We start from the raw sequence: 53,335 nt of genomic DNA on the forward strand, positions 1-53,335 counted from the left end.
GGGGAGAGGGAGAGACAGCCTTCGTCATAGCGCGCGGCTTTGGCCCCTTCGGCGGCGTCGGCGAGCGCTTCGGGGGCGGGGTTCAGCCGCCCAGGTAAGCGCTCTTGATGCGGTCGTTGGCCAGCAGGTTGGCCCCCGTGTCCGCCAGCACCACGCGGCCGGTCTCCAGCACATAGCCGCGATCCGCCACGCCCAGCGCCTTGTTGGCGTTCTGCTCGACCAGGAACACAGTGACGCCTTCGTCACGAATGGTCCGGATGATGTCGAAGATCTGCGCGATCACCAGCGGCGCCAACCCTAGCGTGGGCTCGTCCAGCAGCAGCAGCCGGGGCCGGCTCATCAGCGCGCGGCCGATGGCCAGCATCTGCTGCTCGCCGCCGGACATGGTGCCGGCACGCTGGGTGGAGCGCTGCTTGAGCCGTGGGAAGAGCTTGTAGACGTGCTCGACGCCCGCCTCGATCTCGTCGCGCTTGCCGAAGAAGGCACCCATTTTCAGGTTCTCCAGCACGGTCAGGCTGGGAAACACGCGCCGCCCTTCCGGCGAGATTGCCATGCCGAGCCGCATGATCTCGTGCGTGGGGCGCCGCGTGATGTCCTGTCCTTCGAACATCACGCGCCCGCTGGACGCGCGCGGCGAGCCGCACACGGTCATCATCAGCGTGGTCTTGCCGGCGCCGTTGCTGCCGATCAGCGTGACGATCTCGCCCTTGTTCACCTCAATTGATACGCCAGACAGCGCTTCGATCGCGCCGTAATGGGTATGGACTTGTTCCAGCTTCAGCATCAGTCCTCTCCCAGGTAAGCCTTGATCACGCGCGGGTCGTTGCGCACTTCGGCCGGTTTGCCGACCACGATCGGGCGCCCGTGCTCCATCACCAGGATGCGGTCGGACACGCCCATCACCAGGCTCATGTCGTGCTCGATCAGCAGCACCGAGATCTTGTACTCGCGCCGCAGTTGGTCGATCAGCTGCGACAGCTCGACCTTTTCCTGCGGGTTGAGCCCGGCAGCCGGCTCATCCAGCATCAACAGGCGCGGGTTGGTGATCATGCAGCGCGCGATCTCCAGCCGGCGCTGGTGGCCGTACGACAGCGTGCCCGCCTCGCGGTTGGCAACGCCGCGCAGGCCCATGCGTTCGAGCCACAGCGCCGCGCGTTCCAGCGCCTCGCGCTCGGCGCGGCGGTAAGCCGGCGTGGCAAACAGCCCGCGCAACAGACCGGAGCGCACCTGCAGGTGTTGCGCCACCAGCAGGTTCTCAACCACCGTCAGTTGCTTGAACAGGCGGATGTTCTGGAACGTGCGCACCAGGCCGCGGCGCGCCACCTGGTGGCTCGGCAGGCGGGCGATCGAGTGGCCGTCCAGCATGACCTCGCCGGCGGTCGGCTTGTAGAAACCGCCCACGCAGTTGAACACCGTGGTCTTGCCCGCGCCGTTGGGCCCGATGATGGCGAAGACTTCATCCTGGCGCACATCGAAATCGATGCCGTCGACCGCCAGCAGGCCGCCGAAGCGCATCTGCAGGCCGGAGACTTTCAGCAGTTCCGCTGATTGAACTTGGCTCATTGCGGCAACTCCACATGGGGGCGGCTCGCGGGCAGCAGGCCCTGCGGACGCCACATCATCATCAGCACCATCACCAGGCCGAAAATCAGCATGCGGTACTCGGCAAAGCCGCGCGCCACTTCCGGCAGCGCGGTCAGCAGGATGGCGGCCAGGATCACGCCCAGCTGCGAGCCCATGCCGCCCAGCACCACCACCGCCAAGATCAGCGCGGACTCGATAAAGGTGAACGATTCGGGATTGACCAGGCCCTGACGCGCGGCGAAGAACGCGCCGCCCAGGCCGGCAAACGCCGCGCCCAGCGTGAATGCCGACAGCTTGATGCGGGTCGGGTTCAGGCCCAGCGAACGGCAGGCGATTTCATCTTCGCGCAGGGCTTCCCACGCGCGTCCCATCGGCATGCGGATCAGCCGGCTGGTGACGAACAGCGTGAAGCCCACCAGCAGCAGCGCCAGCAGGTAGAGGAAGATCACCATGTGCTCGCCGCTGTAGTCCCAGCCCAGCAACTCGTGGAAGGTCTTGACCCCCTCCACGCTGGCGCTGCGCGCCATCTCGATGCCGAACACGGTGGGCTTCGGGATGCCCGAGACGCCATCCGGGCCACCGGTGAGGCTGGTCAGGTTGTTGAGCAGCAGGCGGATGATCTCGCCGAAGCCCAGCGTGACAATGGCCAGGTAGTCGCCGCGCAGCCGCAGCACCGGAAAGCCCAGCACGAAGCCGAACGCCGCCGACATGCACGCGGCGATCGGCAGGCACTCCCAGAAGGTCAGCCCGAAGTACTGGTTGAGCAGCGCGTAGGTGTAGCCGCCGACCGCGTAGAAGCCGACATAGCCAAGGTCCAGCAGGCCGGCATAGCCCACCACGATGTTCAGGCCCAGCCCCAGGATCACATAGATCAGCGCCAGCGTGGCCACGTCCACCGCACCGCGCGAGCCGAAGAATGGAAACACCAGGCCAAGCGCCAGCAGCAGCCAGATCACCTTGCGCTGCTGGCCAGCGCCCAGCGCGGGCAAGCTCGGCACCTTGACGCCGGCCGTGGCGCGCTGGAACAGCGGCTTGAAGAGCTGGAACAGGAAGACCGCGCCCACCGCCAGCCAGACCGGCTTCCAGTGCGGCTCGAGCACGACCTTGTAGCCATCCAGCTGCAACTGCAGGCCGAGCACGGGAATGGTCAGGATGGCCGTCATCACGGCCGCGACGATGGCGTTCTTCAGGGTCTGCCCTGCCGGCGCGCCTTGCGCCACGATAATCGGCGTAGTAATAGCTTGTGTCATAGCGTCCTCACACCTTTTCAACGTCAGGCTTGCCCAGCAGCCCGGTCGGGCGGAACAGCAGGATCAGCACCAGCAGGCCGAAGGCCACCACATCCTTGTACTCGGCCGGCATATAGCCGGAAGCAAAAGTCTCGGCAAGGCCCAGCAGCACGCCGCCGAGCATGGCGCCCGGGATGCTGCCGATGCCGCCCAGCACGGCCGCGGTAAAGGCCTTGATGCCCGCCACGAAACCGATGTACGGATTGAGCTTGCCGATGGTCAGGCCGATCAGCACGCCGCCCACCGCCGCCAGCATCGCACCCAGCACAAAAGTGAAGGAGATCACGCGGTTGGTGTCGATGCCGAGCAGGTTGGCCATGCGCATGTCTTCGGCGCAGGCGCGGCAGGCGCGGCCCATGCGCGAGTGGCCGATAAACATGGTCAGCGCGATCATCAGCACCAGCGTCACGCCGACGATCAGCAGGCGCGAATACGGTATGGTCACGGTGAAGTCGCCGCCCATCTGGAACTCGATGGCGCCGGAGATCAGCACCGGCACGGACATGTCGCGCGCGCCCTGCCCGATCTGCACATAGTTCTGCAGGAAGATCGACATGCCGATGGCGGAGATCAGCGGCACCAGCCGAGGCCCGCCGCGCAAGGGCCGGTAGGCCACGCGCTCGACAGCGAAACCATACAAACCGGTGACCAGGACGGACACCAGCAAGGCGGCGCCCAGCACCAGCGGCAGCGGATAGCCCGCGCTTGCGCCGATGGCGGTGAGCGTCACCAGGCCCACATAGGCGCCGATCATGTAGATCTCGCCGTGGGCAAAATTGATCATGCCGATGATGCCGTAGACCATGGTGTAGCCAATGGCGATCAGCGCATAGATCGCACCCAGCGTCAGGCCATTGACCAGTTGCTGGGTGAACTGTGGAAGGAACTCGTTCATGCGGGAAGCCCCATAACTTTGAAGCTGGAGAACCCGGCGTTGCAGGAGGTGCGCAAGCGCCGGGCCGGCTCCGTAATGCCGGATATGCCCAGGCCCCGAACGCGGCGGATAAGCCGCGCCGGCCGGACAACCGGACCCCGATACCAAAACGCCCCGCTCAAGCCATGAGCGGGGCGCGCAAAGCCAATGTGCGGCTTAGTTGGCAGCGGTCTTGGTGGCGTCCTTGTGCCAGGTGAACACGACGAACCTGAACGACTTCAGGTCGCCCTGCGCGTCGTACTCAACCTTGCCGATCGGGGTCTGGAAGGCGTTCTTGTGCATATAGGCGGCAACCTTGGCCGGATCCGTGCTCTTGGCGCCGGCAATGGCGTCGCCGATGATCTGGACCGCGGCGTAGGCCGGCATCTGGAACGGGCCGTTGGCATCGCGCTTCTTGTCGGTGAAGGCCTTGACCAGTGCCGCGTTGGACGGATCGGCGGAGAAGTCGGCCGGCAGCGTGACCAGCATGCCTTCGGAGGATGCGCCGGCGATGGCCGTCACGTCCTTGTTGCCCACGCCTTCAGGACCCATGAAGGTCGCCTTGACGCCCTGCTCGCGCGCCTGGCGCAGCAGCAGGCCCATTTCCGGGTGGTAGCCGCCGAAGTAGACGAAGTCCACGCCCTGCGACTTGAGCTTGGTGATCACGGCGGAGTAGTCCGAATCGCCGGCGTTCACGCCCTCGAACACGGCCACCGGGATCTTGGCGGCTTCCAGGTCCTTCTTCACCGAGGAGGCAATGCCCTGGCCGTACGACTGCTTGTCGTGCAGGATCGCGACCTTCTTGGGCTTGACCTTGGTGATGATGTACTGGGCTGCGGCCGGGCCTTGCTGGTCGTCGCGGCCGATGGTGCGGAAGATGAACTTGCGCTTCTTGCTCTCGGTCAGCTGCGGCGCGGTGGCCGACGGGGTCACCATCACCACGCCTTCGTTCTCGTAGATGTCGGAGGCGGGAATGGTCGAGCCCGAGCACACATGGCCGATCACGTAATGGATCTTCTGGCTGATGATCTTGTTGGCTACCGCCACGGCCTGCTTGGGTTCGCAGGCGTCATCCATCAACACCACTTCGAACTTGTTGCCACCCGCGCCGCCGGCGGCATTGATCTGCTCGATGGCAGTCAGCGCGCCAGCCTTGACCATGTCGCCGTACTGGGCGACCGAGCCGCTCATGGGGCCGGCAATGGCAATCTTGACGGTTTCAGCGTGGGCAGCAGCGCCGAAAGCGCACAGGGCCGTGGCCAGGGAGATGGACGTAAGACGGGACAGCGTCATTCAGGAGCTCCTCGATTATGGTTGGGTCATGGGCTGAGACGGCATGACCTGCGCAATCGAACAACACCCGCGGGCTACAACCTGGGAAAGACGCCCGAGACGCGGAAGACGGGCCTGCAAGAAAAGAAGCATGTGCGGGGCCCGGCATGTGTCAGCCCTCCTATGCAACCCATGCACCGGAAGGCCTTGGTTCGGAAAGACAACGTTGATGCGTTCTCTATTGCGCAGGTGATTCGCCTGCCCCGCTCGCCTCAACGCAGTCCGGAAGGGTGGCCCGGCTGCTGTCGGCAAAGCAGCCCGCATTATAGGGTCAATTTCCGCGCGGGATGGCATATTTGCACAACAAATGAGGATCTTATTGGTAGTAACACAGCACAAATCATCGGAAATTGGCGTTATCGCCACCTTTCGCGCAATAAATCTTTTGCGTCGCACAAGTCCGGCTGCGCTTGCATGGCAAACGCTCTCGCGACGGCTGGGCACGTGGTAATACTGCGGCGCCAACACGGGCCCAGGCGTGAATGGGCACGCTTGGGCGCTACATCAGGAGATAGTCCGCAACCCAGTTGCCCGCGCAAGTCGCTGCACCCGCCATCAAGCCAGTGCGCACCGCAGATAGCCGGAAGGTGCCACGCAGCGGGCGTCCTCTGCAGATTGCAGTCAAGATGGGGATCAGCGTGAACACCACCGTCGTGCCGGCTATCTGCGCAAGGTACACGTGCCAAAGGTCCATGCTTGGCAATTCGACTTCCCCTCATCGCAACCATCATTTCGCTCGTGCGGCATTGAAGATGCCGCACACCTGATGTTTCGCACCTACAGACAGAACAGAATCGTTCTACGACATTGGCGTGCACGCCTGCAGGACATCCAACTGAACATAAGCCCAGGCAGAGCAAAAATCGATAAGAAAAATCTGCATGCCCTGGCCGCATTTTCTCTTTTCACTTGGAAAGACGTCAGAATCCTGGCCGGCGCAGCAATGGACGCACACGGCGCCGCGCCGCGATGTCCGGGTCAGACGCGCAAAAGCAAAACGCCCCGGCCAAGGCCGGGGCGTTTCATGATGCATGTGGCGCCATTACTGCCAGCGCCACCTTACCGGGGCATCAACGCGTGCCCATATCCGGCACGTTGCGGCTTGCCGCGCCGTTGAACAGCTGGCGCGGACGGCCGATCTTGTATTCCGGATCGGTGATCATTTCTTCCCACTGCGAGATCCAGCCCGGGGTACGGGCCAGTGCGAAGATGCAGGTGAACAGCGACGTCGGGATGCCGAGTGCGCGCTGCACGATGCCCGAGTAGAAGTCGACATTCGGGTACAGCTTGCGGCTGACGAAGTACTCGTCTTCCAGCGCGATCTTTTCCAGTTCCATGGCGAGCTTGAACAGCGGGTCGTTGTGCAGGCCCAGTTCGTTCAGCACTTCATAGCAGGTTTCGCGCATCAGCTTGGCGCGCGGGTCGTAGTTCTTGTACACGCGGTGGCCAAAGCCCATCAGGCGCACGCCCGAGTTCTTGTCCTTGACCTGCTTGATGAACTCGGTGATGTTGTCGACGCTGCCGATTTCCTCAAGCATCTTGAGGGCGGCTTCATTGGCGCCACCGTGGGCCGGGCCCCACAGGCAAGCCACGCCGGCGGCGATGGCGGCGAACGGGTTGGTACCCGAGGAGCCGGCCAGGCGCACCGTGGAGGTGGATGCGTTCTGCTCGTGGTCTGCGTGCAGGATGAAGATGCGGTCGAGCGCGCGCTCGAGCACCGGGTTCACCTTGTACGGGGCGCACGGCGTGGAGAACATCATCTGCATGAAGTTGCCCGAGTAGGACAGGTCGTTCTGCGGATAGATGTACGGCTGGCCGATGTTGTACTTGTAGGCCATGGCGACCAGGGTCGGCATCTTGGCGATCAGGCGGATCGCGGAGATTTCGCGCTGGTGCGGATCATCGATGTCCATGGCGTCGTGGTAGAACGCGCTCATGGCGCCGACCAGGCCCGTCAGGACGGCCATCGGGTGGGCATCGCGGCGGAAGCCGCGCAGGAAGAACTGCATCTGCTCGTGAACCATGGTGTGGTTCATCACCGCACCGACGAATTCTTCCTTCTGCTTTGCATTGGGCAGTTCGCCCTTGAGCAGCAGGTAACAGGTTTCCAGGTGGTCGCACTTGGTGGCCAGCTGCTCGATCGGGTAGCCGCGGTACAGCAGCTCGCCCTTGTCCCCGTCGATGTAGGTGATCTTCGAATTGCACGAAGCCGTCGACATGAAACCGGGGTCATAGGTGAACTTGCCGGTTTGTCCGTACAGCTTGCGAATATCGATTACGTCGGGGCCAACGGTACCCGTATAAATCGGCAGCTCGACGCTGGGGGAACCATCGGAAAACGATAGCGTGGCTTTCACATCGGACGGCGTCATGTCGGTTCCTTCTAATGCTGACTAATAATGTTGACGAAACTCAGACCGAACGCAGCAGGGCAATCACGTGCTGCATCGGGGGCGTGTCGAGCTCACCGTCCAGTTCCTTGCGTGCAAGAAGCAGGTCCATCAACTCGTTGTCGCTCAGCTCGAAGAGTTCGGAGAGCGAGGCCACGTCCTGGTCGGAGAGGCTTTCTTCGTAACGGTTGAAAAAACGTTCGACGATGATGTCGTTCTCCAGGAGGCCGCGCCGCGCGCGCCAGCGCAGTCGTGCTCGCCGGTGCGGATCGGCCTGGTGGGAGAAACTGGGGGAAACACTTTCGGTCATAGGTACCTACTTCCGGCGCGCCGGTCGGGTATGCGGTTTGATAGCCCGGACTGACGCGCCGCTTACAACAACCGCGCGGATCAGACCGAGCGGCGAACCATCAGCTCTTTGATCTTGCCGATGGCCTTGGTCGGGTTCAACCCCTTCGGGCAAACGTCGACGCAGTTCATGATGCTGTGGCAACGGAACAGGCGGTACGGGTCGTTCAGGTCGTCCAGGCGCTCGCTGGTCGCCTGGTCGCGGCTGTCCGCGATGAAGCGATAAGCTTGCAGCAAGCCGGCCGGGCCGACGAACTTGTCCGGGTTCCACCAGAACGACGGGCACGACGTCGAGCAGCTTGCGCACAGGATGCACTCATACAGGCCGTCCAGCTCGTCGCGTTCCTCGGGCGACTGCAGGCGCTCTTTCTCGGGCGGCGGCTCGTCGTTGATGAGGTACGGCTTGATCGAGTTGTACTGCTTGAAGAACTGCGTCATGTCGACGATCAGGTCGCGCACCACCGGCAGGCCGGGCAGCGGACGCAAGACGATGCGGTCCGGCAGCTCGAGCATGTTGGTCAGGCAGGCCAGACCATTCTTGCCGTTGATGTTCATCGCGTCCGAGCCGCACACGCCTTCGCGGCACGAACGGCGGAACGAGATGGTTTCGTCCAGCTTCTTCAGCTTGACCAGCGCGTCCAGCAACATGCGCTCATGACCGTCGAGCTCGACCTCGTACGTCTGCATGCGGGGCGCAGCATCCTTGTCCGGATCATAGCGGTAGACTTCGAAAATACGCTTCATTTCTGTGGGTCCTGTGGGTCCTACGCGGTGCTTAGAAGGTCCGGGCCTTGGGAGGAACGCTTTCCACCGTCAGCGGGTTCATCTTCACCGGCTTGTAGTCGAGGCGGTTGCCTTCGCTGTAGAACAGCGTGTGCTTGAGCCAGCTCTCGTCGTCGCGATTCGGGAAGTCGCTGTGCGCGTGCGCACCGCGGGATTCCTTGCGGGCAGCGGCCGAAATCATCGTCGCCTTGGCCACTTCCACCAGGTTGGCCACTTCCAGGGCTTCCACCAGTGCGGTGTTGAAGACCTTGGACTTGTCCTTCAGGTGGATGTTGTCGGCACGCTCGGCCACTTCCAGGATGCGCTCGACGCCTTCGTCCATCAGCTTCTGCGTACGGAACACGCCTGCATGCGACTGCATGTTCTTGCGGATGTCGTTGGCCACGTCCTGGGTGTACTCGCCCGAGGTCGACGATTGCAGCCTGGACAAGCGGGACATGGCGCGGTCAGCGGCATCGGCCGGCAGCGGCTTGTGCTCTTTCTGCTTGATCGCGGTCGCCACGATGTGGTTGCCGGCCGCGCGGCCGAACACCACCAGGTCCAGCAGCGAGTTGGTGCCCAGGCGGTTGGCGCCGTGTACCGACACGCAGGAGCATTCGCCGATCGCGTAGAAACCGTTGATGACCTCGTTGGGGTTGCCGTTCTTCGGCGCCACCACCTGGCCATGGATATTCGTCGGGATACCGCCCATCTGGTAATGGATGGTCGGCACCACCGGGATCGGTTCCTTGATCGCGTCGACGTTGGCGAACTTGACGCCGATCTCGCGGATCGACGGCAGGCGCTTCATGATGGTGTCGGCACCGACGTGCGTCAGGTCCAGCAGCACGTAGTCGCCGTTCGGGCCACAACCGCGGCCTTCCTTGATTTCCTGGTCCATCGAGCGCGAGACGAAGTCGCGCGGCGCCAGGTCCTTCAGCGTCGGCGCATAGCGCTCCATGAAGCGTTCGCCGTCCTTGTTGCGCAGGATACCGCCTTCGCCGCGCACGCCTTCGGTGATCAGCACGCCCGCGCCGGCCACGCCGGTCGGGTGGAACTGCCAGAACTCCATGTCTTCGAGCGGCACGCCTGCGCGCGCTGCCATGCCCAGGCCGTCACCGGTGTTGATGAAGGCATTGGTCGAAGCGGCGTAGATACGGCCTGCACCACCGGTGGCGAACAGCGTGGTCTTGGCCTCGAGGATGTAGACCTCGCCGGTTTCCATTTCCAGCGCGGTCACGCCCAGCACGTCGCCGTCGGCGTCGCGGATCAGGTCCAGCGCCATCCATTCGACGAAGAAGTGCGTCTTGGCACGCACATTACGCTGGTACAGCGTGTGCAGCAGCGCATGGCCGGTACGGTCGGCAGCCGCGCAAGCGCGCTGGACCGGCTTCTCGCCGTAGTTCGACGTATGGCCGCCGAACGGACGCTGGTAGATGGTGCCGTCGGCGTTACGGTCGAACGGCATGCCGAAGTGTTCGAGCTCGTAGACGACCTTGGGCGCTTCACGGCACATGAATTCGATTGCGTCCTGGTCGCCCAGCCAATCGGAACCCTTGATGGTGTCGTAGAAGTGATAGTGCCAGTTGTCCTCGCTCATGTTGCCGAGCGAAGCGCCGATGCCACCCTGCGCCGCCACGGTGTGCGAGCGCGTCGGGAAAACCTTGGAGAGCACGGCGACATTCAGGCCGGCTTCCGCGAGCTGGAGGGATGCGCGCATCCCAGCGCCGCCCGCCCCGACGATGACCACGTCAAAGCGACGACGCGGCAATCCTGTCTTGACTGCGACCATTTATCACACCCTCCAGAGAATCTGAGCTGCGTAGCCCGCACAACCGACGAGCCACAGAATCGTAAGAACTTGCAGCACGAGGCGCACGGCCATCGGCTTCACATAGTCCATCCAGATGTCGCGCACGCCAATCCAGGCGTGATACAGCAGCGACAGGATGGTGAGGAACGTGATGATCTTCATCCACTGGTTGGAGAAGAGACCTGCCCACGCTTCGTAGGAAGCGCCGTTCGAGAGCAGGAAGGCGACTGCCAGCACGATGGTGAAGACCACCATGATGACTGCGGTGACGCGCTGCGCGAGCCAGTCTTTGAGACCGTAGTGCGCACCGACGACTAGACGCTTGGGACCGATATTATTATTTGCCACGTTGACTCTCTCCTCAGAACAGGCCGAACAGCTTCAGGCCGAACACAGCGGTGAGCAACAGGCTGATGATCAGCACGGCAACAGCGGACTTGGCCGAAGCGGGCTTGGTCACGCCAACGTGCACGTCGAGCAGCAGGAAACGGATGCCGGCGCAGAAGTGGTGCAGGTAACCCCAGATCAGTGCCAGCAGAACCAGCTTGACGAAGCCGCCGGACAGAAGCGCCGAGAACTTTGCGAAGCTCAGTTCGGAAGTGACGCTCTGCTCGAAGAGATACAGGACGAAAGGAAGGAGGAGGAACATCAGAGCACCGCTTGCACGATGCAGGATGGACACCTTGCCGGCCCAGGGCAACCTGTAACGCGCCAGCTGCGTCACATGGATGTTCCTGAACTCCGGCCTGGCTTGTTTGGCTTCAGCCATGCGAGACCCCATTTTGCGGTAAACAAAAAACGAAACTACTGAGCGCCCTGGATGCAAATGGATGCAGCCGGAGCAAATCCCGATAATTTTAGCGCCTTTGTTGCGCGGCGCACCAATAATTTTCAGCTATCGCGCACCAACATGGCGTGCCCGACAATCGCACGCAACCATGCCGCGAGGTAATCAGCCTTGCTTTGCGCAACAGCGGCGCCCGCCGTGGCTACAACAGCAATAATCGGCATGGATTGCAATCCGGCGTATCAGCTCAAATCGTTCTGATAATAGTGCCGGGTGGTTACATACAGGCCGCGGCGGACTTCGACGGGCCTGTCGCCATAGGTGAACGAGACGCGCTCCACGGACAAAAGCGGCGTGCCCGCGTCCACGGACAACAGCGACGCGGTGGCCTGATCTGCGGCCACCGCGCGGATTTTTTCGGTCGCCCGGATCATGCGCGTGCCGAATTCAGCCTCGAACAGCGCATACATCGGGCCCTTCCATTCGGTCAGCTTCTCGGCAGTCAGGCCCTTGAAGTTGGTGCCCAGCAGCCAGATTTCGTCCAGCACGGTCGGTTCGCCGGAGAAAAACAGCACGCGGCGGATCTGCACCACCCCATCGCCGGTGCGGATGTCGAGCAGGCGTGCGATTTCGGCCGGGGCGCGCAGGCGCTTGCATTCCAGCACCTGGCTGGAGCCATAATGGGGCTCGCCCTCGTCCGGCACCAGGCGCAGGAAGCGGAACTTCACGCCATCCTCGTGGTGCGTCGTGACAAAGGTGCCCTTGCCCTGGCGGCGCGCCACCAGGTTCTCGGCGGCAAGCTCATCGATGGCCTTGCGCACCGTGCCCTGGCTGACCTTGTAGCGGGCCGCCAGGTCCATTTCACTGGGAATCATGTCGCCCGGCTTCCACTCGCCGGATTGTAGGCTCTGCGTAATGAGCGCCTTGATCTGCTGGTAGAGCGGGCTGAACGTTGGAGAGGCCGCCGCCGCGGACGGCTGGGTCCCGGCGCCGGACGTAGCGGCGCCATTATCCTGCACTGCAGCAACGGCAGTGCCGGCGAGGGACGGGGGCAGGGATGACATAAGCGAATTTCACCACAAAACGAGGAAGCACGTCCAGCCCGTCATCAAATGTCTTATGTCTTATATAAGACATATGAATTGACAATGGTTTTGTGCAGGCCTACACTCCCGCAGGTTTCACGCCGGCATCCGCTCTGGATGCAGCACCCCTCTTCGCAGTAGACTTACGCTTTGTCGCACCCCATGACCCGTTGTGGCTCCCTCCAGTCGGTATCGCTAGCAGCGCGCCGGTGGATTGCCGCTTGCCGCCGTGGCGACAAATCCGCAACCGGTGACGTCCGGACTACCCTCCGGCCTGCCACCGACCAGTTTCCCCCTCTTCTTGTTTGGAGAATTACTCATGGCTAAAGCCCCAATGCGCGTCGCAGTCACCGGCGCCGCTGGCCAGATCGGCTACTCCCTGCTGTTCCGCATCGCCAACGGCGACATGCTTGGCAAAGACCAGCCGGTCATCCTCCAATTGCTCGACCTCCCGCAAGCCCAGGCCGCCGTCAAGGGCGTGGTGATGGAACTGGAAGATTGCGCATTCCCGCTGCTGGCCGGCGTGGTGATCACCGACGACCCCAAGGTCGCGTTCAAGGACGCCAACGTCGCGCTGCTGGTCGGTGCCCGTCCGCGTAGCAAGGGCATGGAGCGCAAGGACCTGCTCGAAGCCAACGCACAGATCTTCACGGTGCAAGGCAAGGCACTGGACGAAGTCGCCGCCCGCGACATCAAGGTGCTGGTGGTCGGCAACCCGGCCAACACCAACGCCTACATCGCGATGAAGTCGGCTCCGAGCCTGCCCAAGGAGAACTTCACCGCCATGCTGCGCCTGGATCACAATCGTGCCCTGTCGCAGATCGCCGCCAAGACCGGCAAGCCGGTCGCGTCGATCGAGAAGATGTTCGTCTGGGGCAACCACAGCCCGACCATGTACGCCGACTACCGCTACGCGACTGTCGACGGCCAGAGCGTCAAGGACCTGATCAACGACCAAGCCTGGAACAACGACGTGTTCCTGCCGACCGTTGGCAAGCGCGGCGCCGCCATCATCGAGGCGCGTGGCCTGTCGTCGGCAGCTTCGGCCGCCAACGCTGCCATCGACCACGTGCATGACTGGGTCCTGGGCTCGAACGGCAAGTGGGTGACCATGGGCATCCCGTCGGACGGTTCGTACGGCATCCCCGAAGACACCATGTTCGGCTTCCCGGTGACCACCGCCAACGGCAAGTACGAAATGGTCAAGGGCCTGGAAGTCGACGCCTACAGCCAGGAAAAGATCAACATCACGCTCAAGGAACTGGAAGAAGAGCGTGCCGGCGTGCAGCACCTGCTCGGCTGATCCAGGTAGCGCCAATGACTAGACCGGAGCCTCGCAACGATTCACGAATCGGCGCGGGCTCCGGTTTTTTCATTCTGGCGCCCCGCCCTTGCCTCCCTCAACCACTATCCGATTGAATAAAGTGCATCCTTCCGAGGTCTTGTTCCAGGGCGAAGCCATTCCGACGCAGTTGCCGGTCTGCGACCACTATGCCGGCAGCGAAAAGCTGATGCTGAAATCGCTTGCCCTGCAACAAGAGCTTGGGCCCGTCTTCGATATCACCTTCGACTGCGAAGACGGTGCCGCCGTCGGGCTGGAGCGCGATCACGCCGAGTTGTGCGCGCGCCTCATCAACGGCCAGCAGAACCGCTTCAACCGCGTAGGCGTACGCATCCACGACCCGGCCCACCCGAGCTGGCGCCAGGATATCGACATCCTGGTCGGCAGCGCCGGCGCTCGGCTGGCCTATGTGGTGGTGCCCAAGGTGACCGACGTGGTCGAGGTCGCGCGCGTCACGGATCACATGAACCAGGCGGCCCGCGCCGCCGGCATCGCGCGGCACATCCCCATCCATGTGTTGATAGAGACGCATGCCGCAGTGGACCAGGTGTTCGACATCGCCCGTCTCGTCCAGGTGGAATGCCTCAGCTTCGGCCTGATGGATTTTGTCTCTGCCCACCACGGCGCCATCCCGGGCGAGGCCATGCGCTCGCCGCAGCAGTTCGAGCACCCGTTGATCCGGCGCGCCATGCTGGAGATCTCGGCCGCCTGCCACCGTCACGGCAAAGTGCCCTCGCACAACGTCAGCACCGATATCGAGCAGCCATCCCGCGCCGGCGACGATGCCCAGCGCGCCCGGGCCGAATTCGGCTACCTGCGCAAGTGGAGCATCCACCCGAGCCAGATCCAGCCGATCGTTGCGGCCTTCCGGCCCAGCGGAGCGGAGATCGGCGCGTCCAGTGAAATCCTGCTTGCCGCCTACGAGAACAACTGGGCGCCGATCCGCCACCAGGGCCAGTTGCACGACCGCGCCAGCTACCGCTATTACTGGTCGCTGCTGCAGCGGGCGCACGCCACCGGCGCCGATCTGCCCGGCACCGTGCTGGAACGCTTCTTTGCATGAACGTTGCCTGGCGCGCGCCAGGCGATGACCACGGTGTAACACAGGGTCAAACCCGGGCTGGGCTCGGGTGAGAGACCAGACAGGAGACGCGATGTCAGAGCAGCAGCCAGTCACGCAGAACGCCCCGAAGCCGAAGAAGTCCGTCGCCCTGTCTGGCGTGACCGCCGGCAATACCGCGCTGTGCACGGTCGGCCGCACCGGCAACGACCTGCACTACCGCGGCTACGACATCCTCGACATCGCCGAGACCTGCGAATTCGAGGAGATTGCCCACCTGCTGGTGCACGGCAAGCTCCCCACCCGCGCCGAACTGGCCGCCTACAAGGCCAAGCTCAAGGCCCTGCGCGGCCTGCCCGCCAACGTCAAGGCCGCCCTCGAATGGGTGCCCGCCAGCGCCCACCCGATGGACGTGATGCGCACCGGCGTGTCCGTGCTCGGCACCGTGCTGCCGGAAAAGGACGACCACAACACCCCCGGCGCGCGCGACATCGCCGACCGCCTGATGGCCAGCCTGGGCTCGATGCTGCTGTACTGGTACCACTACAGCCACAATGGCCGCCGCATCGAGGTGGAAACCGACGACGACACCATCGGCGCGCACTTCCTGCACCTGCTGCACGGCCAGAAGCCCTCGGCGCTGTGGGAACGCGCCATGCAGACCTCGCTCAACCTGTACGCCGAGCACGAGTTCAACGCCTCCACCTTCGCCGGGCGCGTGATCGCCGGCACGGGCTCGGACATGTACTCGTCGATCTGCGGCGCCATCGGCGCGCTGCGCGGCCCCAAGCACGGCGGCGCCAACGAAGTGGCGTTCGAGATCCAGAAGCGCTACGACAGCCCGGACGAGGCGCACATCGACATCTCGCGCCGCGTGGAAAACAAGGAAGTGGTGATCGGTTTCGGCCACCCGGTGTACACCACCGGCGACCCGCGCAACCAGGTAATCAAGGAAGTGGCGCGCCGCCTGTCCAAGGATGCCGGCTCGATGAAGATGTTCGACATCGCCGAGCGCCTGGAAACCACCATGTGGGATGCCAAGAAGATGTTTCCCAACCTGGACTGGTTCAGCGCGGTGAGCTATCACATGATGGGCGTGCCCACCGCCATGTTCACCCCGCTGTTCGTGATCTCGCGCACCTCGGGCTGGGCAGCGCACATTATCGAGCAACGCATCGACAACAAGATCATCCGCCCCAGCGCGAACTACACCGGGCCGGAAGACCTGAAGTTCGTGCCGATCGGCAAGCGCAAATAGCTGGAAAAGCGGCCTACCATGTAGCGAGGGAGCCCTTGCCCGGCATGGGGCCGCGCCGAATTGTGTAACCGATGGTAGGGGTACTACGCCCCGACTTTCAAATCGTAGAGAATAGCGGCGGACTTGTGACTGCCGGCCTTCCCGGCTATCCACCGCCTTTGACCCAACTCCAGAAGGAACCCACAGAATGAAGCATCTTGTCCTCGCCGCCTGCATCGGCGCATTTACGCTGACCACCGCCGGTGCTGCGATGGCCCAGGAACCGGCCAAGAAGGCCGCTCCCGCCAAGAAGGCGCCTGCCAAGAAGAGCACCAAGAAGACTGCCGCTGCAGAACCCGCGGCCGTCCCGAGTGGCGAAAAATGGCAATGCGAACTGGGCCATGTCCTGTACATCGGCGGCAACATGCGGCGCGATGAAGTCATCACCGTGAACTGGGAGGGCAAGGAATACCGCCTGCCGCGCCTGTCCACCGTCACCGGTGCCGACCGCTATTTCGACCAGCGCTCCGGCCTGGACCTGGTTGTGATCCCGAGCAAGGCCATGCTGTTCAACAAGAACGCCGGTCAACGCCTTGCCGACGAATGCCAGACCGCCGACATGCAGGCTGGCGGCTCGGCCCCGACCCAGGCTGGCGCGCTGCGCGCTCCGGTCGCCACCCCTCTGCTGGTTGCCCCGTCGGCCCCGGCAGCCGATGCCCCCCAGGCACCCGCCGCCCCCAAGCAGTAAGCAGTAAGCAGTAACCCTTAGCACTAAGCGGTAAGCAGTAGCAAGGGGTCGTAGCCAGGCATCATCTGGCTACGACCCCATGGGCACCAGGAAGCACAAATATCCGAGGGAATCCCATGTCCGCGCATATTTCGAACGTCCGCCCCGAACCGGACACGGTACTGGTCGACATCGTCGACTACGTCTCCAGGTACCAGGTCAAGAGCGCGCTTGCCTACGACACGGCCCGCAACTGCCTGATCGACACGCTCGGCTGCGGCCTCGAAGCCCTGTCATACCCGGCCTGCACCAAGCTGCTGGGCCCGATCGTGCCCGGCACGGTGGTCCCCAACGGTGCCAAGGTGCCCGGCACCCAATTCCAGCTCGACCCGATCCAGGCCGCCTTCAATATCGGCGCCATGATCCGCTGGCTCGATTTCAACGACACCTGGCTGGCCGCCGAATGGGGCCACCCGTCCGACAACCTAGGCGGCATCCTCGCCACCGCCGACTGGCTCTCGCGCAATAACGTGGCCGCCGGGCGCAAGCCGCTGACCATGAAGGACGTGCTCACGGGCATGATCAAGGCCCATGAGATCCAGGGCTGCATCGCACTGGAAAACTCCTTCAACAAGGTCGGCCTGGACCACGTGGTGCTGGTCAAGGTGGCCTCCACCGCCGTGGTTGCGCAGATGCTCGGCCTCGCCCGGGACGAAATCCTCAACGCGGTGTCCCTCGCCTGGGTCGACGGGCAATCGCTGCGCACCTACCGGCACGCCCCCAACACCGGCAGCCGCAAGAGCTGGGCTGCCGGCGACGCCACCAGCCGCGCGGTACGCCTGGCGCTGATCGCCAGGACCGGCGAGATGGGCTATCCGTCGGTGCTGAGCGCCAAGGGCTGGGGCTTCTACGACGTGCTGTTCAAGGGCCAGCCCTTCCGGTTCCAGCGCCCGTATGGCACCTACGTGATGGAGAACGTGCTGTTCAAGATCGCCTTCCCGGCCGAATTCCACTCGCAGACCGCGGTGGAAGCCGCCATGACCCTGCACGGCCAACTGGCCGCCTCGGGCAAGGCGGCAGCAGATATCAGGCAGGTCACCATTCGTACCCACGAGGCCTGCATCCGCATCATCGACAAGAAAGGCCCGCTGGCCAACCCCGCCGACCGCGACCATTGCATACAGTACATGGTAGCGGTGCCGCTGCTGTTCGGTCGGCTGACCGCCGAGGACTATGAAGACAAGGTCGCGGCGGACCCGCGCATCGACGCCCTGCGAGACAAGATCGTGTGCGTGGAAGACCCACAGTTCACCGCCGACTACCACGACCCGGAAAAGCGCTCGATCGCCAATGCGCTGACCGTGGAACTGAACGACGGCACGGTGCTGCCCGAAGTCGTGGTGGAATATCCGCTCGGCCACAAGCGCCGGCGCGATGAGGGCATCCCGCTGCTGGTGGAGAAGTTCAAGACCAACCTGGCCCGCCGTTTCCCGGCCAAGCAGCAGCAAGCGATCCTGGCCGTGTCGCTGGACCAGGCCCGCCTGGAGGCCATGCCGGTCAATGAGTATGTCGACCTCTACGTGATCTGAGTGATCTGAGTGATCTGAGTGATCTGAGTGATTTGAGCCATCTGAGAAAAAACAGGGGCAATTCGCGCGCGGCAAGGCCATCGGGGGCTGACGGGGTCTGCCGGCTTGGCCTAAAATCCACGCGGCACGTACCTTGGTTTAGGGATTCAGCAGCAAAGCAGTCCTGCAAGATCAATAAGCAAGAAAAGCAGTAGGCATGAACACGGCGCGCAACCCGCGCCGCGCGCCGCGCGGCAGTCCTGCTTCACCGGCAGCCGGCGGCGATAGACGATTTACGAGTCCAAGCAAGTCCGCACCATCCTTCGATTGGAGTAAGGCAATGCCCCACAATCTCAATAAGACTCTGAAAGAATTCAAGATCGGCCCGTCCGGCAAGGGCCAGTTCTACTCCCTGCCGCAACTGGGCAAGGCACTAGGCGTGGCTGTCGAACGCCTGCCGGTATCGATCCGCGTCGTGCTGGAATCCGTGCTGCGCAACTGCGACGGCAAGAAGGTCACCGAGGAGCACGTCAGGCAGCTCGCCCACTGGAAGCCCGTCGCCGACCGTGTCGACGAGATCCCGTTCGTGGTCGCGCGCGTGGTGCTGCAGGATTTCACCGGCGTGCCCTTGCTGGCCGACCTGGCCGCCATGCGTAACGTGGCCGAGAAAATGGGCCAGAACCCGAAGAAGATCGAGCCGCTGGTTCCCGTTGACCTGGTGGTCGACCACTCGGTGCAGATCGACCACTTCCGCGAGAAGAACGCGCTGGACCTGAACATGAAACTGGAATTCCAGCGCAACAATGAGCGCTACCAGTTCATGAAGTGGGGCATGCAAGCCTTCGATACCTTTGGCGTGGTGCAGCCGGGCTTCGGCATCGTGCACCAGGTGAACCTGGAGTACCTGGCCCGCGGCGTGCACAAGAAGGACGGCGTGTACTACCCTGACACCCTGGTCGGCACCGACAGCCACACCACCATGATCAACGGCATCGGCGTGGTGGGCTGGGGCGTGGGCGGCATCGAGGCGGAAGCCGGCATGCTGGGCCAGCCGGTCTATTTCCTGACGCCCGACGTGGTTGGCGTGGAACTGAAGGGCCGCCTGCGCGAAGGCGTGACGGCGACCGACCTGGTGCTCACCATCACCGAAATGCTGCGCCGCGAGAAGGTCGTCGGCAAGTTCGTCGAGTTCTTCGGCGAAGGCACGGCCAGCCTGGCATTGCCGGACCGCGCCACCATTGGCAACATGGCACCGGAATACGGCGCCACCATGGGCTTCTTCCCGGTCGACGAGAAAACCATCGATTACTTCAAGGGCACCGGCCGCACCGAAGAAGAAATCGCCGCCTTCGAAGGCTACTTCCGCGCCCAGAAGATGTTCGGCGTGCCCAAGGCCGGCGAGATCGACTACACCAATGTGGTGACCCTCGACCTTGGCTCCGTGGCGCCGTCGCTCGCCGGCCCCAAGCGCCCGCAGGACCGCATCGAGATCGGTAACGTCAAGTCCACCTTTGCCTCGCTGTTCGCCAAGCCGACCGCCGAGAACGGCTTCAACAAGGACATCGCGGAACTCGACAAGACCTACACCACGACCGACGGCTTGAACGTGAAGAGCGGCGACGTGCTGATCGCCGCCATCACGTCCTGCACCAACACCTCCAACCCGAGCGTGCTGCTGGCAGCCGGCCTGCTGGCCAAGAAGGCGGTGGAAGCCGGCCTCACGGTGGCGCCGCACATCAAGACGTCGCTCGCCCCTGGCAGCCGCGTGGTGACGGAATACCTGCAAGCCGCCGGCCTGCTGCCGTACCTGGAAAAGCTGGGCTTCGGCGTGACCGCCTACGGCTGCACCACCTGCATCGGCAACGCCGGCGACCTGACGCCGGAACTGAACGAGGCGATCACCAAGAACGACCTGGTGGCCGCCGCCGTGCTGTCGGGCAACCGCAACTTCGAAGCGCGCATCCACCCGAACATCCGCGCCAACTTCCTGGCCTCGCCGCCGCTGGTGGTGGCCTACGCCATCGCCGGCAACGTCACGCGCGACCTGATGACCGAGCCGGTCGGCACGGGCAAGGGCGGCCGCGAGATCTACCTGGGCGACATCTGGCCGACCTCGGAAGAAATCCACGCGCTGATGAAGTACGCGATGGACTCGAAGGTGTTCAAGACCAACTACGAGCAGGTCAAGAAGCCGAGCAAGCTGTGGTCCCAGGTCAAGGGCACCAAGGGCCAGGTCTACGACTGGCCCAAGTCCACCTATATCGCCGAGCCGCCCTTCTTCGAGGCCTTCGGCATGGAGCCGGCCGCCACCCAGTCGAGCGTGCGCAACGCGCGCGCGCTGGGCGTATTCGGCGACTCCGTGACCACCGACCACATCTCGCCGGCCGGCTCGATCAAGGAATCGTCGCCCGCAGGCAAGTACCTGCTTGCCAACGGCGTGCTCAAGGCGGACTTCAACAGCTACGGCTCGCGCCGCGGCAACCATGAGGTCATGATGCGCGGCACCTTTGCCAATGTGCGCATCAAGAACCTGATGCTGCCGGTCAAGGCCGACGGCTCGCGCGTGGAAGGCGGCGTCACGCTGCACCAGCCTTCCGGCGAAGAAATGTCGATCTACGACGCCGCCATGAAGTACATCGCTGAAGGCACGCCCACCGTGGTGTTCGGCGGCGAGGAGTACGGCACGGGCTCGTCGCGCGACTGGGCGGCCAAGGGCACCCAGCTGCTCGGCGTGAAGGCCGTCATCACGCGCAGCTTCGAGCGCATCCACCGCTCCAACCTGGTCGGCATGGGCGTGCTGCCCCTGCAGTTCAAGGGCAGCGACAGCGTGCAGACGCTCGGCATCACCGGCAACGAGACCTTCGACATTGAAGGCATCGAAGGCGAGCTGAAGCCGCAGCAGGATGTGACGCTGGTGATCAACCGCGCCAACGGCGACGTGCAGCGCGTGCAGGTGCTGCTGCGCATCGACACCCCGATCGAGGTCGACTACTACAACCACGGCGGCATCCTGCCGTTCGTGCTGCGTCAGTTGCTGGCCGCCTGACCGGCAAGCCCTGGGCCCTTCGGGGCCAAGGGGTGACGCCGCTGGCTGTGCGCCTCTTTTGGAGGCCATGGCCAGCGGCGTTTTTCTTTGTGGCGCCATCCGCGCTGGCCCTAAAGCGCATCAGCCGTCGCTTGTACCGGGCTTACCCCAGGTGTTGGCCAGTGTAAGTTCCACGCAAGCCTGCCCTGCCAAACTGGCCTGCATCCACAAAGAAAACGCCTTGCGCGGGACAGCCATGTCGGCCAGCCCCGCCAGAAACGCACAGGAGACACCATGGCAAAGATTTTCATCGCATTCGTCGTCATTGCCGGCGCGGCACTGTATATGCTGTCCAAAGGCGGCGACATTTCGATGGGCGGCGAGCAGCACGGCGTGGAAACCCACGCGCCAGAGGCTGCGCAAACGCCCGCGCAGAAGTAAAACCCTGGCGGATCCGCTGCTGCGCGGACCGGCCTGACGCAATGCAATACAGCCGCCCGGCGCCTGGCGGCTTTTTTTGTCAACGCAGCGAGTAGAATACCGTTTTACCGAAAAACGGATGATTTCGACTTATGGCAGGTTTTCGCCCCAAGGCTTCCCAACGTCTTTCGCCTGACGCCGAGCGTCTGGTGGCCGATGCGCTTGCGCTCGATGCCTCGGGCAGCCGCATGGAAGATGGCTACTGGGAGCGGCGTCTATCGCAGCGCCTGGGCCGGCTCCTGAAGAACGGCAGCCAGTCCGCGCTCGACGCAGCGCTCGAACACCTGTTCAAGCACAACGCCGACGCATCCGACGTGCTTGCCGAGCAAGCCGAGACCCTGGCCGAATCGGCTACCGTCGAAATCGACGGCGTCAGCTATGACGCCCTGCTGATCGCCGCGCCCATCCTGGCCCACACCCGCTACGCCATCCCGTCCGGCGCGCTCAAGCCCGAGCTGACGCAGACGCTGGCCGTGCACATGCAGGCGCATGTGCTGGCGGCCAACACCAAGATGGCGCTGTCGCCCTACCTGTACAGCATCGACCAGCTGCCGCGCACGCACAGCGACACCTTTGCCCTGACCTACAAGCTGGTATCGGCCGCCATGGCTGGCACCACGCCCAAGGTCGACCTGCGCGACCTGCCGGAAACCGCGCCGATCCTGGCCGATCCGCGCTACCTGCTGGCCGTGGTGGTGGCGCCGCACGAGCAAGCCCTGTTCCGCTGGCAGGAAGACGCCAAGGAGCACCATGCCGAGCGCAGCGTGTGCCTGGAGCAATGGCGCACGCAGGTGCAGCCCTCGATCGCGCTGCTGATGCCCGGCTGCGAGTTCGACCTGCTGCTGCCGGACGCCTTCTTCCTGTCCTGCCGCGAATCCGACAAGAGCATCCGCCCGCTGACCGTGCGCGCCGCCGTCAACTACCTGTGCGGCACGCTGGACGTGCCCGCCGGCCAGATGGCGGCCGTGGTGGCGGCATTTGGCGAGGAGGAAGTCGAGGAATACCGCGTGGGCTTCACCATGCGCGGCGAGAAGGATGTGATCTACGGCATCGTCTGGCCGGTGTACGGCCGCGAGTCCGGCGAGATCGACGCCAGCGAGAAGGACAACCCGCTGGAGCAGATCTGCGAAGAACTGCGCAATGCCGGCGTGGAAGACATCTTCCGCCACGCCGCGCTGTTCGACCCCGAGTATTGCGAAGACTGCGGCACGCCGCTTTACGCCGACCGCTCGGGCGAGATCGTGCACGCCGAACTGCCGGAAGACGCACCCACGCAGCAGCCACTGTTCCACTAGGCGTGTTCCACTAAGCGCTGCGTTGCTTCGCCCTGCCTGACCGACGGCCCGCCTTGCGCGGGCCGTTTTTCATTCAGCCGGCGCAAGGCGGGCTGACGCAGCGCCACAGCGCATGGCCGGACGCCGCGTACTTGCGCTCGAACGGCGTGATGGCCTCGGCCGGCTGCCACAGCTCGACCTGTGCCGGCCGGCCAACCAGCGCCAGCGCCTGGGCGAACTCATCGATATAGACCTGCCAGTTGCTGCGGCACTCCAGGTAAGCGCCGCACGCAGCCAGCGCCGGAAACACCGCATGCCCCTGCCAGCGCCGCCCCAGATGGCCGATCTTGGGCCATGGGTTGGGATACAGCACGTAATGGCGATCCACGGCGACGCGATCCGCCTGCAGTATCCGCCAGACGTCGACCAGGTCCGCACGCGCCCAGGCGAAATTGGCCGGCATCGGGCCGTCCCACCAATCCTTGCCCCCGGTCAGCCGCTTTTCCGACTGATCCACGCCGATCACAAAGTGCCCGGGGAACGCCGTGGCCAGGCGCAAGGTGCTCTCCCCCACGCCACAGCCGGCATCCAGGATCAACGGGGCCGCCCCGGCCTGCTGCCATTGCTGCAATGCAAGATCCAGCGCGCGCCGGCTCGGCTCGCCGATGGGCTTGCGAAAGGGCTCGGCCAGGTGGCGGGCCACGCGCGCCGCGAGGTGGTCGTGGACATCGGCCTGGGCCGAGGTGATGGTGCGGGAGTTGGCAAACATGGGCGGGATTCTACCCGGCTGCCGATCGATGCGGGATCGCCCGGGCTTGCGGTTTTGGCAACAGCCATGGACAAATGCCATCCACTGCGGCGAGCATAAGGATATGACGTCGATGTCGCACGCAGATGTCGTTTTAACGGCACAATGCGGGCAACCGGGGTGGCAAGCGGGCCGGCCAAGCGTGGCCCGCCACCCCATCTGAGAACCCGCCGCCGCCATCCCATCCTGGCGACGGCCCGTACGAGGAGCGCATCCCGATGACCGCCACACGCCGCACACGCCACCCCTACAGCCTCACCGCCATGATGCCGCGCCGCGCGCTGCTGCAGGCCGGCGCCGCGCTCGCGCTCGGCAGCGCCGCGCTGATGCTGTTGCCCGCCGGTGCGGCGCAGGCCGAAGACCTGCGCATCGGCCTGTCCGCCGATGTGACCTCGATGGATCCGCAGTGGAACAACGCCGGCCCCAACAATGCCATCGCGCTGCATATCTTCGAGTCGCTGGTGTTCATGGACAAGAACGCCCGCTTCATCCCCGGCCTGGCGCTGTCATGGAAGCCGGTCAACGCCATCACCTGGGAAATCAAGCTGCGTCCCAACGTGAAATGGCATGACGGCACGCCGTTCACCAGCGAAGACGTCAAGGCCTCGCTCGAGCGCCCCGACAAGCTCACCAACAGCCCGGGCTCCTTCACCAGCTACACCAAGCCCATCGCGCGCATCGACACGCCCGACCCGCTGACCGTGCGCCTGACCATGAGCGTGCCGAACTACGCCAACCTGGCCAACGACCTGAACAGCGTGCCGATCATGCCGAAGAAGGTAGCGGCCACGCTAAGCCAGGCGGACTTCGATTCGGGCAAGGCGATGATCGGCACCGGTCCGTTCAAGTTCGTGCGCTTCGCGCGCGGGCAGGAAATTGTGATGGCGAAGAACCCCGACTACTGGGGCCCGAAGCCGGAATGGGATCGCGCGATCTTCCGCATCATCACGGACAACGGCGCGCGCAGTGCGGCGCTGCTGTCCGGCGACGTCGACGTGATCGAAAGCGTGCCGTCCGCCGACGTGGCCAAGCTCAAGCAGAACCCCAAGTTCCGCATCGAGCAGCAGGTCTCGTGGCGCACCATCTTCTGGCAGATGGACCAGTCGCGCGACAACCCGCCCTTCGTCACCGACAAAGCCGGCAAGCCGCTGGGCAAGAACCCGTTCAAGGACGTACGCGTGCGCGCCGCCATCAGCAAGGCACTCAACCGCGACGCCATCGTCAGCCGCATCATGGAAGGCCTGGCCGTGCCGGCCTCGTCGATCGTCTCGCCGCAGATCTTCGGCCATCCCGGCACCAAACCCGATGCCTACGACCCCGAAGGCGCCAAGAAGCTGCTGGCCGCGGCGGGCTATCCGGATGGCTTCGGCCTGACGCTGCACGCCACCAACAACCGCTACCTGAACGATGCCGCCGTGGCACAGGCCACCGCCAGCATGCTCACGCGCATCGGTATCCAGACCAAGGTGGAGACGCTGCCGGTAGCGGCGTACTTCACCCGCGCGCGCCAGGGCGACTTCGCATTCGAGATGCTGGGCTGGGGCTCGGCAGCGGCCGACGTGGCGCTGCGCTCGATCACCGGCACGCCGAATCCCAAGACGGGATACGGCACGTGGAACTGGGGCAAATACAGCAATACCCAGCTTGACCAGCTGATCGAAAAATCGCTGACCACGGTGACCAGCGACAAAACGCGCGAGGAGAACGCACGAACCGCAGCCAAGTTCGCGCTGGCCGATCACGCCATCATCCCCTCGCACAGCCAGCTGGCGATGTGGGCGATGCGCAAGGACCTGAAGTACGAAGCCCGCACCGACGAATGGTCGCTGGCGCAGTTCTTCCACAAGCAGTAAGAGGCGTCTCACGATGCAGCGCTGGGTTTCGAACCCGGCGCCCCTTGCTACCTGGCCGCTTGAATCAGATCCGCAAGCCGTCTTCCTGGTTTGCGTTCGCCGCCCGCAATTTCTTCACCCAGTCGCGCGCCGGCAAGCCGGTGGTGTCCTCCACCACCTTGGCGCGCACCTCCAGTACATCCCACGACACATCGATCGCCGGCCCGTTGAAAGCCAGGGCAATGACATTGCCGTCATGCACTTCGGGAAACACCAGCACGCGGTTATCGAATGCCTCGCAGATCCGCACGATGTTCTTGGGAAAGCTGTCGTGGTCGCCGAACAGGTTGATGGTCATCACGCCCGGCGCCTTCAGCACGCGGCGGCAGGCCTTGTAGAAGGCGGTGGTGTCCAGCACCGGTCCGCGCGCGGTGGCGTCGTAGAGATCGACCTGCAGGACATCGAGGGCGCCGGTGTGCGCGCCGTCCATCACGTAATCCCAGGCATCCTGCTCACGCACGGTAAGGCGCTCGTCATCCTCGCGCAGGCCGAACATGCTGCGCCCGGCCACGATCACGGAAGGATTCAGCTCCACGGCAGTCACGCGCGCGCGGTTGAACTGGCGATGGCAGAACTTGGTCAGCGCGGCCGCGCCCAGGCCCAGCTGCGTCACGTGGAAATCCGGTGCCGACGGCGACAGGAACAGCAGCCACGCCATCATCTGCTGTGCGTACTCCAGTTCGATGGCATCGGGCTTGCGCAGACGCATAGCGCCCTGCACCCATTCGGTGCCGAAATGCAGGTAGCGCACGCCTTCCATTTCAGAAAAGGTCACCGGCGCGAAACGCGGGGTCATGCGCTTTTCCTCGCGCTGCGCGGCTTGCGCGCCTCGTGCGCCGCGTGCGCCGTCAGGGCTGCGCGTGCCGCGCGCAGGACGGCGCGAGGCCACGGCTTCAATCGATTTACGTTTGAGAAGAGTCATGGTGGTCAGAAAGAATACGTATAGGCGTGCCGCCCGCCTGGGCGGCACGTAAGTCGGTTCGGGCCGATCCGGGATCAGGCTTTGCCGAGCGCGCCCTGGGCACGCTGCAGCCACTCCCGGTTGTGCTCGCGGGCGTGGCGCGGCCAGTGCTTGCCGTCGTGCACGATTTCCGCGTAAAGCGCGTGGGCGCGATCGCGGTCGGCCGGCTCCCCGCGTGTCGTCAGCCAGTCGGCAAACAGGCAGCGCGCGGCGGCATCGCTGGCACAGGTCAGCGCCTGTTCGAATGCGGCCCGCGTGCCGGGCGCATCCGACGCGGCCAGCGCGCGGGCGTACAGCAAGGCAGGGTCGGCTTGCTGGCGGGCCTGGGGCTGGGAGGCGAACAGCCGCTCCAGTGCAGCCGCGGCAGCGGCATGGCCGCCGGTGGCGAACTGCGCGCGCGCCAGCCCCAGCAGCAGCGCCGGGTCGGTGGCGAACGGCCCGCTGGCAGCGGCTTCATAGTGTTCCAGCGCGGCCTTGGGCTCGCCGGCCTCGAGCAAGGCGGCGCCCAGGCGCATGCGGTGATCGACGGTGGGCGCGCGGTCGAACGCGTCGCGCGCCTCGCGCACCGCGCGGTTGGGGTCGACCAGTTGGCCAATGGCGCGCTTGGCGGCCCGCGCGCCGCGCGTCTGGCGCAGGCCGGGCAGGTAGATGGCAAAGAAATACACCACGCTGCCCAGGCCCGGGAAGGCGAACAGGAGCAGCAGCCAGTACATGTTCTGCTGGGTGCGCACCGCGTGCACGGCGAAGAACACCGCGATGATGACGTGAAAACCAATTCCTAGATACGGCATTGTCTATCTATCCTGCAAAGCGTTAGCCGGCGGACTCTCCACCGGCATGCATGGCCGCGATTGTGACAGAAGTGGGCGGCGTGCCTGATGCGGCATGCTACTTGCTACTGTCACAAATGCCTTTTACGGTAAGGTTGTTTTTGCGTTTACCTTCCGGGCTGACCTTCCGGGCTTACCTTACCAAAACCCGAGACGCCCCTTCCATCCAGGCCCTCCACGACAAAGGATCCGCAGATATGAGCTACATCCACTTCATCGGTGGTGAAAAAGGCGGCGTCGGCAAATCGCTCGTCGCCCGCCTGCTAGCCCAGCATTTTATCGACCGGAGCATGCCGTTCCTGGGTTTCGATACCGACAAGTCGCATGGTGCGCTGCTGCGCTTCTATGCCGACTTTGCCGCGCCCGCCGTGCTGGACAAGCACGATAGCCTGGACCCGATTATCGAGCACGCCGTCGAAGACCCGCAGCGGCGCATCCTGGTCGACCTCGCGGCCCAGACGCAGCACTCACTAGCAAAATGGATGGATGATGCCGACGTGCTGGCGCTGGCCGAAGAGCATGGCCTGACGCTCACCTGGTGGCACGTCATGGATGCGGGCCGCGATTCCGTCGACCTGCTGCGCCAGTGGCTCGACCAGTTCGGCGGCCGCATCAAGCTGGTGCTGGTCCTCAATGAAGTCCGCGGCGATCGCTTCGAGATCCTGGAAGCCTCGGGCGAACGCGCCCGCGCGCAAGCGCTGGGCGCCAGCGTGATGACGCTGCGCCACCTGCCCGATACGACGATGCAGAAGATCGACCAGCAAAGCACCAGCTTCTGGGCCGCGGTCAATCATCCGGATCGCGCCGCCACCGGGCTCGGCATGCTGGAGCGGCAGCGCGTCAAGGTCTGGCTGAACCGGGCCTATGGCGAGATGGCGACGCTGGCGTTGTGATGCGGAAGAACTGGCGGCCGGGGCACCATCGCTGCCCCGGCCGCTGTCGCCGAAGATGCGCGCGCCACGGCGCCAGCTCGTGCTGCCCCGGGGCTACGTAGCCCCCTGAATCCCAGCCCCGGCAGCCTCCAGTCCAGCAAGCGCCTGCTGCGTCAGCATCGGCTCGCCGTTCACTGCACGGGCGATCAGGGCATCAGGCTCCGCCACCGGGATTCCCTGCGCCTGGTACCACGCGTCGTCGTAGTAGGTGTGGCTGTAGCGTTCGCCGCTATCGCACAGCAGGCTGACGATAGCCCCCTCCTCACCCGCCGCCGCCGTCCGCTCGGCCAGATACAGCACACCGACGAAATTGGTGCCTGTCGAGCCGCCCACGCGACGCCCGAAGCGCCCGGCCAGATAGCGCATCGCGGCAAAGGACAAGGCATCGGGCACCTTGAGCATCGCATCGATACACGTCGGAATAAAGGAGCGTTCGACACGCGGGCGGCCAATGCCCTCGATCCTCGATCCGACATCCAGGCTCAGGCGGCTGTCCGCCTGGCCCGCCAGCGTGCTTTTGAAATAGTCGAAAAATACGGAGTTCTCCGGGTCGGCGCAAAGAATGCGGGTTCTGTGTCGACTGTAGGCTACGTAGCGGCCCAAGGTTGCGACGGTGCCACCGGTACCGCCGCTGGCAACAAGCCACGTCGGAACCGGGTGTTCCTCGTCAGCCATCTGCTTGAAGATCGACTCGGCGATATTGTTGTTGGCGCGCCAGTCGGTAGCACGCTCCGCATAGGTGAACTGGTCCATGAAATGGCCCCCGGCTTCCACCGCAATACGGTGCGACTCCGTATAGATGTCTGATGGATTGCCAACCAGGTGGCAGCGCCCGCCATAGAACTCGATCGCTTCGATTTTCGCCCTTGAAGTGCCCGCCGGAATCACAGCTACGAAGGGCAAGCCGAGCAGCCTGGCAAAGTAGGCTTCGGAGATGGCCGTCGAGCCGCTGGACGCCTCCACTACCGTGCCTCTCTCGTTCAGCCAGCCATTGCAAAGCGCGTAGAGAAACAGCGATCTCGCCAGGCGATGTTTCAGGCTGCCGGTCGGATGACTGGATTCATCCTTGAAATAGAAGCGGATGCGCGGATAGCCCGGCAGGTCCAGCGGGATCAGGTGCGTATCGGCGGAACGGTTGAAGTCGGCTTCGATCTTGCGAATCGCTTCGCGGGTCCAGTCTGAGCGTGGCATGGGAACCTTCACCGAAATGACTGCGAACAGAACAACTGCCTTGGGCGCCCGGACTATCTCATGGCGCGTCGATTGGCATTTCGAGATTTCGATCATAGACTGCCGAGCGGCGCTGCGGCAATTTACTCCCCCTCAAGAACCTCATGGACTAGGGACGGGGAGTCAATCGCCAAATGCCTGCACATCCAGATCAGGACGTACGCATTTACGACAGAAGCCTGCGCCACAAAGCGAGCTTCTGCTCGAAATTGCGCGCCGCATGCGCCGGGCTCGATGAGGGCAGCACGACCGTCTCATAGCCTGCCGCCGCGAACTGCGCGGCGAAACGACCCGACGTACCGCCGTTGAAACCGACGCGGCGCAACTCGGGCGCCAGGGCATGCAGGCGCGCGAAATCGTTGGCCTGCGGATAGCGGATATTGGAGTCCAGGCTGCCCTCGCGCACGCAGGCGCCGAGCACATCCCACACGCCGATGCGGTGGGCTAGCAGCCGCACCAGCCGATCTGCGTAAGGCAAGTCAGGCAGCGGCTCGCCGGTCAGCGCACCCAGCAGTGGCCAGAATTGGTTGCGCGGATGCGCGTAGTACTGCTGCGCCGCGAGCGACGCGGCACCGGGAAAGCTGCCCAGCACCAGCACGCGCGTGTGCCGGTCGATGACCGGAGGCAGGCCTTGCTGGAGATCGGGGGCGAGAATCGGGGGGGATGCGGGGGATGGGACTGGCATGGAATGAGTGGACTTGGCCCGGGGGAGGACAGGCGCCTGTGCAGCTTGTGTGCGTTAGCTTGCTGCTGGCGCCCGCCCTCTCCCCCGGCCCTCTCCCACAAGTGTGGGAGAGGGGCGCAAACCAGCTACGCTTACGCCAGCAGCTTGTTGACGCGCTGCACGTAGATCGACGGATCTTCCAGCGTGCCGCCCTCGGCCAGCAGGGCCTGGTCGAACAGCACGTGCACGCGATCGCCGAAGGCGTCGTCCGTGGGGCCGGCTTCCACCAGCGCGCGCAGCTTCTTCACCAGCGCGTGGTCGGGGTTCAGCTCCAGGATCGGCTGGGCGTCGGGCGCCTTCTGGCCGGCCTGCTTCAGCAGGCGTTGCAGGTAGCCGCTCATGTCGCCTTCGTCCGACACCAGGCACGATGCCGACTCGGTCAGGCGCAGCGTGACGCGCACGTCCTTGGCCTTGCCATCCAGCACAGCCTTGGCGCTTTCCAGCACTGCCTTCCAGTCGCCTTCGGCTTTCTCCTGCTCGGCCTTCTCGTCGGCGTCGGCCAGCGCGCCCAGCTCCAGGTCGCCGCGTGCCACCGAGACCAGTTCCTTGCCATCGAACTCGCGCAGGAAGGACAGCATCCATTCGTCCACGCGGTCCGTCAGCAGCAGGACTTCGATGCCCTTCTTGCGGAACACTTCCAGGTGCGGGCTCGACTTGGCCGCGGCCCAGCTATCGGCCGTGACGTAGTAGATCTTGTCCTGGCCTTCCTTCATGCGGCCCACGTAGGCAGCCAGCGCCACGCTCTGCTCGGCGCTGTCCTGATGCGTGGAAGCAAAGCGCACCAGCTTGGCAATGCGCTCCAGGTTGGCGGCGTCTTCGCCCAGGCCTTCCTTGAGCGCCTGGCCGAACTGTTGCCAGAAGGTGGTGTACTTGGCGCGTTCGGCTTCGTCCTCGCTGTCGGCCAGCGTCTCCAGCATCGACAGCACGCGCTTGGTGCAGCCTTCGCGGATGGCCTTCACGTCGCGGCTTTCCTGCAGCAGTTCGCGCGAGACGTTGAGCGGGAGGTCGGCCGAATCCACCACGCCCTTGACGAAGCGCAGGTAGGCCGGCAGCAGTTGCTCGGCATCGTCCATGATGAAGACGCGCTTCACATAGAGCTTGAGGCCGGCCTTATGGTTGCGGTCCCACATGTCGAACGGCGCGCGTGCCGGCACGTACAGCAGCTGGGTGTATTCGCTGCGGCCTTCGACGCGGTTGTGGGTGTAGGCCAGCGGCGCTTCGTTGTCGTGCGCGATGTGCTGGTAGAAGGCGGTGTACTGCTCTTCGGTGATGTCCGACTTGGAGCGGGTCCACAGCGCGCTCGCCTGGTTCACGCTCTCCCACTCGCCGGTGGTCTTGTAGGCGCTGGTCTCGGCATCCCACACTTCCTTGGGCATGCGGATCGGCAGCGAGATATGGTCGGAGTATTTCTGGATGATGCCCTTGAGCTTCCAGGCCGAGAGGAAATCGTCCTCGCCTTCGCGCAGGTGCAGCGTGATGGTGGAACCGCGCTCCGCGCGGTCGATGGCGTCCACCGTGAACTCGCCGTCGCCGGTGCTTTCCCAGCGCACGGCTTCGCTGGCGGGCAGGCCGGCGCGGCGCGTTTCCACGGTGACCTTGTCGGCCACGATGAACGCCGAGTAAAAGCCCACGCCGAACTGGCCGATCAGGGCGGCGTCCTTCTGCTGGTCGCCGGAGAGCTGCTGGAAGAATTCCTTGGTGCCCGAGCGGGCGATAGTGCCGAGGTTGCGGATCGCCTCGTCGCGGCTCATGCCGATGCCGTTATCGGTGATCTTCAGCGTGCGCGCCTTAGCGTCGGCCTCGATGCGGATCGCCAGGTCGGCGTCGTTCTCGAGCAGGGCCGGGTTGGCAATCGCCTCGAAGCGCAGCTTGTCAGTGGCGTCGGAAGCATTCGAAACCAGCTCGCGCAGGAAAATTTCCTTGTTGCTGTACAGCGAGTGGATCATCAGGTGCAGCAGTTGCTTCACTTCCGCCTGGAAGCTCATCGTCTCGTGCGGTGCGGTCATGGTTCTCCTCTTAACAATCTTGGATAACTTTGGCTGATCTGGCCGATCTGGCCACATCTGGGAATCTGGGCCATGTGGCGGGCCGGCGCCCCGGGGGGCAGCCAGCCGCCGTCAGGCCGGTGACCCGAAACATAGGGGCATCCGGCCGCTTTTCAAGACATGACCGGCCTAGCGCCGCTCCAGTTGGCGCGCCAGGAAGTCCAGCATGGCGGGGTCATGGCTGCTGGCCACATTGAAGCGCATCCAGCCGGACGGCATCTGGGAAGGCGAAAACAAGCTGCCGGGGGCGAACAGGTAGCCCTCCTCGTGCCCGGCGACAGCAATGGCGTTGGTATCGCGCCCCGTGTCCGCCCACAGGTACATGCCGGCGTGCTGGCCGGGAAAGAGCGACAGGCCCATCCGCTCGATGGTGCGCCGGGTCTCGTCGCGGGCGCGGTCGAGCCGGTTGCGCACCCGCTCCACGTGCTTGCGGTAGTGGCCTTCGGTCAGCACCTTGTAGAGCACGCGCTCGTTGATCTCCGGCGAGGCCAGGCCGGCCAGCAGCTTGCTGTCGGTGAGGCTGGCGACCAGCTCCGGGTGGGCGGCGATAAAGCCCACGCGCAGGTTGGCGGCCAGCGTCTTGGAAAAGCTGCCCAGGTAGATCACCCGGCGCAGCTGGTCCAGGCTGGCCAGCCGCGTGGCGGAGTGACCCGGCGGGCACAAGTCGCAATAGATGTCGTCCTCGACGATCAGCAGGTCGTACTGCTCGGCGAGGCGCAGCAGCTGGAAGGCCTTGGCGGCCGACAGGGAGGTGCCGGTGGGGTTGTGCAGCACCGAGTTGATCACCATCAGGCGCGGCCGGCGCGCCTGCAGGATGCGCTCCAGCGCCTCCAGGTCCGGCCCCTCGGCGGTGTAGGGCATGCCGATCAGCTGCGCGCCCTGGGCGGCGAAGCGGCCAAACATGACGAACCAGGCCGGGTCGCCCACCAGCACGGCGTCGCCGGGGCGCAGGTAGAGCCGGGCGATCAGGTCGAGCGCCTGCGTGATGCCGGAGGTGAGCACGATCTGCTCGGGGGTGGCGCCGATCTCCAGCTCGGCCAGGCGGTTGCGCAATTGCTGGCGCAGCGGCAGGAAACCCTGCGGCGTGCCGCTGGCCAGGAAATGGCCGCCCGGCTGGCGGCCCAGCCCGCGCAGCGCGCTGGCGATCAGGTCGCCGTCGAGCCAGTCGTTGGGGAGGAAGCCCATGCCTGGCGATTTATGCGGCTCGGTCGAGTGGAACATGCTGCGCAGCAGCCAGGTCACGTCGATGTTGCGCGCGCCGGTCGAGACCGGGGCTACCGCCGTGACCTGCGGCGTGCGCTCGCGCACATAGAAGCCGGAGCCACGGCGAGAATCCAGGTAGCCCAACGCCACCAGCCGCTCGTAGGCCTCGACCACGGTGAAGCGCGAGATGCCCTTTTCCTGCGCCAGCTGGCGGATCGAGGGCATGCGCATGCCGGCGCGGAACACCCGCTCGTCGATGCGCAGCCGCGCCCATTCGGTCAGTTGCTCCACCAGCGTCATCTGCGCCGAGGGCACCGGGTCGGGCATGCGCTCGGTGGGAGGCGGCATGACCAGGCGCAATGACCGCACCTGTTCGCCAGCCTGGGAGGCCGCGCCGTCCTGCTTGCCTGCCCCGGCTCCTTTATCCTTGAGCCCTGGCGCAACCGGTTCCCTGCTGTTCATGCCTTGCTCCCGCCACTGTACTGAGAATGTTCTGCATAACTGTATCGGTACTGTACCGACAACCTTGTCTACCATCAACACACAATGCCAATAGCCCTCGACCATCTCGTGATCGCCGCCCCCACGCTTGAAGCGGGGGCGCAGCATGTCGCCGACGCGCTCGGCGTGGCGCCCCAGCCGGGCGGCGCCCACCCTGGCATGGGCACCCACAATGGCCTGCTCGGCCTGTTCGGCGGCATCTACCTGGAAGTCATCGCCATCGACCCCGAGGCACCCGTCCCCGCCCGGCCGCGCTGGTTTGGCCTGGACACCGAGGCGGTACAGGCCCGCCTGCGCCATGGCCCCTTCCTGATGCACTGGGTAGCGCGGGTGGAACGCCCGACCGACCTGTCCCTGTGGCAATCGCAATACCCCAGGCGCATCGCACCGGTCATCCCGATGACCCGTGGCGATCTGCGCTGGCGCATCACCGTGCCGGAAGACGGCAACCTGCCCTCGTGGCCGGCTGACGATGCCGATGGCGCGGACCGCCCGGCGACGCCGGGCGACGGCATCCTCCCCACGCTGATCCAGTGGGATGTGTCGACCCACCCTTCGTCCCGGCTGCCGAACCAGGGCCTGGCGCTGCGCACGCTGCGGGCACGCCATCCGCAGGCGGCCCGGCTGGCCGAGGCCACGCAATGGCTGGGGGGTTGTCCGATCACCCTGGAGGCTTCCACCCTCGCGGAACTGAGCGCGGAAATAGAAACGCCCGACGGTGTGCGCACGCTGCGCTGAACCCGGCTCCGTACGCCGCAGCGAGCAAGCCACAAACAAAAAGCAGCAACCACAAGAACAACCGCCAAGGAGACCCTTTGATGTCCGCCACCCGCAAGCGCTTCGACGACAACGCCTACCTCGGCAGCTGCACCGCCACCGTGGTGGCCGTGCACGCTGACGGCATCGAGCTCGACCAGACCGTGTGCTACGCGCGCAGCGGCGGCCAGGCAGGCGATACCGGCACGCTCAAGCTGGCCAACGGCGCCACCATCGCACTGCTGGAAACGGTGTACGCCCCGGACCGCAGCCACATCCTGCACGTGCCGGCGCCGGGCGCCGCGCTGCCGGAGCCGGGCGACATCGTTGCCGTCACCATCGACTGGGAGCGCCGCCACCGGCTGATGCGGCTGCATACCTGCCTGCACCTGCTGGGTTCGCTGATCCCCGTGCCGGTGACCGGCTGCGGCATCTCGCCCGACTCGGCGCGCATCGACTTCGACCTGCCGGAATCCACGCTCGACAAGGCCGTGCTCACCGAGCAGCTCAACGCGCTGATCGGCGCCGACAGCCGCGTGCAGGTGGACCGCATCACGCCCGAGCAGCTCGCCGAGCAGCCCGAGCTGGTGCGCACGGTGGGGGCCGCGCCGCCCGCGGGCAGCGGCATCATCCGCATCATCGACATCCCCGGCGTGGACCGCCAGCCTTGCGGTGGCACCCATGTGGCGGCCACCGGCGAGATCGGTGCCGTGCTGGTGACCAAGATCGAGAAGAAGAGCCGCACCAACCGCCGCGTGGTCGTGCAGTTCGCTGCGTGAGGGAGCAGGACGACACATGGATCCCGCTCTGCTCACCGGGCTGTCGGCCGCCCAGTTCGCCGCGCTGCTGTCGCTGATGGCCGTCGGTGCGTTCACGCCCGGCCCCAACACCACCATCGCCGCCGTCACGGGCGCCAACTTCGGCCTGCGCGCCACCCTGCCGCACTGCGTGGGCGTGGCGTTCGGCTTTGCCAGCATCCTGGCGCTGTGCGCGGCGGGCGTTGGCGCGCTGATCCTGGCCAGCCCGACGCTGGCGCTGCTGGTGCATGCCGCCGGCGTGCTCTACCTGCTGTGGCTGGCGCTCAAACTCGCGCGCAGCACCGTGCTGTCGGACAAGCAGGTGCTGCGCCCGCTGTCGGCGTGGCAATCGGCAGTGCTGCAGTACGCCAATATCAAGGCATGGATGCTGGCGCTGGCGACGGCCGCCTCGTACATGGCCGGCGCGCAGTCGCCGGTGCATCGGGCCTTGCTGGTCTGCGCAGTGTTCGGCGTGTTCGGCTTCGTCAGCAATGGCGTGTATGGCGTGATCGGCGCCACGCTGCGGCAATGGCTGCAGGTAGGCCACCGCATCCGCTGGTTCAACCGTGCAATGGGCCTGGCGCTGGCACTCACGGCGCTGTGGATTGCGCTGGCCGGCCGGCCCACCCTGCACTAATTCAAACACCATGGCTGGCAAACCCGCCTCTGTCCGGCCTATCCATGGCGCGCCTGCCGACGCCCACAGCGGTGGCATGCTGCTCGGCTTTATCGGCGTGGCCGTGTTCAGCCAGACCTTGCCCTTCACACGCATGGCGGTGGCCGAGCTGGACGCCACCTTCGTCGCGCTCGGCCGTGCCGTGGTGGCGGCGCTGCTGGCGCTGGCGCTGCTGTGGCAGCGTGGCGCGTTTGCCAGCGGGCGCCGGCCCCGGGGCGGCCAGTGGTGGCGCCTGGCGGTGACCTCGCTGGGCGTGGTGGTGGGCTTTCCACTGTTCTCCTCGCTGGCCATGCGTGAAGTGCCGGCCGGCCATGGCGCCATCATCACCGGCCTGCTGCCCCTCGCCACCGCGGTCTTTGCCGCCTGGTTTGGCCGCGAGCGGCCGTCGCCGGCGTTCTGGCTGTCGGCCGCCGCCGGCAGCGCGCTGGTGGTCGCCTTTGCCCTGTGGCAGGGCGCTGGCGGGCTGCAGCATGCGGACTGGCTGCTGTTCGCGGCGATGGTGCTGGGCGCGCTGGGCTATGCCGAAGGCGGCAAGCTGTCGCGCGAGCTTGGCGGGCTGGAAACCATCAGCTGGGCGCTGGCAGTGGCGCTGCCGCTGTTGTTGCCGGTAGTGGCATGGCTAGGGTTGCAGCACGCCGGCCAGATCGCCGCCGCCTCGCCGCGCGCCTGGATCGGCATGGGCTATGTTTCCGTATTCTCGATGTTCATCGGCTTCCTGTTCTGGTATGCCGGCCTCGCAAAAGGCGGCGTGGCGCGCGTGGGGCAGATACAATTGCTGCAGCCGTTCCTCACGCTGGCGGGCGGCGCCCTGCTGCTGGCCGAGCCGCTCGATGCGGTCACGCTCGCTTTTGCGGTGGCGGTGATCGGCGTGGTAGCCCTTGGCCGCCGTACCGCCGTGCGCAGCGCCCCCTCGGGCTCCCTGCCCGCGCCCGCCGTCGAAGAACCCCACCCCACCCCGTTGGGACGATCCCACTGACTGGAGACCCTATGTCCGTCTATGACACCCTTGCCCGCCTCGGCATCGAACTGCCCAACGCCGGTGCGCCGGCCGCCGCCTACGTCATGGCCGCGCAAACCGGCAACACCGTGTTCCTTTCGGGCCACATCGCCCGCAAGGATGGCAAGCCCTGGGTAGGCAAGCTGGGCAAGAACCTGGGCACCGAAGACGGCAAGGCCGCAGCGCGCGCCATCGCCGTGGACTTGCTGGCCACGCTGCACACCCACCTGGGCGGCGACCTGAACCGCGTCACCCGCATCGTCAAGGTGATGAGCCTGGTCAACTCCACGGAAGACTTCACCGAGCAGCACCTGGTGACCAACGGCGCGTCGGAGCTGCTGGCGGAAGTCTTCGGCGAGGCCGGCAAGCATGCCCGCAGCGCCTTTGGCGTAGCGCAGATCCCGCTGGGCGCCTGCGTCGAGATCGAGATGATCGTCGAAGTGAAGTAAGCGAAAAAGAAGCAAGAAAGCAGTGTGATGTGAATTGAAATAAGGCTAGGGACCGGGGGATTCCCCTCCCCCTGCCGCCGACCCATTGAAGGCACCTCCCACCGATGCGCATCGACAACCTGCCTTTCGGCACCACCGACTGGTCTGACATCACCCCGACCCGCCACCCCGGCGACACCGGGGAAGCCCTCTGGCGCACCCGCCAGTTCGGCGACATCCGCGTTCGCATGGTGGAGTATTCTGCCGGGTATCTCGCCGATCACTGGTGCACAAAAGGGCACATCCTCTTTGTACTGGAAGGCGAGCTGCATACCGAGCTGGAAGACGGCCGGCATTTCGTGCTCCGCGCGGGCACGAGCTACCAGGTCGCCGACCAGGCCGAGCCGCACCGTTCGTCCACCCCGACCGGGGCGCGGCTTTTTATCGTTGACTGAGTCGAGCCAACTCGACTCCCCACACACCAAGAGAACATCATGAACTGGGCCATCTCCCGCCGGGCGCAACAGCTGACCAGCTCGGCTATCCGCGAAATCCTGAAAGTGACCGAGCGTCCGGAAGTCATTTCCTTCGCCGGCGGCCTGCCGTCGCCGGCTACGTTCCCGGTAGCGGCCATGGAACAAGCGGTGGCCCGGATCTTCGCCGACAACCCGCAGGCCGCACTGCAGTACGCCGCCACCGAAGGCTACATGCCGCTGCGCGAATTCATCGCCAAGCGCCATAACGTGGACGTGGAGCGCGTGCTGATCACCACCGGCTCGCAGCAAGCGCTGGACCTGATCGCCAAGGTGATGATCGATCCGGGCAGCCCGGTGCTGGTGGAAACGCCCAGCTACCTCGGCGCGCTGCAGGCCTTCTCGCTGTTCGAGCCGGAATTCGTCTCGGTGCCGGGCGACGACAAGAGCCTGCTGCCCGAAGCCCTCACGCCCGAGCTGACCGCCGGCGCGCGCTTCCTCTACGCGCTGCCCAACTTCCAGAACCCCACCGGACGGCGCATGCCGCTGGAGCGCCGCCTGGCCCTGGTGGCCCGCGCCCGCGAGCTCGGCGTGCTGCTGGTCGAGGACGATCCCTACGGCGAGCTGAGCTATAGCGGCGACCAGCTGCCGAGCCTGCTGTCGATGAACCCCGACGGCGTGATCTACATGGGCTCGTTCTCCAAGATCCTGGCCCCCGGCCTGCGCCTGGGCTATGTGATCGCCCCGCCCGACCTGCATTTCAAGCTCTGCCAGGCCAAGCAGGCTTCTGACCTGCACACGCCCAGCTTCACTCAGCGCCTGGCCTATGAAGTGGTGCGCGACGGCCTGCTGGACACGCACATCCCGACCATCCGCACCCTCTACGCAGCGCAGTGCCAGGCCATGCTGGATTCGCTCACGCGCCACATGCCCGAAGGCGTGACCTGGAACGCGCCCGAAGGCGGCATGTTCATCTGGATGGAGCTGCCCGAGGGCCTGGACAGCATGGAGATCCTGCAAGAAGCAGTCAAACGCAATGTGGCCTATGTGCCAGGCGCGCCGTTCTACGCCAGCAACCCGCGCCGCAATGCGCTGCGCCTGGCCTTTGTCACGGTGGCGCCGGAGCGCATCGAGCAAGGCGTGGCCATCCTCGGCACGCTGTTCCGCGAAGCCATCGCCAAGCTCGCGCCGCAAGCCAAGGCTGCCTGAGCGTCGCTTGAGCGACACGCATGGCACGGATACGCCTCCCGGCTAATACCGGGCTGGCGGGCTTCATGGCAAGATAACGGCCATCGCCCGTCAGTCCGGGCCGCGAACGCGCATGCAGTTGCGCATGCCCGGCCCACGCCTTAAGGAGAAGGTTTTCGTGCTGCGTATCTGGGGTCGACTCTCATCGATCAATGTGCAGAAAGTGGTCTGGTGCGCGCGCGAGCTGCACCTGGACCACGAACGCATCGACATTGGCGTCAGCGAGGGCGACCTCGACACCGAGGCCTATGTCCGGCTCAATCCCGACCGCAGCATCCCGGTGATAGAGGATTTCCGCGGCACCGACGTGGGCGGCGAGCCCTTTGTGCTGTGGGAGTCCAACGCTATCGTGCGCTACCTTTGCGCGCACGACGGCGAGGATAGCCTGTGGCCCGGCAACGTCAAGGCGCGCGCGCTGGCCGACCGCTGGATGGACTGGCAGACCAACGCCTTCAGCCCGGCCATGGTCGACGCGTTCCGCCACCTGGTGCGGCTACCCGCCGAGCAGCGCGACCCCGACCTGATCGCCCGTTCCCTGGAACGCACCGAACCGCTCGCGGCCCGGCTCGACGAAGCCCTGGCGCAGCGCGAATTCATCTGCGGCGACCGTTTCACCATGGCCGACATCCCGGTTGCCTGCGCCGCGCACCGCTGGCTGGGCCTGCCGGCGGCGCACCAGCCTCGCCCGCACCTGGAGCGCTGGGCAGCGGCCATGCGGGCGCGGCCTGCCGCCCGCACCATCCTGACGCTGCCGCTGGTCTGAGCCGCCCCCTCGCTACCTGCTTCGTCCGAATTTGCAGGTAGCGCTTATTTGCTCACTTCCTGGCTCGCTTACTTGCTGTTGCGCCCACCCGACATCGCGGCAAGCACCCCTAGCCCGATCAGCGCGCCGCCGGTCAGGTAACGGCCCACGGCCTGCGCGCCCCTGGCGCGGGAGAGCAGCGGCAACAGCGCCGCCGCGGCCAGCACATAACAGCAATCCGTGGTGGCGGCGATCAGCACGAAGGTCCCGCCCAGGGCAACGCTTTGCGGCAGCGCCGCGATGGCGGGGTCCATGAACTGCGGCAGGAAGGCAGCAAAGAACAAGGTGGTCTTGGGGTTGAACAAGGCCACCACGAAGCCATCGCGAAACACCCGCTTCAAGCCGGCCCCGCCAGGAGCCGGTGCCGCCTCCGTGGCAGCAGCCGGCCGCGCGCGCAGCGCGCGTACCCCCAGATAGACCAGGTAGGCCGCGCCGGCGTACTTCATCACGGCAAAGGCCAGCGACGACACCGCGAACAGCGCCGCCAGCCCCAGCGCGGCCGCCAGCACATTGACCAGGTTGCCCAGCACCACGGCCGCCACCGAAGCCAGGCCCGCAAGCCGACCTTGCGACAGCGTGCGCGCAACGATGTAGATCACTGCCGGCCCCGGCGTCACCGCGAGCAACAGGCTGGACAACAGGAACGCGGCAAGCACGGGACCGCCGGGAAGGATGTGATGCATGGCAATGCTCCTTTGGGTGTAGGAACGCCATCCCTGATGCCAGACCAGCCTCTTTATCGGCAGCGCCAGGGCACGAAAGGACGACCGCCACATTCTGCCACCACGGGCCCGGCCAGCACATATTTGCGTATCGAGTGGTTTGGAGTACTCTGCCCTATGGGGCAGGGAGTGCGCCAGCCTGCCCCCCAGGCAAACCCTGATCCATGAATCCGGCTCACTACGGTGGTGACCGGATTTAGGGCGGTGCGGCGGGAACCCATCCTTAAAATCGAGAATTTGTCGGTAGCGCGGCTGGGACCGCACGCCAGGACAAGAACCAGAACGGCAGGCCGGGGCAGTCAGAAGAGTACCTGCCGCATAACCCGAGGAGGATTCATCGTGTGGAGTCAAGTTTATGACCCGCTAGGCAGCATGGCGTTGTCAACGCTAGCTGCCGGCATTCCTGTCGCCGTACTGCTGGCTTCGCTGGCCTTCTTTCATTTGCAGGCTCACCTGGCCGCCGGGCTTGCGCTGGTGGTCGGCGTGATCATCGCTGCCGCCGTGTTCGGCATGCCTGCCGAGATGGCGGGCAAGGCCGCCGGCCTGGGCATCGTGTCGGGCCTGTTCCCGATCGGCTGGATCGTGCTGAACATCATCTTCCTGCACCGGCTGACCACCATCAACGGCTCCTTCAAGGTGCTGCAGAACTCGATCTCAGGCATTACCGAAGACCGCCGCCTGCAACTGCTGCTTGTCGCCTTCAGCTTCGGCGCCTTCTTCGAGGGTGCGGCCGGCTTCGGCACGCCGGTGGCAGTCACCGGCGCCATCCTGATCGGCCTGGGCTTCTCGCCGCTGGCCGCCTCCGGCCTGGCGCTGATCGCCAATACCGCGCCGGTGGCCTACGGCGCACTGGGCGCACCGCTGATCGGGCTGGCCTCGGTCACCGGCCTGGACCTGTTGCACCTGTCGGCCATGGTCGGCCGTCAGTTGCCCTTTTTCTCGGTGCTGGTGCCGTTCTGGCTGATCTGGGCGTTCGCGGGTTTCCGCGGCATGCTGGCGATCTGGCCGGCAATCCTGGTGGCCGGCGTCACCTTTGCCGTTCCGCAGTTCCTGGTGTCGAACTACCATGGTCCCTGGCTGGTGGACGTGATCGCCGCGCTGGTTTCGATGGGCTGCCTCGCGCTGTTCCTGAAGGTCTGGAAGCCCAAGGAAATCTGGACCTCCACCAAGATCCTGGGCCGCCATGACGACTCCAAGGTCGACGACCCCGAAGCCGTGGCTGCCGAAACGCGCGCCAATGCGGCTTCCGTCGGCATCTCGGTGGTCAAGGCCTGGATGCCGTGGGTGATCCTGACTGTCTTTGTCTTCGTCTGGGGCGTCCCGGAATTCAAGAAGCTCATGGATGGCCTGTGGCAATTCAAGTACCCGATTCCCGGACTCGACAAGGCTGTGCTCAAGGTACCGCCGGTGGTGCCCAAGGAGATCGCCGAAGCCGCCGTGTTCAACTTCAACGTGCTGTCGATGGCGGGCACCGGCATCCTGGCTTCGGCCGTGCTGGGCGGCTTGCTGATGGGCTATTCGGTACCGCGCCTGATCAAGGAGTACTGGGAAACCATCAAGCTGGTGAAGTACTCGCTGCTGACCATCTGCGCGATGTTCGGCATCGGCTACCTGACCCGCTACTCGGGCCTCGATGCCACGATGGGGCTGGCGTTTGCCCATACCGGCGTGTTCTACCCGTTGTTCGGCACCATGCTGGGCTGGCTGGGCGTCGCGCTGACCGGCTCGGACACGGCCTCCAACGTGCTGTTCGGCGGCCTGCAGAAGACCACGGCCGAGCAACTCGGGCTGTCACCGGTCCTGATGGCAGCGGCCAACAGCTCCGGCGGCGTGATGGGCAAGATGATCGACGCGCAGTCCATCGTGGTGGCATCCACCGCCACCAAGTGGTACGGCCACGAAGGCGACATCCTGCGCTATGTGTTCTTCCATTCGATCGCGCTGGCGGTTTTGGTCGGGCTGTTCATTACGCTGCAGGCGTATGTGCATCCGTTCACGCAGATGGTGATTCATTGAGCGGCTGTGTCGGGCTGCCATGATGAAAATGGCCCCGCCCTTTCGGGGACGGGGCCAGCGCGCTGACAGTAGCGGCAGCGATAGCCCGGTGCTCGCACCGGCACTCAGTCCTCAAACCAGTTCGCCAGCCGCAAGCCGTCCAGCTCGGCGAAATCCCTGGTATTGCGCGTCACCAACGTCAGGCCGTGCGCCATTGCAACGGATGCGATCTGCCCATCCACGAAGGGCAAGGTGAACCCAGCCCGCTCGCGCGAACTGCGCAGATCGGCATGGATCCGCGCAGCAGCGTTGTCATAAGGCAAGACAAGCAAGGTGCTGACAACGTCCTGTACAAAGCGGCCGACCGCGTCCTTGCGCTGGCCTTCTGGCATACGCAGCCAGCCATATCGAAGCTCGTGCCAGACCGGTGCCGGGATGGCCAGTTCGCCGTCAAATCGAGACAGGTTCGCCATGACCCCGGCATCCGGCCGTGGCCGCATCGCCTCGGAAACGAGGTTGGTGTCCAGCAACCAGCTTACGGCGTTCACCATGTGAAGTCGCGCCCCCCGCCGGCTTGACGCAAATCGTCAAATGGGCCAACTTCATCCTCAAGTTGTACATGCTCCTTACGCCACTCCATCAAGCGCGCGAGGAAGCCGTATGAGGATCCGGCAAGCTGCCGATATTGCGCCCAAGACATCAACACCGCCGCGGCCTGTCCGCGCCGGGAGATAAGGAGGGGCTCCTGCTCCCTCTCAACGTCGCGTAGCGCATCTGCCAGATGCGCTCTTGCCTCCGAGAATGGAATAGTCTGCATAGCGATGCTCCCCGCCCGACATGTACATTTCAATTGTACAACATGCCGTAACTGACAGATCCATCGCGTGATTGGCCGGGCAGGATATCCTGCACGGCAACAAAGTGGCGGCAGCCCAACAGGACACTCACGCCATCAACCAGTACGCCAGCCGTGCCGCGGCCCGTGCGCCGCAGGCGTCGCGGTCATAGAGCGGATTGAACTCCGCCAGGTCCGCCACGCGCAGCTTGCCGCTGGCGCGCACCAGTGCGACCACCTCCTCCACGACCGGCAAGGGCACGCCGTAGGCGGCTGGGGCCGAGACCGCCGGCATCACGGCCGCCGGCAGCACGTCCAGGTCGATGGTGAGGTAGACGTGATCGACCGCATCCATCAGGCCCTGCAGCTCGGCAAGCCGCGCGTCCAGGTGCCGCTCCTGCATCTGTACGTCCTCGACGTAGTGCACGCCAAGCGCATCCGCATGCGCGAACAGCGCGGCGGTATTGCCGAGACGGCTCACGCCCAGGCAGGCGTACTCGAAGCGCTGGCCGCGCTCGCGGCATGCCTGCGCGATCTGGTCGAACGGCGTGCCCGAGCTGCCGGGACGGCCGGTGCGCAGGTCGAAGTGCGCATCGAGGTTGATCACCAGCACGCGGCCTTGGTCGCCGCGCGCATCGAGATGCGCGCGCAGCCCCTGCCAGGTGCCCCAGGCGATCTCGTGGCCACCGCCCAGCACCAGAGGGAAGGCACCCTGATCCAGTTCGGCCGCGACCGCTTGCGCCAAGGCTTGCTGCGCGGTCTCGAGATCGCCATCGTTGCAGACTACGTCGCCGGCATCGTGGAAAGCTTCGAGGCCATGGGCCGGGATGCCGGCCAGAGCGCGGCGGATTTCGCGCGCCCCCCCGGCGGCGCCCGGACGGCCCTGATTGCGCAGCACGCCAGCGTCGCAGCAAAAGCCCAGCAGCACGGGCGCGCCGGGCACGCGTTCGGCGCCTTGGGTGCGCACGACATTGAACAGCCGGCGCGTGTCGCCCAGCTCGCCCGCATCGCTGCGGCCGCGCCAGACGCTGCTCGGCGCCGCGGCCAACGGATCCATCTCGCTCATGACAGGCGGCGGCCCAGGGTTTCCGGCACCATCGCCAGGCCGATCAGCGAGACCAGCCCGCACCCGATCACGTAAAGCGCAGGCGCATTGGGGTTGGCGGTGAGATGGATCAGCTCGGTCGAGAAGAACTGCGCGAAGCCACCGAAGATGGCAATGGCCACGCAATAGGCGATCGACAGGCCGGTGGCGCGCAGGCGCTGCGGCAGCACCTCGCTGACCAGCACCATCGACGCCGGCGAGGTCATCGACATCGGCACCGAGAGGCAGCCCACCACCAGCAGCAGGCGCGTCAGGCTAGGCTCGGCGTTGATCAGCACAAAGGCCGGATAGATCATCAGCAGCAAGGCCACGCGCGACCACAGCACCACCGGGCGGCGGCCAACGCGATCGCTCAGCCAGCCGGCGAACGGCGACAGCACCACTTGCACGCCGGCGGCCACGCAAGCGGCCCAGATGCCCAGCGACAACGGCATATGCAGCTGGCTGACCGCGTAGTTGCTGAGGTAGTACACCACGATGTAGGTCGACGACGCGACGCCAATCATCAGCAGGATGCTGGCCACCAGCGCGCGGCGGTGCTCGCGCAGCAGTTGCATGGTGGACCCGCTTTCCGATTCCGCGGCCGCCGGCGCGGTTTCCTCCAGGCGGCGGCGAATCACCAGGCCCACCGGGATCACCAGGATGCCGATCACGAAGGCCGCGCGCCAGCCCCAGGCCTCAAGCGCGGCCGGCTCCAGCACATTGCTCAGGAACAGGCCGACCAGCGCGCCGAACAGCGCCGCCAGCCCCTGGCTGAACGGCTGCCAGCTGGTATAGAAGCCGCGCGAGCGGTTGTCGGCGTACTCCAGCAGCAATGCCGTGGAAGCGCCCATCTCGCCGCCGATGGCGAAGCCCTGCACCAGGCGTGCAAGCAGGATCATGATCGGCGCCAGCATGCCGATCTGGGCATAGGTCGGCGTCACCACGAAGATCACCGAGCTCAGGCCCATCAGCCAGAGCGTCAGCGCCACCGCCGGCTTGCGCCCGACGCGGTCGGCGTACATGCCGATCAGCAGGCCGCCCAGCGGGCGCATCAGGAAGCCGACGCCGAAGGTGGCGAACGACAACAGCAACTGCCCGGTGGGATCGGACACCGGGAAATACAGGCGGCCGATCAGCGTGGCGAAGAAGCTGTAGACCACGAAGTCATAGAACTCCAGGCCATTGCCGATGGTGATGGCGGCGATGGACTTGAACCTGGACAGTGGCGGGACCGCGCCGGCATGCGGGGCCGCAATGCCGGAGACAGTGTTCTCAATGGACATGTTGTAACTCCGAAGCAAGAAAAGAGAGAGCCAAGCACGCATTAATCCGTGGCCAGGGAGCGTGCCTGTGCGGCCGGCATCCCGCCGCGCGGCCGCCCCCAGCACCACCACGCCACCACCAGCAGCGCCAGCCACGCCGCGCCCACCAGCAGCGCTGCACGGGTCTGCGGGAACCAGCCAAGCACGCCGAAGATGAACAGCATGAAAGCGATGGCCGCAAGCGGCGCCACCGGCCAGAATGGCACCGGGAATTTCAGCGCTGCCACCTCGGCGCGGCTCATGCGCCTGCGCAAGGCGAACTGCGACAGCAAGATCATGAGCCACACCCAGACCGTGGCAAAGGTGGCGATGGAGGCGATCAGCACGAACACGTCCTCGGGCATCACGTAGTTGAGCACCACGCCGGCCAGCAAGGCCAGCGCCATGACCACCACCGTCATCCAGGGCACGCCATTGCGCGATACGCTGGCGAAGACGCGCGGAGCCTGCCGCTGCACCGCCATGCCGTACAGCATGCGGCCGGCGCCGAAGATATCGCTGTTGATGGCGGATACCGCGGCGGAGATGACCACGACATTGAGCAGCGCGGCGGCCGAGCCAATGCCAAGCCGGCTGAAGATCTGCACGAAGGGGCTGCCCTCGCTGCCGATGCGATGCCAGGGATAGAGCGACATCAGCACCGCCAGCGTCAGTACGTAGAACAGCAGGATGCGCAGCGGCACCGCGTTGATCGCGCGCGGAATCACGCGCTCCGGATCGCGCGCCTCGCCTGCCGTGATGCCGATGATCTCGATGCCGCCAAAGGCGAACATCACCACGGCGAACGAAGCGATGACACCACCGATGCCGTTGGGCATGAAGCCCCCGTGCGCCCAGAGATTGTGGATGCCGGTGGCAATGCCGCCATCGGCCATGCCGAGGCCGAACGCCATGATGGCAACGCCGCCGCAGATCATCGCGACGATGGCGCTGACCTTCAGCAGCGACAGCCAGAACTCCAGCTCGCCGAACACCTTGACGCTGAGCAGGTTGAGGCCGCCGATCAGGAACACGATGCCAAGCACCCAGATCCAGCGCGGCACGTCCGGGAACCAGAAGCCCATGTAGATACCGAAGGCGGTCACGTCCGCCAGGCAGACGATGATCATCTCGAAGGCGTAGGTCCAGCCGAGCAGGAAGCCCGCCAGCGGCCCCAGGCCGGTGCTGGCGTACTGGCCGAAGGAACCCGCCACCGGGTTGCGCACGGCCATCTCCCCCAGCGCGCGCATCACCATGTAGACCGCGGCGCCGCCGATCAGGTAGGCCAGCAGTACCGCCGGCCCGGCCGCCTGTATGGCCGAGGCCGAACCGTAGAAGAGTCCCGTGCCGATGGCCGATCCCAGCGCCATGAAGCGGATATGACGGGCGCTGAGGCTACGCTGCAGGCCTTGCGACTGCTCTTGCATGTATTTGTCTCCGAATCTTTATTTTTGTCGCGCCCGGGCGCCGTCGGCAGCCCGCCGCGCAAGCCTCTGCGCGGCAGGCACCGCCTGCCCCGGGCATCATGCTCGCTGCCTCAGAGGCTGGGCAGCAGCCGCGCCGGCACCAGCGCGTTCAGCGCGCCGCCCGCCAGCAACTGGCTTGCCGTCTCGATATCGGGCGCAAAGAAACGGTCCTTCTCGTAGTAAGGCACCTCGGCGCGCAGGAGGCTGCGTGCTTGCTCCAGCTTGGGCGAGCTCTTCAGTCCCTCGCGGAAGTCCAGGCCCTGGCAGGCACCGAGCCACTCCACGGCGAGGATGCCGCGCACGTTTTCGGCCATCGGCCACAGGCGCTTGCCGGCGTTCGGCGCCATCGACACGTGGTCTTCCTGGTTGGCCGAGGTGGGCAGGCTGTCGACGCTGTGCGGATGGGCCAGCGCCTTGTTGTCGCTGGCCAGCGCGGCAGCGGTGACCTGGGCAATCATGAAGCCCGAATTGACGCCGCCGTTGGCCACCAGGAAAGGCGGCAGCTGCGACATGTGCCGGTCCATCATCAGCGAGATGCGGCGCTCGGACAGCGAGCCGATCTCGGCGATGGCCAGCGCCAGGTTGTCGGCCGCCATCGCCACCGGCTCGGCGTGGAAATTGCCGCCCGAGATCACGTCGCCTTCGGCGGCAAACACCAAGGGGTTATCCGAAACCGCATTGGCCTCCACGGCCAGGACTTCGGCTGCCTGCCGCAATTGCGTCAGGCAGGCGCCCATCACCTGCGGCTGGCAGCGCAGCGAGTAGGGATCCTGCACCTTGTCGCACTGCGCGTGCGAACGCGCCAGTTCGCTGGTGTCGGTCAGCAGGTCGCGGTAGGTGGCGGCCGCGTCGATCTGGCCGCGCTGCCCGCGCACCGCATGGATGCGCGCGTCGAAGGGCGCGCGCGAGCCGAGCATGGCCTCTACGCTGAGGCTGCCGCAGACCGTGGCGGCGGCGAACAGGTCCTCGGCCTCAAACAGGCCGCGCAGCGCGTAGGCGGTGGATACCTGGGTGCCGTTGAGCAGGGCCAGGCCCTCCTTGGCGGCCAGGGTCAGCGGTTCGAGGCCGGCTTGGGCCAGCGCCTGGCGCGCCGGCAGCCACTCGCCGTGGTGGCGGGCACGGCCTTCGCCCAGCAGCACCAGGGACATGTGCGCCAGCGGCGCCAGGTCGCCGGAAGCGCCCACCGAGCCCTTGAGGGGGATATGCGGATAGACCTCGGCATTGACCAGGGCAATCAGCGCGTCGATCACCTTGCGGCGGATGCCGGAGAAGCCGCGCGCCAGGCTATTGATCTTGAGCAGCATGATCAGCCGCACCATGGCGTCGTCGAGCGGTTCGCCCACGCCGGCGGCATGCGACAGCACCAGCGAGCGCTGCAGGTTCTCCAGGTCCTCGCGGGCGATGCGGGTCTGCGCCAGCAGGCCGAAGCCGGTATTGATGCCGTAGGCGGTCCGGCCCTCGGCCACGATGTTCTCGACGCAGGCCACGCTGGCGGCGATGGCCTCGGCGGCCCCGGCGTCCAGGCTCACGCGCAGCGGCTGCAGATAGGCCTGGCGCAGTTGCGCCAGGGTCAGTTGACCAGGTTTCAGGTTCAGCGCGTTCACGTTCAGGCTTCCTTCTTGCTGTTGATCATCGGCAGGTTCAGGCCCTGCTCTCGTGCACAGTCGATGGCGATGTCGTAGCCGGCATCCGCGTGGCGCATCACGCCGGTAGCGGGATCGTTGTGCAGCACGCGGGCGATGCGGGCGGCGGCTTCGTCGGTGCCGTCGCACACGATCACCACGCCCGAATGCTGCGAGAAGCCCATGCCCACGCCGCCGCCATGATGCAGCGAGACCCAGGTCGCGCCGCTGGCGGTGTTGAGCAGCGCGTTGAGCAGCGGCCAGTCGGAGACTGCGTCGGAGCCGTCCCGCATGCTTTCGGTTTCACGGTTGGGGCTGGCGACCGAGCCGGAGTCGAGGTGGTCGCGGCCGATCACCACCGGCGCCGACAACTCGCCGCTGCGCACCATCTCGTTGAACGCCAGGCCAAGCTTGGCGCGCAGGCCCAGGCCAACCCAGCAGATGCGCGCCGGCAGGCCCTGGAAGCTGATGCGCTCGCGCGCCATGTCCAGCCAGCGGTGCAGGTGGGCATCGTCGGGGATCAGTTCCTTGACCTTGGCATCGGTCTTGTAGATATCCTGCGGATCGCCCGACAGCGCGGCCCAGCGGAACGGGCCGACACCGCGACAGAACAGCGGGCGGATGTAGGCCGGCACGAAGCCCGGGAAATCGAAGGCGTTCGCCACGCCCTCTTCCTTGGCCATCTGGCGGATGTTGTTGCCGTAGTCGAAGGTGGGCACGCCCATCTTCTGGAAGTCCAGCATGGCCTGCACGTGCTTGGCCATCGACTGCTTGGCAGCCTTGACCACGCCGGCCGGATCAGTCTGCGCGCGGTCGCGGTACTGGCCCCAGGTCCAGCCCACCGGCAGGTAGCCATTGAGCGGATCGTGCGCGCTGGTCTGGTCGGTGACCATGTCCGGACGCACGCCGCGGCGCACCAGCTCGGGCAGCACCTCGGCGGCGTTGGCGCACAGCGCGATGGAAACGGCGCGGCCTTCGGCGGTGTATTTGGCGATGCGGGCCAGCGCGTCGTCGAGATCCGCGGCCTGCTCGTCGACATAGCGGGTGCGCAGGCGGAAATCAATGCTGACCTGCTGGCATTCGATGTTCAGCGAGCAGGCGCCGGCCAGCGTGGCGGCCAGCGGCTGCGCGCCGCCCATGCCGCCCAGGCCAGCGGTCAGCACCCAGCGGCCCTTGAGGTTGCCGTTGTAATGCTGGCGCCCGGCTTCCACGAAGGTCTCGTAGGTGCCCTGCACGATGCCCTGGCTGCCGATATAGATCCAGCTGCCGGCGGTCATCTGGCCGTACATGGCCAGGCCCTTGGCATCGAGCTCGTTGAAGTGTTCCCAGGTGGCCCAGTGCGGCACCAGGTTGGAGTTGGCGATCAGCACGCGCGGGGCGTTGCTGTGGGTCTTGAACACGCCGACCGGCTTGCCGGACTGCACCAGCAGGGTTTCGTCGTCGTTCAGCGTCTTGAGCGTCTCGACAATCTTGTCGTAGCACTCCCAGTTGCGCGCAGCACGGCCGATGCCGCCATACACCACCAGTTCCTTGGGGTTCTCCGCCACTTCCGGGTCGAGGTTGTTCATCAACATGCGCAGCGGCGCTTCGGTCTGCCAGCTCTTGGCAGTCAGTTGGCTGCCACGCGGGGCGCGGATCTCTACATCACGGAAGCGGGGGGTCTGGCTCACGGCAACTCCTTCGTTCAATAAGGCCAGCTGGAGAGCTGGCCTGTTTAGCTGTTCTAGGTATGTATAGTGTTGTATATACAAGCACAAAGAAATTGGGGTATTCCCGAGGACAACTCGCAGGCACAGCCAAGAAAGTGCGCTTGTGATTCCCTGAACGACAATGGCGACAGAAAGTGCTAACTGCTTAAATGCGGCGGCCTGTCGCCGGCACGCCTTGCCGTGACCGAGCCAATGCGCGGCGCGGATGGCGCCGCGCCCGGGCATGGCGCGCGGCCTGAGGGTGCGCGACCAGGCCCTGATTGAGTCCGGATCGCACATGGATCCCTTGCTGCGGGTGCGGATATCGACGCTGTATCATGCTACTGATCCGCCGCATGCCAATGGCATCGATACGGCCCTTGCGAGCACGTCGGCGCCCCGGATGATGCGGTCGCCGCGGAACCTGGACTTCCATGCTGATGCGTTTCCTGGAACGGCTGATCGACCCGTTCCGCCCCCTCCCCGACACCAAGCCGCCCAGCCAGATATGGCGCTTCTATGCCTATTTCCTGCTCGAGGTGTGGCCGGTCTTCGCGCTGCTGCTGGCGGTGGGGCTGGCCGGCGCGCTGATCGAGGTCGCCCTGTTCGGTTTTCTTGGCCGCCTGGTCGACCTGGCGCAGGCAACGCCGCCCGCCGACTTCTTCGCGCGCCACCGCGCCGAACTGGCGTGGATGGCGGTGGTGGCGTTGCTGTTGCGCCCGCTCTTCACCGGCCTGCACGACGTCCTCGTGCACCAGGTCATCAACCCGAGCCTGGGCAACCTGGTGCGCTGGCAGAACCACCGCTACGTGCTCAAGCAAAGCCTGTCGTTCTTCCAGAACGACTTTGCCGGGCGCATCGCGCAGCGCATCATGCAGACCGGCTTCTCGCTGCGCGATTCGGCGGTGCAGGCCGTGGACGCGATCTGGCATGTGGTGATCTACGCCGCGAGCTCCCTCTACCTGTTCGCCGAGGCCGACTGGCGCCTGATGATCCCGCTGCTGGCGTGGATCGCGTGCTACGTAGCCGCCATGCTGTACTTCACGCCGCGCGTGAAGGCGCGCTCGGTAGCGGCCACCGGCGCGCGCTCGCGGCTGATGGGGCGCATCGTCGACGGCTATACCAACATCACCACGCTCAAGCTGTTTGCCCACACGCGCCATGAAGAAGACTACGCGCGCGAAGCCATGGCCGACCTGACCGACAAGGCACGCCTGTCCGGGCGCATGGTCAGCGCCATGGATTTCACCGTGACCTCGCTCAATGGCATGCTGATTGCCGGCACTACCGGGCTGGCGCTGTGGCTATGGAGCCAAGGGCACGTCAGCATCGGCGCGATTGCGTTGTCGACCGGGCTGGTGATCCGCATTGTCAGCATGTCGGGCTGGATCATGTGGGTGATCAGCGGCATCTTCGAGAATATCGGCCAGGTCCAGGATGGCCTGCAGACCATCGCCGCGCCACGCAAGGTAGGCGATCGCGACGATGCGCAAGCGCTGCGCGTCACGCGCGGCGAGGTGCGCTTCGAAAGCGTGGGCTTTCACTACGGCAAGGGTTCGGGGGTGATCGAGAACATCGACCTGGTGGTGCGCCCGGGCGAGAAGATCGGCCTGGTCGGCCCGTCCGGCGCCGGCAAGTCCACGCTGGTCAACCTGCTGCTGCGGCTGTACGACGTGGAGCGAGGACGCATCCTGATCGACGGCCAGGACATTGCCGGCGTCACGCAGGAAAGCCTGCGCGCGCAGATCGGCATGGTGACGCAGGATACGTCGCTGCTGCACCGCTCGATCCGCGACAACCTGCGCTACGGACGGCCCGGCGCCAGCGAGGCCGAACTGCTCGCCGCGGCCGACGACGCCCATGCCGGCGAGTTCATTCCGCGCTTGCGCGATGCGCATGGGGCTACGGGGCTGGATGCGCAGGTGGGCGAGCGTGGCGTGAAGCTTTCAGGCGGCCAGCGGCAGCGCATTGCCGTCGCCAGGGTGCTGCTCAAGAACGCGCCCATCCTGATCCTCGACGAAGCCACCTCGGCGCTGGACTCCGAAGTGGAGGCTGCCATCCAGGAGAACCTGGAGACGCTGATGCAGGGCAAGACGGTTATCGCCATCGCGCACCGGCTCTCCACCATTGCGCGCATGGACCGGCTGGTGGTACTGGAGAACGGCCGCATTGCCGAGAGCGGCACGCATGCGGAGTTGCTGGCGCGTGGGGGGCTCTACGCGCGGCTGTGGGCGCATCAGACGGGGGGATTTGTGGGGGTGGACTAGAGTGGGTTGGTGGGGGGCTTGGGATTGATGGTG

Annotated in this window: 47 protein-coding genes; 20 read left to right on the plus strand and 27 right to left on the minus strand. The window is 65.4% G+C overall.

Annotation, left to right across the window (positions count from 1 at the left end; genetic code table 11):
* Positions 1–82: 82 nt before the first annotated feature.
* The 12 genes from ACYP5B_RS15835 to ACYP5B_RS15890 form a co-directional block, all read right to left on the minus strand.
* Positions 83–784 carry an ABC transporter ATP-binding protein gene (locus tag ACYP5B_RS15835; RefSeq protein WP_267603820.1) on the minus strand — a complete coding sequence of 234 codons (702 nt, stop codon included), beginning with the start codon at positions 782–784 and terminating at the stop codon, positions 83–85.
* Positions 784–1,563 carry a high-affinity branched-chain amino acid ABC transporter ATP-binding protein LivG gene (livG, locus tag ACYP5B_RS15840; RefSeq protein WP_459570353.1) on the minus strand — a complete coding sequence of 260 codons (780 nt, stop codon included), beginning with the start codon at positions 1,561–1,563 and terminating at the stop codon, positions 784–786. Before livG ends, ACYP5B_RS15835 begins: the two co-directional genes overlap by 1 nt.
* Complete coding sequence (locus ACYP5B_RS15845) at positions 1,560–2,834, minus strand: high-affinity branched-chain amino acid ABC transporter permease LivM (RefSeq protein WP_459570354.1); 1,275 nt, start codon at positions 2,832–2,834, stop codon at positions 1,560–1,562. The genes livG and ACYP5B_RS15845 overlap by 4 nt, the downstream gene beginning before the upstream one ends.
* A gap of 7 nt (positions 2,835–2,841) precedes the next feature.
* Positions 2,842–3,768 (minus strand): high-affinity branched-chain amino acid ABC transporter permease LivH, encoded by a 927-nt coding sequence (gene livH, locus ACYP5B_RS15850; RefSeq protein WP_267603822.1) that lies wholly within the window; start codon positions 3,766–3,768, stop codon positions 2,842–2,844.
* 195 nt (positions 3,769–3,963) lie between these two features.
* Positions 3,964–5,079: a branched-chain amino acid ABC transporter substrate-binding protein gene (locus ACYP5B_RS15855; protein ID WP_459570355.1), complete on the minus strand. Its 1,116-nt coding sequence runs from the start codon at positions 5,077–5,079 to the stop codon at positions 3,964–3,966.
* Positions 5,080–6,188: 1,109 nt separating this feature from the next.
* Positions 6,189–7,490 carry a citrate synthase gene (gene gltA / locus ACYP5B_RS15860; RefSeq protein ID WP_006161619.1) on the minus strand — a complete coding sequence of 434 codons (1,302 nt, stop codon included), beginning with the start codon at positions 7,488–7,490 and terminating at the stop codon, positions 6,189–6,191.
* Between the two features lie 40 nt (positions 7,491–7,530).
* A complete protein-coding gene (locus tag ACYP5B_RS15865) occupies positions 7,531–7,818 on the minus strand; it encodes an FAD assembly factor SdhE (RefSeq protein ID WP_006161620.1) in 288 nt (95 codons plus the stop codon).
* Positions 7,819–7,898: 80 nt separating this feature from the next.
* Complete coding sequence (locus tag ACYP5B_RS15870; protein ID WP_267603827.1) at positions 7,899–8,600, minus strand: succinate dehydrogenase iron-sulfur subunit; 702 nt, start codon at positions 8,598–8,600, stop codon at positions 7,899–7,901.
* Positions 8,601–8,631: 31 nt separating this feature from the next.
* The gene (gene sdhA / locus ACYP5B_RS15875; protein ID WP_267603828.1) at positions 8,632–10,410 is read right to left on the minus strand and encodes a succinate dehydrogenase flavoprotein subunit; all 1,779 of its coding nucleotides are present in this window, start codon (positions 10,408–10,410) and stop codon (positions 8,632–8,634) included.
* 3 nt (positions 10,411–10,413) lie between these two features.
* Positions 10,414–10,779 carry a succinate dehydrogenase, hydrophobic membrane anchor protein gene (gene sdhD / locus ACYP5B_RS15880; protein ID WP_043348033.1) on the minus strand — a complete coding sequence of 122 codons (366 nt, stop codon included), beginning with the start codon at positions 10,777–10,779 and terminating at the stop codon, positions 10,414–10,416.
* Positions 10,780–10,792: 13 nt separating this feature from the next.
* On the minus strand, positions 10,793–11,200 hold the full coding sequence (gene sdhC, locus ACYP5B_RS15885; RefSeq protein ID WP_150993516.1) for a succinate dehydrogenase, cytochrome b556 subunit: 408 nt from the start codon (positions 11,198–11,200) through the stop codon (positions 10,793–10,795).
* A 260-nt stretch (positions 11,201–11,460) separates the two neighbouring features.
* Positions 11,461–12,282 carry a GntR family transcriptional regulator gene (locus ACYP5B_RS15890; RefSeq protein ID WP_267603829.1) on the minus strand — a complete coding sequence of 274 codons (822 nt, stop codon included), beginning with the start codon at positions 12,280–12,282 and terminating at the stop codon, positions 11,461–11,463.
* Between the two features lie 340 nt (positions 12,283–12,622).
* Here ACYP5B_RS15890 and ACYP5B_RS15895 point away from each other — a divergent pair, with 340 nt between their 5' ends.
* The 8 genes from ACYP5B_RS15895 to ACYP5B_RS15930 all read left to right on the plus strand — a co-directional run bounded on the left by ACYP5B_RS15895 (position 12,623) and on the right by ACYP5B_RS15930 (position 23,037).
* The gene (locus ACYP5B_RS15895) at positions 12,623–13,606 is read left to right on the plus strand and encodes a malate dehydrogenase (protein ID WP_318234792.1); all 984 of its coding nucleotides are present in this window, start codon (positions 12,623–12,625) and stop codon (positions 13,604–13,606) included.
* A 121-nt stretch (positions 13,607–13,727) separates the two neighbouring features.
* Entirely contained in the window at positions 13,728–14,708 is a 981-nt protein-coding gene (locus ACYP5B_RS15900; RefSeq protein ID WP_400096707.1) for an HpcH/HpaI aldolase/citrate lyase family protein, read from the plus strand.
* A gap of 91 nt (positions 14,709–14,799) precedes the next feature.
* Positions 14,800–15,963 (plus strand): bifunctional 2-methylcitrate synthase/citrate synthase, encoded by a 1,164-nt coding sequence (gene prpC, locus ACYP5B_RS15905; protein WP_459570356.1) that lies wholly within the window; start codon positions 14,800–14,802, stop codon positions 15,961–15,963.
* Positions 15,964–16,150: 187 nt separating this feature from the next.
* The gene (locus ACYP5B_RS15910; RefSeq protein WP_267603832.1) at positions 16,151–16,690 is read left to right on the plus strand and encodes a hypothetical protein; all 540 of its coding nucleotides are present in this window, start codon (positions 16,151–16,153) and stop codon (positions 16,688–16,690) included.
* Positions 16,691–16,806: 116 nt separating this feature from the next.
* Complete coding sequence (locus tag ACYP5B_RS15915; RefSeq protein WP_267603833.1) at positions 16,807–18,258, plus strand: bifunctional 2-methylcitrate dehydratase/aconitate hydratase; 1,452 nt, start codon at positions 16,807–16,809, stop codon at positions 18,256–18,258.
* Between the two features lie 319 nt (positions 18,259–18,577).
* The gene (acnA, locus tag ACYP5B_RS15920) at positions 18,578–21,283 is read left to right on the plus strand and encodes an aconitate hydratase AcnA (RefSeq protein ID WP_459570357.1); all 2,706 of its coding nucleotides are present in this window, start codon (positions 18,578–18,580) and stop codon (positions 21,281–21,283) included.
* 273 nt (positions 21,284–21,556) lie between these two features.
* Entirely contained in the window at positions 21,557–21,703 is a 147-nt protein-coding gene (locus ACYP5B_RS15925; protein ID WP_400096711.1) for a hypothetical protein, read from the plus strand.
* Between the two features lie 131 nt (positions 21,704–21,834).
* Entirely contained in the window at positions 21,835–23,037 is a 1,203-nt protein-coding gene (locus tag ACYP5B_RS15930; RefSeq protein WP_267603836.1) for a DUF2863 family protein, read from the plus strand.
* Between the two features lie 73 nt (positions 23,038–23,110).
* On the opposite strand, the gene trmB is transcribed toward ACYP5B_RS15930, so the two are convergent.
* Complete coding sequence (gene trmB, locus ACYP5B_RS15935; protein WP_459570358.1) at positions 23,111–23,785, minus strand: tRNA (guanine(46)-N(7))-methyltransferase TrmB; 675 nt, start codon at positions 23,783–23,785, stop codon at positions 23,111–23,113.
* Between the two features lie 257 nt (positions 23,786–24,042).
* On the opposite strand from trmB, the gene ACYP5B_RS15940 reads away from it, so the two are divergent.
* Complete coding sequence (locus ACYP5B_RS15940; protein ID WP_400096713.1) at positions 24,043–25,677, plus strand: ABC transporter substrate-binding protein; 1,635 nt, start codon at positions 24,043–24,045, stop codon at positions 25,675–25,677.
* Between the two features lie 64 nt (positions 25,678–25,741).
* On the opposite strand, the gene ACYP5B_RS15945 is transcribed toward ACYP5B_RS15940, so the two are convergent.
* The gene (locus ACYP5B_RS15945) at positions 25,742–26,638 is read right to left on the minus strand and encodes a spermidine synthase (RefSeq protein WP_400096714.1); all 897 of its coding nucleotides are present in this window, start codon (positions 26,636–26,638) and stop codon (positions 25,742–25,744) included.
* Between the two features lie 74 nt (positions 26,639–26,712).
* Positions 26,713–27,468 (minus strand): tetratricopeptide repeat protein, encoded by a 756-nt coding sequence (locus ACYP5B_RS15950; protein ID WP_400096715.1) that lies wholly within the window; start codon positions 27,466–27,468, stop codon positions 26,713–26,715.
* A 236-nt stretch (positions 27,469–27,704) separates the two neighbouring features.
* On the opposite strand from ACYP5B_RS15950, the gene ACYP5B_RS15955 reads away from it, so the two are divergent.
* Positions 27,705–28,400: a P-loop NTPase family protein gene (locus ACYP5B_RS15955; RefSeq protein WP_459570359.1), complete on the plus strand. Its 696-nt coding sequence runs from the start codon at positions 27,705–27,707 to the stop codon at positions 28,398–28,400.
* Positions 28,401–28,493: 93 nt separating this feature from the next.
* Here the strand turns inward: ACYP5B_RS15955 and ACYP5B_RS15960 are convergent, their stop codons facing one another.
* From ACYP5B_RS15960 to ACYP5B_RS15975, 4 genes are all read right to left on the minus strand, one after another.
* Positions 28,494–29,630 (minus strand): PLP-dependent cysteine synthase family protein, encoded by a 1,137-nt coding sequence (locus tag ACYP5B_RS15960; RefSeq protein WP_400096732.1) that lies wholly within the window; start codon positions 29,628–29,630, stop codon positions 28,494–28,496.
* A 205-nt stretch (positions 29,631–29,835) separates the two neighbouring features.
* The gene (locus tag ACYP5B_RS15965) at positions 29,836–30,354 is read right to left on the minus strand and encodes a DNA-deoxyinosine glycosylase (RefSeq protein ID WP_400096717.1); all 519 of its coding nucleotides are present in this window, start codon (positions 30,352–30,354) and stop codon (positions 29,836–29,838) included.
* A 131-nt stretch (positions 30,355–30,485) separates the two neighbouring features.
* Entirely contained in the window at positions 30,486–32,399 is a 1,914-nt protein-coding gene (htpG, locus tag ACYP5B_RS15970; protein ID WP_400096718.1) for a molecular chaperone HtpG, read from the minus strand.
* Between the two features lie 168 nt (positions 32,400–32,567).
* Positions 32,568–33,989, minus strand: a complete 1,422-nt coding sequence (locus ACYP5B_RS15975) for a PLP-dependent aminotransferase family protein (protein WP_400096733.1) — start codon at positions 33,987–33,989, stop codon at positions 32,568–32,570.
* Positions 33,990–34,187: 198 nt separating this feature from the next.
* Here ACYP5B_RS15975 and ACYP5B_RS15980 point away from each other — a divergent pair, with 198 nt between their 5' ends.
* From ACYP5B_RS15980 to ACYP5B_RS16015, 8 genes are all read left to right on the plus strand, one after another.
* The gene (locus ACYP5B_RS15980) at positions 34,188–34,880 is read left to right on the plus strand and encodes a VOC family protein (RefSeq protein WP_459570360.1); all 693 of its coding nucleotides are present in this window, start codon (positions 34,188–34,190) and stop codon (positions 34,878–34,880) included.
* An 80-nt stretch (positions 34,881–34,960) separates the two neighbouring features.
* A complete protein-coding gene (locus ACYP5B_RS15985) occupies positions 34,961–35,677 on the plus strand; it encodes an alanyl-tRNA editing protein (RefSeq protein ID WP_459570361.1) in 717 nt (238 codons plus the stop codon).
* Positions 35,678–35,693: 16 nt separating this feature from the next.
* Positions 35,694–36,332 (plus strand): LysE family translocator, encoded by a 639-nt coding sequence (locus ACYP5B_RS15990; RefSeq protein WP_267603849.1) that lies wholly within the window; start codon positions 35,694–35,696, stop codon positions 36,330–36,332.
* Positions 36,333–36,342: 10 nt separating this feature from the next.
* A complete protein-coding gene (locus tag ACYP5B_RS15995; RefSeq protein ID WP_459570362.1) occupies positions 36,343–37,347 on the plus strand; it encodes a DMT family transporter in 1,005 nt (334 codons plus the stop codon).
* Positions 37,348–37,358: 11 nt separating this feature from the next.
* Complete coding sequence (locus ACYP5B_RS16000) at positions 37,359–37,817, plus strand: RidA family protein (protein ID WP_318234776.1); 459 nt, start codon at positions 37,359–37,361, stop codon at positions 37,815–37,817.
* A 104-nt stretch (positions 37,818–37,921) separates the two neighbouring features.
* Positions 37,922–38,251, plus strand: coding sequence for a DHCW motif cupin fold protein (locus ACYP5B_RS16005; RefSeq protein WP_043348099.1), 330 nt, complete (start codon positions 37,922–37,924; stop codon positions 38,249–38,251).
* 39 nt (positions 38,252–38,290) lie between these two features.
* Positions 38,291–39,478, plus strand: a complete 1,188-nt coding sequence (locus ACYP5B_RS16010) for an aminotransferase-like domain-containing protein (RefSeq protein ID WP_400096722.1) — start codon at positions 38,291–38,293, stop codon at positions 39,476–39,478.
* 157 nt (positions 39,479–39,635) lie between these two features.
* Positions 39,636–40,280, plus strand: coding sequence for a glutathione S-transferase family protein (locus ACYP5B_RS16015; protein WP_400096723.1), 645 nt, complete (start codon positions 39,636–39,638; stop codon positions 40,278–40,280).
* Between the two features lie 68 nt (positions 40,281–40,348).
* Here the strand turns inward: ACYP5B_RS16015 and ACYP5B_RS16020 are convergent, their stop codons facing one another.
* Positions 40,349–41,002, minus strand: coding sequence for a LysE family translocator (locus ACYP5B_RS16020; RefSeq protein WP_267603852.1), 654 nt, complete (start codon positions 41,000–41,002; stop codon positions 40,349–40,351).
* A 378-nt stretch (positions 41,003–41,380) separates the two neighbouring features.
* Between ACYP5B_RS16020 and ACYP5B_RS16025 the strand changes: the two genes are divergently transcribed.
* A complete protein-coding gene (locus ACYP5B_RS16025; RefSeq protein ID WP_459570363.1) occupies positions 41,381–43,057 on the plus strand; it encodes an L-lactate permease in 1,677 nt (558 codons plus the stop codon).
* 104 nt (positions 43,058–43,161) lie between these two features.
* Here the strand turns inward: ACYP5B_RS16025 and ACYP5B_RS16030 are convergent, their stop codons facing one another.
* The 7 genes from ACYP5B_RS16030 to hutU form a co-directional block, all read right to left on the minus strand.
* A complete protein-coding gene (locus ACYP5B_RS16030; protein ID WP_459570364.1) occupies positions 43,162–43,566 on the minus strand; it encodes a PIN domain-containing protein in 405 nt (134 codons plus the stop codon).
* Between the two features lie 14 nt (positions 43,567–43,580).
* Positions 43,581–43,853: a type II toxin-antitoxin system Phd/YefM family antitoxin gene (locus ACYP5B_RS16035; protein WP_459570365.1), complete on the minus strand. Its 273-nt coding sequence runs from the start codon at positions 43,851–43,853 to the stop codon at positions 43,581–43,583.
* 127 nt (positions 43,854–43,980) lie between these two features.
* Positions 43,981–44,937 carry a formimidoylglutamase gene (hutG, locus tag ACYP5B_RS16040; RefSeq protein WP_459570366.1) on the minus strand — a complete coding sequence of 319 codons (957 nt, stop codon included), beginning with the start codon at positions 44,935–44,937 and terminating at the stop codon, positions 43,981–43,983.
* On the minus strand, positions 44,934–46,241 hold the full coding sequence (locus ACYP5B_RS16045) for an MFS transporter (protein WP_459570367.1): 1,308 nt from the start codon (positions 46,239–46,241) through the stop codon (positions 44,934–44,936). The genes hutG and ACYP5B_RS16045 overlap by 4 nt, the downstream gene beginning before the upstream one ends.
* Positions 46,242–46,282: 41 nt before the next feature.
* Complete coding sequence (locus ACYP5B_RS16050; protein ID WP_459570368.1) at positions 46,283–47,686, minus strand: amino acid permease; 1,404 nt, start codon at positions 47,684–47,686, stop codon at positions 46,283–46,285.
* Between the two features lie 110 nt (positions 47,687–47,796).
* A complete protein-coding gene (gene hutH / locus ACYP5B_RS16055; RefSeq protein WP_459570369.1) occupies positions 47,797–49,329 on the minus strand; it encodes a histidine ammonia-lyase in 1,533 nt (510 codons plus the stop codon).
* A 2-nt stretch (positions 49,330–49,331) separates the two neighbouring features.
* A complete protein-coding gene (gene hutU / locus ACYP5B_RS16060) occupies positions 49,332–51,017 on the minus strand; it encodes a urocanate hydratase (RefSeq protein WP_459570370.1) in 1,686 nt (561 codons plus the stop codon).
* A 452-nt stretch (positions 51,018–51,469) separates the two neighbouring features.
* Here hutU and ACYP5B_RS16065 point away from each other — a divergent pair, with 452 nt between their 5' ends.
* Positions 51,470–53,302 (plus strand): ABC transporter ATP-binding protein, encoded by a 1,833-nt coding sequence (locus tag ACYP5B_RS16065; protein ID WP_459570371.1) that lies wholly within the window; start codon positions 51,470–51,472, stop codon positions 53,300–53,302.
* Positions 53,303–53,335: the final 33 nt, after the last annotated feature.

This window comes from Cupriavidus sp. 8B (assembly GCF_054589115.1).

Excerpts from the sequence above, each read along its gene's own strand:
- ACYP5B_RS15930 (WP_267603836.1), top strand. The coding sequence starts at position 21,835 with ATGGCAGGTTTTCGCCCCAAGGCTTCCCAACGTCTTTCGCCTGACGCC.
- ACYP5B_RS15980 (WP_459570360.1), top strand. The coding sequence starts at position 34,188 with ATGCCAATAGCCCTCGACCATCTCGTGATCGCCGCCCCCACGCTTGAA.
- ACYP5B_RS15855 (WP_459570355.1), bottom strand. The coding sequence starts at position 5,079 with ATGACGCTGTCCCGTCTTACGTCCATCTCCCTGGCCACGGCCCTGTGC.
- ACYP5B_RS15835 (WP_267603820.1), bottom strand. The coding sequence starts at position 784 with ATGCTGAAGCTGGAACAAGTCCATACCCATTACGGCGCGATCGAAGCG.
- ACYP5B_RS15940 (WP_400096713.1), top strand. The coding sequence starts at position 24,043 with ATGACCGCCACACGCCGCACACGCCACCCCTACAGCCTCACCGCCATG.
- ACYP5B_RS15990 (WP_267603849.1), top strand. The coding sequence starts at position 35,694 with ATGGATCCCGCTCTGCTCACCGGGCTGTCGGCCGCCCAGTTCGCCGCG.
- ACYP5B_RS15995 (WP_459570362.1), top strand. The coding sequence starts at position 36,343 with ATGGCTGGCAAACCCGCCTCTGTCCGGCCTATCCATGGCGCGCCTGCC.
- acnA (WP_459570357.1), top strand. The coding sequence starts at position 18,578 with ATGCCCCACAATCTCAATAAGACTCTGAAAGAATTCAAGATCGGCCCG.
- ACYP5B_RS15890 (WP_267603829.1), bottom strand. The coding sequence starts at position 12,282 with ATGTCATCCCTGCCCCCGTCCCTCGCCGGCACTGCCGTTGCTGCAGTG.
- ACYP5B_RS16010 (WP_400096722.1), top strand. The coding sequence starts at position 38,291 with ATGAACTGGGCCATCTCCCGCCGGGCGCAACAGCTGACCAGCTCGGCT.
- ACYP5B_RS15965 (WP_400096717.1), bottom strand. The coding sequence starts at position 30,354 with ATGCCAGTCCCATCCCCCGCATCCCCCCCGATTCTCGCCCCCGATCTC.
- ACYP5B_RS15845 (WP_459570354.1), bottom strand. The coding sequence starts at position 2,834 with ATGACACAAGCTATTACTACGCCGATTATCGTGGCGCAAGGCGCGCCG.
- gltA (WP_006161619.1), bottom strand. The coding sequence starts at position 7,490 with ATGACGCCGTCCGATGTGAAAGCCACGCTATCGTTTTCCGATGGTTCC.
- htpG (WP_400096718.1), bottom strand. The coding sequence starts at position 32,399 with ATGACCGCACCGCACGAGACGATGAGCTTCCAGGCGGAAGTGAAGCAA.
- ACYP5B_RS15960 (WP_400096732.1), bottom strand. The coding sequence starts at position 29,630 with ATGCCACGCTCAGACTGGACCCGCGAAGCGATTCGCAAGATCGAAGCC.
- ACYP5B_RS16050 (WP_459570368.1), bottom strand. The coding sequence starts at position 47,686 with ATGCAAGAGCAGTCGCAAGGCCTGCAGCGTAGCCTCAGCGCCCGTCAT.
- ACYP5B_RS16065 (WP_459570371.1), top strand. The coding sequence starts at position 51,470 with ATGCTGATGCGTTTCCTGGAACGGCTGATCGACCCGTTCCGCCCCCTC.
- prpC (WP_459570356.1), top strand. The coding sequence starts at position 14,800 with ATGTCAGAGCAGCAGCCAGTCACGCAGAACGCCCCGAAGCCGAAGAAG.
- ACYP5B_RS15895 (WP_318234792.1), top strand. The coding sequence starts at position 12,623 with ATGGCTAAAGCCCCAATGCGCGTCGCAGTCACCGGCGCCGCTGGCCAG.
- livH (WP_267603822.1), bottom strand. The coding sequence starts at position 3,768 with ATGAACGAGTTCCTTCCACAGTTCACCCAGCAACTGGTCAATGGCCTG.
- hutG (WP_459570366.1), bottom strand. The coding sequence starts at position 44,937 with ATGAGCGAGATGGATCCGTTGGCCGCGGCGCCGAGCAGCGTCTGGCGC.
- ACYP5B_RS16020 (WP_267603852.1), bottom strand. The coding sequence starts at position 41,002 with ATGCATCACATCCTTCCCGGCGGTCCCGTGCTTGCCGCGTTCCTGTTG.
- trmB (WP_459570358.1), bottom strand. The coding sequence starts at position 23,785 with ATGTTTGCCAACTCCCGCACCATCACCTCGGCCCAGGCCGATGTCCAC.
- ACYP5B_RS16000 (WP_318234776.1), top strand. The coding sequence starts at position 37,359 with ATGTCCGTCTATGACACCCTTGCCCGCCTCGGCATCGAACTGCCCAAC.
- livG (WP_459570353.1), bottom strand. The coding sequence starts at position 1,563 with ATGAGCCAAGTTCAATCAGCGGAACTGCTGAAAGTCTCCGGCCTGCAG.
- ACYP5B_RS15925 (WP_400096711.1), top strand. The coding sequence starts at position 21,557 with ATGGCAAAGATTTTCATCGCATTCGTCGTCATTGCCGGCGCGGCACTG.
- sdhC (WP_150993516.1), bottom strand. The coding sequence starts at position 11,200 with ATGGCTGAAGCCAAACAAGCCAGGCCGGAGTTCAGGAACATCCATGTG.
- ACYP5B_RS15975 (WP_400096733.1), bottom strand. The coding sequence starts at position 33,989 with ATGCCGCCTCCCACCGAGCGCATGCCCGACCCGGTGCCCTCGGCGCAG.
- ACYP5B_RS15955 (WP_459570359.1), top strand. The coding sequence starts at position 27,705 with ATGAGCTACATCCACTTCATCGGTGGTGAAAAAGGCGGCGTCGGCAAA.
- ACYP5B_RS15870 (WP_267603827.1), bottom strand. The coding sequence starts at position 8,600 with ATGAAGCGTATTTTCGAAGTCTACCGCTATGATCCGGACAAGGATGCT.
- ACYP5B_RS16035 (WP_459570365.1), bottom strand. The coding sequence starts at position 43,853 with ATGCAGACTATTCCATTCTCGGAGGCAAGAGCGCATCTGGCAGATGCG.
- ACYP5B_RS15945 (WP_400096714.1), bottom strand. The coding sequence starts at position 26,638 with ATGACTCTTCTCAAACGTAAATCGATTGAAGCCGTGGCCTCGCGCCGT.
- ACYP5B_RS16005 (WP_043348099.1), top strand. The coding sequence starts at position 37,922 with ATGCGCATCGACAACCTGCCTTTCGGCACCACCGACTGGTCTGACATC.
- ACYP5B_RS15865 (WP_006161620.1), bottom strand. The coding sequence starts at position 7,818 with ATGACCGAAAGTGTTTCCCCCAGTTTCTCCCACCAGGCCGATCCGCAC.
- ACYP5B_RS16045 (WP_459570367.1), bottom strand. The coding sequence starts at position 46,241 with ATGTCCATTGAGAACACTGTCTCCGGCATTGCGGCCCCGCATGCCGGC.
- ACYP5B_RS15915 (WP_267603833.1), top strand. The coding sequence starts at position 16,807 with ATGTCCGCGCATATTTCGAACGTCCGCCCCGAACCGGACACGGTACTG.
- ACYP5B_RS15950 (WP_400096715.1), bottom strand. The coding sequence starts at position 27,468 with ATGCCGTATCTAGGAATTGGTTTTCACGTCATCATCGCGGTGTTCTTC.
- sdhA (WP_267603828.1), bottom strand. The coding sequence starts at position 10,410 with ATGGTCGCAGTCAAGACAGGATTGCCGCGTCGTCGCTTTGACGTGGTC.
- ACYP5B_RS15910 (WP_267603832.1), top strand. The coding sequence starts at position 16,151 with ATGAAGCATCTTGTCCTCGCCGCCTGCATCGGCGCATTTACGCTGACC.
- ACYP5B_RS15985 (WP_459570361.1), top strand. The coding sequence starts at position 34,961 with ATGTCCGCCACCCGCAAGCGCTTCGACGACAACGCCTACCTCGGCAGC.